A 56779-nucleotide genomic window follows, 5' to 3' on the forward strand; every position below is an offset into this window, starting at 1 on the left:
GGTTACGCTGGTGATAGGAACGGAACTGCTCATCCTGCTCCTCGGAGATCGCGGCGCAGTCGGGTGGGTTTCCGCGGTGGCGGCGGTGCTCGTGCTGTTGGCTGTCCGGCGCCGGCTCGTCGACCGCGGACCGAGATTCGTCGAGCCGGCCATCAACGACGCGGAAGCATCGTTGCGGGACTGGATCGTTCGCACCGAAACGCTGATCCAGTGGTCGGAGACGACGCGCGGCGACTGGGATCACCACCTGCGGCCCACGTTGGCGCGGGAGTTCTTCATGGCCACCGGCCCGCAGCAGGCCAAAGACCCGGCCGCGATGCAGGCCACCGGCCGGATGGTGTTCGGGGATCAATTGTGGCAGTGGGTGGATCCGCACGACGTCCGTCGGTCCAGCCGTGACGAGCCCGGGCCGGGCCGGGCCACGCTCGATGAAATCCTGCACCGATTGGAGCGGCTATGACGATGCCGGCGGAGCTGACGACAGCTCACTCCGAGGCGGTGCTCGACGAGATCGAGCGCGTGGTGGTGGGCAAGCGTGCCGCGCTGACGCTCATCCTGACCGCCGTGCTCGGGGGTGGCCATGTGCTCATCGAGGACCTCCCGGGGCTGGGGAAGACGTTGATAGCCAAGTCTTTTGCCCGAGCGCTGGGCTTGTCGTTCACCCGTGTGCAGTTCACCCCGGACCTGCTGCCCGCCGATCTGCTCGGCTCGACCATCTACGACATGCAGTCCGGCCGGTTCGAGTTCCGGCGCGGCCCGATCTTCACCAACCTGCTGCTGGGCGACGAGATCAACCGGACGCCGCCCAAGACCCAGGCCGCACTGCTGGAGGCCATGGCCGAAAGGCAGGTGAGCATCGACGGCGAAACCCACCGGCTGCCGGCGCCATTCATCGTTCTCGCCACGGACAACCCCATCGAGTACGAGGGCACCTATCCGCTGCCGGAGGCCCAGCTCGACAGGTTCGCGGTCAGAGTCGAACTGAAGTACCTGTCAGGTGCGGACGAAACGGTGATGCTGCGACGCCGTCTCGAACGCGGTTCGGCCGAACCGACAGTGAATCAGATTGTCGATGCTCACGATCTGCTCGCCATGCGCGAGTCGGTCGAGCAGGTGACGGTGCACGACGACGTCCTGCACTACGTGGTGTCACTGGCGGCGGCCAGTCGCAGCCACCCGCAGGTGGTCGTCGGAGCCAGCCCCCGGGCCGAACTCGATCTGGTTCAGCTGGCGCGGGCGCGCGCCCTGCTGTTCGGCCGGGACTACGTGATCCCAGAGGACGTCAAAGCGCTTGCGATCCCGGTGATTTCGCACCGGATCAGCCTCAAACCGGAGATGTGGGTACGCAGCGTCCACGGCAGCGACATCGTGGCACAGTTGCTGCAACGCCTGCCCGTGCCGCGGACCCGTGGTGGGCCGTCGTGACGACGGCGACCGAACCACGCGAAGTCGAATTACGTTGGCGTGCCTCGTCACTCACGAAGGCTATCGCCACCTGCGCCGGCATCGCCCTCGCCGCGGCCGTGCTGTTCGGCCGGTGGCAGCTCGTCGCCTTCGCCGCGCCCTTGCTTGGTGTGCTGTGCTCGATCAGTTGGCAGCGCCCGTCCGTCAAGGTGTACGTACACGGGCGGCCCGGCCTGACGCGGTGCTTCGAGACCGACGAGACGCAGCTGACGGTGTGGGTGACGACGGACGCGCCGACTGTCGCGGCCGAGGTGACGGTGTCCGTCGAATCAGGAATGGACGTCGAGGTTCTCGACGGCAGCGCCGGGTCGTTGAAGACTGTCGCGGTGCGGGCCGAGCGCTGGGGCAGGTATCCGATTCAGGCCCGGGTCGACGCCGTGGCGGGCGGGGGACTGCTGGCCGGGACCGGCACCGTCGAAGCCGCCGAAGTGTTCGTATTTCCCGTCGCGCCGCCTCAATCGACACCGATACCGCGCATCGAATTGCCCGACCGGCTCGGCACGCACCTCACCCGTCACGTCGGACCGGGCGTCGAGTACGCGGACGTCCGTGCCTACCTTCCCGGCGACCAGCTGCGCACCATCAACTGGCCGGTGAGCGCGCGCCGGGGCCGGCTTCATGTCACCGAACGGTTGACCCACCGTGCCGCCGACGTGGTCGTGCTCATCGACACCAGCCTGCAGCCTTTCGGCCCGGCCTCCGCCGCGATGGAGCGGGTCGTGCTCGGCGCCGCGCAGGTGGTGCAGAGCGCGCTGCGGAACGGTGACCGTGCCGGCATCGTCGCGCTCGGTAGCGCTCGGCCGCGGTGGATCGGTGCGGACATCGGCCAGCGCCAGTTCTACCGCGTGCTCGATGCGGCGCTGTGTGTGGGGAGCGAATACGAAATCAGCACAGGCACATTGGCGCCGCGCGTGGCCGTGCCGCCGGGCGCGATCGTGTTCGCGTTCTCGACGTTGCTCGACACCGCGTTCGCACTGGCGCTCACCGAATTGCGGAACCGCCGGCACACCGTCGTTGCGGTCGATGTGCTGGAAGGATCCCCGTTCGATGCCGAGCAGGACTCGACGCTGTCCCGAATGTGGGCGTTGCAGCGCCACGCGATGTACCGCGACATGGGGATCGTCGGTGTCGACGTCGTGCCTTGGCCGTCGAGTGTCACCCTCGACCAGGCGCTGCGGTTGATGCCGGTACGCCGACGGGCTGTGCGGCGGTGACGCGATGACGACCGAGATGACAACCCGGCTGGATCAGCCTGGCGCCCGGACACTTTCGATCGGCTTCGGCCTCCTCATGGTCGTGGTGGCCGGTGTTCAGGCCCAAGGCGCGGCCGTCGTCGTTTCGGTGCTGGCACTGACGGCGGTGGTTGCCGGGTTTGTGTTTCGGGCCGCGGCGACGGCGGCTGTGCTGCTCACGGTCGTGGTGATGGCGGTGTCCGACTCGCCACCGTTGGTCGCGGCGCTATCGGGCCTGTGTGCGGCCGCGTATCTGCTGTTGCGGCATGCGGCGGGCTCCGGTGTGGTCACCACCACCGGGCCGACATTGATTGCCATGCTTGGCTTTACCCTCGCCGGGGTGGTCGCCACCGCGGTGAGTCTGGACCTGCCGTGGTTGCCGCTGCTCGCGCCGCCGGCGGTGGTGATCTACGTGTTGGCCTTGATTCCTCATAGTTCCGCGGCACCGTAACAACGTCGGCGATCAGGTGTTCAACAACACTTCGGTCAGCCGCAGCGCGACTCTCGCGCGCCGGGAGGCGAGCTGCCGCGCTGAGCGCTGAATCTCCGCCGTCTGTTCGGTCCGGATGGTCTGGTAGCGCTGGAGTGCTGCGGCGACATCACCATTCTGAGCCTCGGTCAGTTGACGCGCGAGCTCGGCACCGTCCTGGATCGCCTGATTGGCACCCTGCCCGCCAAAGGGCGTCATCGGATGCGCGGCATCACCGAGCAGGGCGATACGTGCCGTCGTCCACTGGTCGATGGGGTCGCGGTCGTAGACCGGATGCATGTACACCGGACCGATTGCGCCGCGGATCAGCTCGCCCACGACGGGTTCGAAATCGTCGAATTGCGTTGCCAACGCTGCCAAATCCGCGCGCGCCGACCACAGGTGCAGCGGTGGTTCGTCGACACCGAGGGTGGCGTCGATCGCCACCTGCCGGCCCGCGCGCACCGGCATCGCGATGACGTGTTTGGCGTAGTCGGCCGAATGCCACGAGCGCAGCCGGTCGTTGGGGCGGCCGCCGAAGCGGTCGACGGGACTGACCGCACGGAAGATCACCGAACCGCAGTAGTGGATTTCGTCATCGCTGAAGAGCCCGCGCACGGTGGAGCGCAGCCCGTCGGCGCCGATCACCAGCGGAGCCCGCAGGTCGGTGCCGTCGGCGAAAGTAAGCGCGACGTGATCGTCATGCTCGACGAGCCCGGTCAGTTGATGGCGCAGGCGAATTCGGTCGCGGCCGAGGTGCGCCACCATCAGGGCATGCAGATCGGCCCGGTGCACGGTGCGCGGCGACAACTCGGCATCCGCGTATCCGAACCGGCCGTGCTCAGAACCGATTTCGGGGATCGTCGCGTAGTCGGTGACGGACTCTACGTGACCGGCCTGGTCGTGCGTCTCGAAATACCGCGTCGCCGAGGATATCTGGTTGAACTGCTCGAGCATGCCCCATTCGCCGAACTGCCTCAGCGTCGGTGGCGAGATGCCGAGCGGTCCGCCGACCTCGCCGAGCGCACGGGTCTTGTCTACCACGATGACGTGGTGGCCGCTGTGCCGCAAGGCAATCGCCGCGGCGAGTCCGCCGAGCCCGGCGCCGACGATGACGATGGGTGCGGTGCTGGTGTGGTCTGACACGGCATGTGCCTTTCTACAGATTGGTGAAGCGCGCCAGGCCCTCGGCATCGAGGGCGAGCCGGGGCACGGTGTCTGGTCGGTGGCTGACGACGGTCCGCACGTTGCCGATCGGCAGCCACAGCCCGTCGTGAACGAGCCGGCGCTGGATGTCGTGCACCAGCTTTTGGCGTTCGGTGGGGTCAGGGCAGTGCAATTGCGCGTCGAGCAGGTCGTCGAGGTGATCGCGTTCGGTGCGGCACATCGCGTTGCGCTGATCGACCGCGAACTGATAGCGCAGCGCATCGGGATCGATTGCGGTGTAATAGAAGAACCGGAAATCGTAGGTCCCCGTCTGCTGGCGCGACCGGAGTTCGCCGAACTCGACGTCGCGGAGTGCCAGCTCGATGCCGTGGTCGGCCCATTGTTCTGCAATGGCCGACAACAGTTCGCGGTCGATCGGGGAGAACGAACTGTTGAACACCACCTCGAACCGCAACCCCTCGGCGCCGGCGGCTTCGAGCAGTCGCCGTGCCGTCGCCGGATCGTGCCGAAGCTGCGCGGAGCAGTCGAGGTGGTGCAGCGCGGTCGGCGTCAGCACCGAGTTTGCGACGGTGTAGCCGCACGACTGCAGAATCGGGCGTAGTCGCTCGCGGTGGATCAGCAGCGACAGCGCGCGCCGGATTCGGGGATCGGCGAGCGGACCGCGGGAGACGTTGGGGCACAAGCCATAACTGATTCCCGGGTGGTGGATTTCGGCGGTGAGAAAGCCGGCTGTGGCACCGGCGCGCACGTCGGCCGGTCCGTCGTAACCCGCGCCGAACAATAGGCGGTGCCTGCCATTGGTGAGGCATCCCGTATCTACCGGCACCCACGCCCCAGTGCCCAGGCGCACGTCACCGGCAGACGGCTTGCTGGCCGCCAGGTTCACGCCGGCCAGGCTGTGCAGGAACGCGGCGTTGTGCCGCTCGAACCGGAACACGACGGTATCGCCGTGCGATTCGACAGCGGACAGTCCGGCGAGCGCAGCAACAGCCGACGGCAGGGGAGTGCTGGCCGCGAGATCAGTCATGATGTCGCAGAAGCTGTTTCGGACGAGGTCGGCGGTCAGCGGGACGCCGTCGGAGAACCGTCGGCCGGGCGCAATGGTCAATTCCACCGTGAGCGGATCGGGACGCGACCAGACCGACGCCAGCCACGGCCGCACCTGCGCGGTGACCGGGTCGACGTCGACGAGGCTCTCGAATACCTGTCGCACATAGGTTTTCGAGATTCCGTTGTAGGCCAGTCGGGGGTCCGTGGTGAGCTGCCCGGGCGGCCAGACGAAAACGATGTCGCGCATCACCGCCGGACCTCTACACGAGTGACCGGCCGTGCCGCGACGGATGCAATGAGGCCGGCGGCGGCGATCGACACCCCGGCGAAGACGAACAGGCGGTGCGCACTCTCGAAGCCGCCGATTGCCGTCGCGCCGACCGACACCCCGATGGCCGCCCCCAACGCCCGCAGGTAGTGGTACACCGCCGAATCAAACGTGACCCGAACGGAATTCGTCAGTACGTTCGTGGCCAGTGAACTCCATAGGAAGCCCATGGCGCCGCCCATCACCGTGGCGCCGATCAGCAACGAACCCATCTCGTCGGCGGTCACTGCGACCCAGCAACCGGCCAGCGCCAGGCACGCCGCGCCGTAACCCACCAGCCGGATGTTCTTCGCGGTATCGCCGGGACGGCCGAACTTCGAAATCGGCAGCAGGCCCGCGACCACCGCCATGGGTACCAGAACGAGCGCGGCCCGGTAGGAGCTGAACGATTGCATCCGTTGCAGGACATAGATCACCACCAGGGTGAAGACGTTGGTCGCGATGCCCGCCACGAACACGATGATGAGGCTGCGGTACAGCACTGGCCGCCGGCCTCCGTCTCCCGCCGACGATCGGCAGGTGCCGATGACCACGACGCCCAGCCCCGTCGCCAGCGCGCTGAGCAGGACCTTGGTCGCTGGCTCGCTGGCCGCCCCGATCGCGAGGAAGATGACGACCTGCGCCAGGCCGACACCGATGATCAAACCCCCGCCCCGGCGGGAGTTCTCGGCCGTGGCGTCGGGCTCAGGTGCCCTGCCATGTGCGCCCCACGCCAGCAGTGGAATCGACACGATGGTGGTCAGCACTGTCTCGTACGGGAAGGCTCGCCAGCCCCACGTGTCGTTGAGTACCGCGGTGATCAACGGCGAACACAGCGCCGATGCTGACACCACCAGACCCCAGGTGCCCAGGAAGGCCGTGTGGTGATCGGGATAGAACTGCTGCCGTGCGATCCGGAACAACTGCGGTGCCAGTACGGCCGACGTAGCGCCCTGCAGGAACCGGACGAGGACGAGTACAGAGAACGACGGGCTGAGGCTGGCGGCGATGCCGAGTACCGCGAGCGCTGCTGAACTGACGTAGAACGTGGTGATCGGCCGGCAGCGGTGCAGCCGCAGGCCGGCCGGCAGCAGGGTCGCGCAGAAACCGGCCAGGAAAGCCACGCCGACGTACGCGGCACGGCCGTAGGGCAGATGGAAGAAGTCCGCGATCGACGCGTTCAGGAGAACGGTCGCGGAGGAATTCGAATAGAGGGTGTACTCAGCGAGGTACAGCGACGCCGCAACGGCATAGAGAGATGGCTTCATTTCTCATCACAGGAAAAGGGAACGTTCGGGCAGCGAGAATCAGCGCGCGAATTTGTTCAGCGGCGCCAGGCGGGCGCGGTTCCAGATCGAGGAGAGAAAAGACGGGGTGCACGACGAGTACGCCCGCACCATGGGTGCGGGAGCCTGGTCAGAACGAGCACCCACGCGGGCGACTATACCGGGCGGCGCCCGCTGGACCCCGTTGCGTGAGGTCGAAATCCCGAGGATGAGGTTTGCCGGAAACGCGCCACGGCGAGGTGTGTGGACGGGATACTGATTGCTGAACGGCTGGTATTTGCTGGTCAGGCGTTTGTCTTACTTTCCTGCATGCAGGTAAGATGCGTAGATGCTGATTCGCCAACTCCGTAGCTCCGGCGTTGCCGGCGCTGCGGTGCTGCTGACCGTCACGGCCCCGCTCATCATCACGGGTGCGACTCCGGTGGCTGCTGCCGACGACTGCCCCGACGCCGAAGTCATCTTTGCGCGCGGGACCGATGAGCCGGCGGGGATGGGCCGGGTCGGTGATGCCCTCGTCGACTCGCTGCGTAAGCAGGCCAGTGGCCTGATCATCCGGTCGTACGCGGTCGACTACAAGGCCACCATCACACAGCGGCACAGTGGTGAGGGCGCCAAGGATGCGATCGAACACATCAAATCCACCGCGGCCGCCTGTCCCAACACCAAGATCGTTCTGGGCGGCTATTCGCAGGGCGCGAGTGTGGTCAACATTGTGGCCGGTTTCTCCGGTATCAACTGGGGTAGCCCGCTGCCGCCCGAGTACACGAAGAACATCGCGGCCGTTGCGACGTTCGGCAATCAGGCCGACCGTACCGACGGAGCGCCACCAACTCAGAATTCGCCGCTGAGTCCCAAAGCGATCGACCTGTGTAATCCTGCCGACCCGATCTGTCACGCCGGTGCGGGCAATTCCTGGAGCGGTCATACACAGGGTTACGTCCCTGCGTACACCGATCAGGCCGCGGCCTTCATCGTGTCCAAGCTTCTCGCCGGTTCTCCTCGGACAACGCCCGGGTACGGGGCGCTGCCGGGTCCGCCGCCGGGGTATGGCGCACTGCCCGGCCCGCCGCCGGGGTACGACCCGCAATCGGGCTATGGCCTGCAGCCGCCCAGCGCGGTCCCGTCGACCGCACCCACGTCAACGCCCGTGCCGGCGTCGCCGTCTCCGGTACCCGGTTTGGTCTGACAGCTATGTGGTTGGGCGGCAGGGTATTTGACCTCGTTGGCCTTGACGCTACGACCGAAGCACGCACGCGTGGCACCAGAGTTACTGTGGGGCAAGGGGTCTGGCTCGCCGCGGGATTTACGTTGCTGGCTAAATGACGACGAAAACCCTTGAGCTGTAAGCACGGCAAAGTCCTGAAGAATTGCTGTACGTAGCGCATTGTGCGGCGTACGCTTTCCCCAGCTGCGCCGGGTGCGGCCTGCCTCGGCGCAGTGCGAACTTCGGGAGCAACCATGTTGGCCCAGGGATTTGATGTCGTCATCGTCGGCGCTCGATGTGCCGGCTCGCCGCTGGCCACGATGCTGGCGCGGCAGGGTGTGAACGTTGCGGTACTCGAACGCGCGACATTTCCGCGAGACACCCTGTCGACCCACATCTTCGAGGCCGACGGGTTGGCTTTCCTCGATCGGCTCGGCGTGACGGATCAGCTGCACGCAACCGGTGCGCCGTTCATGATGCGGTCCAATTCCCGCGCCGAGGACTTCCGATTCAATGTCGAATGGCCACAACGCGCAGGCGATGTCGGAGGTAGTGCCTCGGTCCGGCGCACCCTGCTCGACCCGATCCTCGTCGGTGCCGCCGAGCAGGCGGGGGCTGAAGTGCGAATGGCTGCCGATGTCACGGGCCTGGTGCAGGACGACGGCCGGGTCACCGGCGTGCGCGTCCGGACTCGCGGCCGGGAGGACGAGCTGCGTGCCCGGCTGGTCGTCGGCGCAGACGGTCGTAACTCGACCGTCGCCAATCTTGTTGCGGCACGGAAGTACAACGTCGTGCCCAATCAACGGTTCGCGTACTGGGCTTTCTTCGAGGGCGCGAACATGCCGGCGGAACCGACCAATGTGTTCCATCGGTGGGCCGACAAGTTCGTGATCAGCGCCGCAGCCGACAACGGGCTGTATCAGGTCATCGTGATCCCCGAGTTGAGCGAGCTCCCGCGATTCCGCGCCAACCTCGAACGCAGCTTCATGGAACACGCCCTCAGTTGTGAACCGGTGGCCGAGGCGCTCGAGGGTGCTCAGCGGGTCGGCAAGTTGTTCGGGATGGTCCACTACAACGGTTTCTTCCGGGACCCGTGCGGGCCGGGGTGGATGTTGGTCGGCGACGCCGGCCATTTCAAGGACCCGGCGCCGGGCCGGGGGATCGGTGACGCGTTCGCACAGGTCGACGCGGCGGTGCCGAAAATCATGGCGGGGCTGGGCGGTTCACTGGAGGTGCAGGACGCGGCGCTGACGATGTGGGGCCGGTGGCGCGATCACGAATTCTCCGATCATTATTGGTTCGCCAACGATCTGGGCAAGGCGGGCCGAGTGCCGGCCGTCTTCCCGCAGATGGTGGCGGACCTGCACGACAAAGGGCAGATCGGGCGGTTCCTCGATCTCTTCACGCACCGGGAGAAGCCGTCGCAGGTGCTGAGCCCGGGCCGGTTGTTCGGCTCGGCGGGGCGGCTCCTGCGACGCAGACCTCAAGGCAGGCGCGCCCTGATGAACGAGGTGCGGACGCTGGTCGGCGAAAATGCGCGTCATCAGTTCCTCAACCACCGCCACGCGTACGCGACGGCGGCCGAGGCGCTGAAACCCGCTGGTGCGACAGAGGTTGACGCCACCAGCACAGCGTGAGCGCCTGTCAGGTCAGGGTGTACGACGTCATCGACAGCGACCCGTAGGTATAGCCGTCGACGAGCACGTGCGCAGGGGTGTCGGCGGCGGCGCACAGCCCGGCGAAATAGAGCATCGGGATGAAGTGGTCCGGTGTCGGTGCGGCGGCGGCGAAGTCGGGATGTTCCCGAAGGCGCAGAATGTCCGCGGGTGCGGCGGTCAGCAGATCGGCCGCTGCATCGTCAAACCTTGTGGCCCAATCGAATCCGCTGTCGGGAAGCCGTGTGTTCATGGCCCGCAGGTTGTGCACGATGTTGCCGCTGCCGACGATCAGCACGCCGCGGCTGCGCAACTCGGCCAGTTGTGCGCCCAGCGCGACGTGTTCCTCCAGCGGCTTCTCGGCGTTGATCGACAACTGCACCACCGGGATCGAGGCATCCGGGAAGGCATGCACCAATACCGACCAGGTGCCGTGGTCGATGCCCCAGCTGTCCCGGTCAGCGCCGACCCAGGTGGGTTTGACGGTCTCGGCGATCTCGTCGGCCAGCTGGGGCAGTCCCGGCGCCGGGTACTGCACACCGAACAACTCCTGTGGGAAGCCGTAGAAGTCGTGGATGGTGCGGGGCTGCGCCATCGCGGTGACCGCGGTGGCGTTGATGTACCAGTGCGCACTGATCACCAGGATCGCCCGGGGCCGTGGCACCGACTGGCCGAATTCCGTCCATGCGGCTGTGTACCGGTTGCGTTCCACGGCGTTCATCGGACTGCCATGCCCGATGAACGCGGCGGGCATGACGGTGGGCAGGTCGACTGATCCGGTCATTGTCCGATCAACGCTACCGACATTCCTCCCGGGTTGCCGCTCGGGCGGCAGCGCGACCCGCTCGCCGACCGAAGAATGAACCCGCGCCCAACTGGGTGCCGCTGGAGTACCCCTTGGCGTCCTGCGCGATGGTGGACGTACAGGCGCCGGCGGCATACAGCCCGGCAACGGCGCTGCCGTCGTCGCGTAGCACCGCGCCGTCGGCCGAGATCGCCAGGCCCCCGAGGGTGAAGCCGCTGTAGAACGCCTTGCCCAGACTCAGGTCGAATGCCGCCCACGGTCCGACGTCCTGTGGCTCCAGATACGTTGCCGCCTTGTGGAAGTCGGGGTCCTCGCCGCGGGCCGCGTAGGCGTTGTACCGGTCGAGCGAGGACTGCAACCGGCCGGCCGGGATACCGAGGGCCGCTTCCATCTCGGCGACCTCTTCCCAGCCGTCGATCAACTGAACCAACGGCATGGTCGGCATCTCGACATGTCGTGAATCGACGACGAGGTACGCGACGCTGTCGGGCTGCTCGAGGGCGAAGGCGGAAGTTCTTGCGTGATAAGAGTCTTCGGCGACGAACCGGTCCCCGTTGCGGTTCACGATCAGACCGGTGAGGAGTGTGGCAGGCGGATAGACCGGGGCTGTCATGAACGCCTGGTCCAGGTATTTGGTTGCGGCACCGACAGCTTGACCCATGCGGATACCGCTGCCGTCGTCATAGGTGCTGCCCAAGGCAAAGACGCGCTCGTCGGCCAGTCGCGGCACGTGCGCCGCCAGCATCTCGCGGTTCATCACGAAGCCGCCGGTGGTCAGGACGACGGACTTCGCCCGCACTGCACCCGTCTCACCGAAGTGCTTCCAGGTTGCGCCGACGACCCGGTCGCCGTCGACGACGAGGGCGGACACCCCTGTCTCGTAACGGATTTCCACGCGGAGTTCGCCCAGTCGCTCGACGAGAAGCTTGACGACCATGCCCGCGCCGCCGGTATCGCCGGGTACCGGGACCTTGTGGCCCCGTGGTGCCGGAACCGCCTGCTCGCGGAACGGCCACACCTGCTCATTGCCGGTGTACATCAGGCCCTGCGTCTCCGGCTGAATGACGGCCTTGTGCGGGTAGTAACTGCGCTCGAACTCGAATCCGAGAGCTTCCAGCCACCGGAAATGTTCGGCACTGCCGCCGCAGTAGGCGTTGATCAGTTCCGGCACAGGCTCTTTCGAGACGGCAGTCAGATAGGCGGCCATCTCGCCGGCGGAGTCGTTGTGGCCGCTGGCCTCCTGTACCGCGGTGCCGCCGCCGAGATAGAAGTGGCCGCCCGCCATCGCCGTGGTGCCGCCGGCCACCGCGGCCCGCTCGAGTACGAGCACACGCGCGCCCGCGGCGGCTGCTTCGACGGCCGCGCATCCGCCTGCCATGCCGAGTCCGACAACGAGTACGTCGACCTCGTCGGAGAACGACGAAATACTTTGTGCGGAAACTGTTTCCGGAATCATCACGCACCTGCCGCGGTCTTCTTGATGTGCTCGAACATCGCCCGAATCTCGGGACTGAACTCGCCGAGTTCGATGTATGGCACCCCGGCCGATGCTCCGTCGATATAGGCGAAACGCATCAATCCACCGGACATCTCACCCTGTTGCACGATGGCCAGCCCCTGTTCCTGTGCCGACGCCACGGCCGCGTCGAAATCACCTGGTTCGAAGCACACATGGTGCAGGCCCGGTCCGCTGCGCTGCAGGAATTCGGTATAGATGCTGACGCCGCGCACCGGCTGGATCAGCTCCAGCTGCATGTCGCCCGAGTAGGACATCGAGATGTGGGCGGTGAAATCCGCCGGCTCCCCGTGGAGGCGGCAGGTTTCCGGCCCGAACTCGATGTTGGGCAACCGGACCCATGACCCGACGCCGAACTGCCTGCTCAGCAGCTGCTCGGTTGCCTCGATGTCTTCAGTGACCCAGGCGGTTTGGCAGATCGGTCCATACGAGACGGTCATGGGATTCCTTCCGGGAAGCCGGCTGTGCGACTGGACGACCAACTCAAACTAAGCGCTACCGCTTAACTGGTCAAGCGTTGGTGATTGCAATCTGAAGCGCAAGAACTACACTGAGGCCTGTGAGTCGGACCGATGCACGCACGCAGCTGCTTCTCGCCGGCGAACGCCTGATCGCGGAATTCGGCCCCGAGGTGTCGCTGCGCGACGTCGCGGTGGCTGCGGGGCAGCGGAACAATTCGGCCGTCCACTATCACTTCGGATCACGAGATGGCTTGATAAAGGCCATCATCGGTCATCGCCAGGCCCCCTTGGAGCAGGCGCGGCTGACGCTGCTGGCCGAGCACGAAAGTGCCGGGGAGCCCGACGACAGCATCACCGCCCTGGTGGCCATCCTGGTCGAGCCGCTGTTCGATACTCCGTATTCCGACGGATCGAGCCACTACGCCCGTTTTCTCGAACGCGTGCGCAATCATCCGGTCATGGCCGAGCTCACCCTGACGGCGGAGCAGTGGCCGGCCACCCGGATCCTCACCACCCGGCTGCTGCGGGCCCTCGATCACCTACCGGAAGCGCTTCGGCGCCAACGCATGGCGGCGATGGCGTCGGTCATGTACACGCTGCTCGCCGACCACGAACGTCACGTGGAGGAGCATCGCGACGCGGTCCGCGGTGCCCTGAGTGAGGCCGAGGCAAGGGACAACATCGTCGCCATGGTGGTCGGTCTGCTCACCGCACCGATGCCCGCCCTGATCGAACCCCGGTGAGAACAACGATGGAGGAACGCATGTCGGTCACGGACCAGGAGCAGCCAGACGTCCGGCAGATCGAGGCGGGGGAGAACCCGACCAGGTTCGCCCGCGGCTGGCACTGCCTCGGCCTGATCCGTGACTTCAACGACGGTGCGCCCCATCAGATCGACGCGTTCGGTATGTCGTTGGTGGTCTTTGCCGACAGTCAGGGCCGGCTCAACGTGCTCGACGCCTACTGCCGGCACATGGGTGGCAACCTCGCGTACGGCAGCGTCAAGGGCGACTCGATCGCGTGCCCGTTCCACGACTGGCGCTGGGGCGGTGACGGCAAATGCACCTTGGTGCCCTACGCCAAGCGGACGCCGCGGCTGGCGCGGACCCGGTCGTGGCTCACACTCGAACGCAACGGACAACTGTTCGTCTGGCACGACCCGCAGGGCAACACCCCGCCGCCGGAAGTCGACATCCCCGAGATCGAGGACTACGGCACGGACGCCTGGACCGACTGGACCTGGAACATTCAGCTCATCGAAGGTTCGCACTGCCGCGAGATCGTCGACAACAACGTCGACATGGCGCATTTCTTCTACGTGCACTACGCGTTTCCCCGGAACTTCAAGAACATCTTCGAAGGCCATGTCGCCACCCAGGTGATGGACTCGACGCCGCGGGATGACATGGTCGTCAGCACCTTCCACGACCCGACGTCCATTCTCTATTCGGAGGCTTCGTATTTCGGGCCCTCGTACATGATCGACCGGCTGCGCAGCGTGTCCAACGGAATGACCGTCGAGACCATCCTGATCAACTCGCATTACCCGGTCAGCCCGAACTCGTTCGTACTGCAGTACGGCGCCATCGTCAAGAAGCTGCCGGGTATGACCGAGGCGGAAAACGCCGAACTCGCACGGACTTTCATCGAGGGTGTGCAGACCGGCTTCGAGCAGGACGTCGAAATCTGGAAGCACAAGGCCCGCATCGACAACCCGCTGCTCACCGAGGAAGACGGCCCGGTGTATCAGCAGCGCCGCTGGTACGAGCAGTTCTATGTCGACGTCGAGGACGTGACACCGGATATGACCGACCGCTTCGAGTACGAGATCGACACCACGCATTCCATCGAGAGCTGGGAAGCCGAAGTGGCGGACAATCTGGCTGCCCTGGCGTCGGGCTCTCTGTCACAACAGGATTCAGCCTTCACCGGATTGGCTGTGGCCGAGTAGGGCGGCCACCAGGTCGAGCGCGGTACCGATCTCGGGGGCGCCGCCGCCCAGCAGCGGCGCGTACAGATGCGCGTCGCACATGCGGATGAGCGCGAGGCCGAAAGTGGCGGTGGGTAGCGGCAATTCCATTCGGCCGGCGGCTACCTCGGCGTCGAGGAGTTCTCCCACCAGGCGACCCGCGGTCTGTTCCACGAGTCCGGGCAGCAGCATGAGCCGCACGATCAGGAGCGGCTCACGCTGCGACACCGCCTGCAGCGGTTTGGCGTCGACAACCGCATTCAGAAAGCGGTCCATCACCGCAAGGATGTATTCGGTGCCGCCGGGTGGTTCGGTGTCGGATCCGGCCTCGGCGGCCATGTCGGCGACGGTGCGCCGAAAGGTGCGTTCGGTGGCCTCGGCCAGCACGATGGCCAGCAGGTCTTCCCGGTTGCCGACGAGCCGGTAGAGGGTCGAGCGACCGATGCCGAGTTCGGCGGCCAGTGCCGACATGTCGACCGGCTCGCCCGCCAGGTAGAGCCGGGTCGCCGCGTCGACCGCGGCCTGGCGGCTCAAGGCCGTGCCCAGTCGCGTGGACGGGGCGGGCGTCGTCGAATCAGCTCCGGACATCCACCCATTATGGGACATTGCGCCGCTGTGTGCCAGTGTGGCACACTTCGGCTATGTGTCCCACATCGTGGGGCCATGTCCCGCCAACCCCACGAGGAAGTTGACATGAGCACGCGATTCGAAGGAAAAACCGCGATCGTCACGGGTGCCAGTCGTGGCATCGGATATGCCATCGCCCAGCGTCTGGTCGACGAGGGCGCCAAGGTGGTGATCACCGCCCGCAAGCAGGAAGCGCTCGACGCTGCCGTCGAGGCCCTCGGTGGCCCCGATGTCGCGCTGGCCGTGGCCGGCCGCGGCGACGACACCGAGCACCAGGATGCCGTGGTGGCCAAGACCCTCGAAAAGTTCGGGACCATCGACTATTTCGTCAACAACACCGGCATCAACCCGGTGTACGGGCCGCTCATGGACATCGACATGGACGCCGCGCGCAAGATTCTCGAAGTCAACGTGCTGTCCGCCCTGTCGTGGGTGCAGAAGGTGAACCGGGCCTGGCAGCGTGAGCACGGCGGCGCGATCGTCAACGTCGCCTCCATCGCCGGGCTGCGCCCGGCCCCTGGCATCGCAATGTACGGCGTCTCGAAAGCCGCGGTCATCCACCTCACCGAGGAGCTGGCTGTCGAGCTGGGCCCGAACATCCGCGTCAACGCCGTCGCGCCCGCCGTCGTCAAGACGCGCTTCGCGACGGCGCTGTACGAAGGCCGCGAAGAAGAGGTCAGCTCGCACTACGCACTGAAACGCCTTGGGGTGCCGGAAGATATCGGCTCGGTGGTGGCGTTCCTGCTGTCCGACGACGCCGGCTGGATGACCGGTCAGACCCTGACGATCGACGGCGGCGTGCTGCTGGGCGGCGGCGTCTGATGGCCGCCGACACGCATCTCGAACTGCCGGGGCTGGACCTGGACCGCCTCGGTGCGTGGCTGTCGGCCACCGTGCCCGGCGCCGGTGCCACGCTGTCGGCGACGTTGATCGCCGGTGGCAAGTCGAACCTGACTTACCGCGTCACAGATGGCGATTCGTCGTGGATCGTCCGCCGGCCTCCCGTGGGCGAGTTGCTCGCCACGGCCCACGACATGAGTCGCGAATATCGGATGATGTCGGCGCTGGCGCCCACCGCGGTGCCCGTGCCCGCGATGTACGGATTCTGCGATGACGCTTCCGTGCTCGGCGCACCCTTCTATGTGATGGCCGAGATCGACGGCACGCCCTACCGGCAGGCCGCCGAACTGACGGCGCTGGGCGCCGAGCGCACCCGGCTCATCTCGGAGCGACTCGTCGACACCCTGGTCGCGGTGCATTCCGTCGATCCCGCCTCGGTAGGGCTCGCGGACTTCGGCCGGCCCGAAGGGTTCCTCGGGCGTCAGGTCGGCCGGTGGCACAAGCAGTTCGCGGCGGCCCGCACCCGGGACCTGCCCGTCATGGAAAAGCTCTATGACGCGCTGTCGCAGCGGGTTCCGGCCGATTCGGCACCCGGCATCGTGCACGGCGACTACCGCCTCGACAACGTGCTGTTCGATTCCGCGGACCGGCCCGCCGCCGTCATCGACTGGGAGTTGGCCACCATCGGCGACTCGCTCACCGATCTCGCGCTGATGGTGGCCTACGGGCGGTTGGCCGCATCGGGCAACGGGGAGGTCTCCGATGTCAGCGAAGCCCCCGGCTTCCTGACCGAACAGGAGATCATCGACCGCTACCACGCCGGAATCGACCGTCCGCTAGGTGATTTCGGCTTCTACCTCGGTCTCGCCTTCTTCAAGATGGCAGGAATCTTCGAAGGTATCCACTACCGCTATGTCAACGGGCAGACCGTCGGTGACGGATTCTCGTTCGCCGGTGACGCGGTGCACTTCCTGCTGGACGCCGGCCTCAACGCACTCAAGGAGCACTGACATGGAATTCGCGTACGACGCCAAGACCAACGAAATGATTGCCGAACTCACGGCGTTCATGGAAAGCCACGTCTATCCCGCCGAGAAGACGTTCCACGAGCAGCTGGGCGCACTGGACAACCGGTGGGCGTGGGACAGTGTCCCGGTTCTCACCGAGCTGCGCGCCGAGGCCCGGCGTCGCGGTTTGTGGAATCTGTTCCTGCCGGGTCAGAAGGGCGCCGGCCTGACGAACTTGCAATATGCGCCGCTGGCCGAAATCACCGGCCGCAGTATTCAATTGGCGCCCGCGGTGTTCAACTGTGCCGCTCCGGATACCGGCAACATGGAGGTGCTCAACGAGTTCGGCACCGAGGAGCAGCAGCGCCGCTGGCTCGAACCGTTGCTCGACGGCGAGATTCGGTCCGCCTTCGCCATGACCGAACCCGACGTGGCGAGCTCCGACGCCACCAACATCGAGCTGTCGATCGTACGGGATGGCGACGAGTACGTCATCAACGGCCGTAAGTGGTGGATCACCGGCGCGATGAATCCGAACTGCAAGGTGTTCATCGTGATGGGCAAGACGGACCCGACCTCGGAACGCCACCGCCAGCAGTCGCAGATCCTGGTTCCCCGCGATACGCCGGGACTCGAGGTGCTGCGCCCCATGGAGGTGTTCGGGTACGACGATCACGACCACGGCGGCCACGCCGAGCTGCGGTTCACCGATGTGCGGGTGCCGGTGTCGAACCTGATCGGTGAAGAGGGTGGCGGGTTCGCGATCGCCCAGGCTCGCCTCGGCCCGGGCCGCATCCACCACTGCATGCGGGCGATCGGTGTCGCCGAGCGCGCCATCGAGATGATGTGTCAGCGCGCCGCGAGCCGGGTCGCGTTCGGCAAGCCGCTGGCCGAGCAGGGCGTGATCCGGGACTGGATCGCCGAATCCCGCGTGCGCGTCGAACAGCTGCGGCTGTTGGTGCTCAAGACGGCCTGGCTGATGGACACCGTCGGAAACCGCGGCGCGCACAGCGAGATTCAGGCCATCAAGATCGCCACGCCGCTGACGGTGCAGTGGATCCTGGACAAGGCCATCCAGGTGCACGGCGCCGGTGGTATTTCTCAGGACTTCCCGCTCGCCGCCATGTACGCGGGCATCCGGACCCTCCGATTCGCCGATGGGCCCGACGAGGTGCACAAGAACGCTCTCGCCCGGACCGAGCTCAAGAAGCACCTGGCGCGCTGACCGGCGCGCGTTGGTGTGGCGGCGTTCCTGCTGGGTAGGGGCGCCGCTCACCCGCATCTTTATTTGCATCAGAAATGACGATTAAATAGCGTGGTCATGTGCGGTTGACCGGTTTCAGCGACGTCGGGCTGCGGATTCTGATCCGGCTCGCCGCTGAAGACGGCCGGCAGCGGATTTCGACGCGGCAGATCGCCGAGGACATGCAAATCTCGTACACGCACGCGACCAAAGCGTGTGCGCACCTGGCGGCGTCCGGGTGGCTGGACGCCGACCGCGGTCGCGGCGGCGGCCTGGCTCTCACCGCAGCCGGCCGTACCGCCCGTCTGGGCGACGTGGTGCGGTCGCTGGAAGACGATGGTGACACCGAGCTGGTCGACTGCAGTGGGCTGGACTGCCCGCTGCAGTCGGCATGTCGGCTTCGCACCGTGTTGGCGCAGGCCAAAGCGGCGTTCTATGCGTCGCTGAACACCACCACGGTCGCCGACCTCGCGCAGCCGCCGACCAGGAACCTGCTCATCAGCCTCGGCGCCCTGACCGCGCAGATCGATTCCCGCGCCGATTGAACCGAGCGGCCCGCTGGATCGTGGTACCCGTAACCGCTGCGCAAGGGGATCACGATGCAACTGTCCGCACGCCTGCCCACTGCTCTCGCCGCGACCGCCGTCGCCATGGCCGTCATCGCACCGGCGCCGCCCGCCCCGTCTGCCTCCGGCCATGCTTCTCCGCCGGCCGTGACCCGGGAAATCCGTTTGGCCGCAACAGTTCCACCGGGCGGGCTGATCACCAGCTTCGTGAAGAACCAGGGGATCTACTGCTCCATCATCTGCCCGCTGCTGGCGCAGACCGTCACCACAGGTGTCACCACGACGCTGCAGGAGCCGGGGGTGTTCCTCGCCGCATTGTCGGCGAACGGACCGCTAAAGGCCCTCGGCATCGCCGCCGCGTCGATGACGGGACCCACGGCCGCCGCCATGGACAAGGCCATCGATGCCGACGCCGCCATTCCGGCGAAGCGGGCGCTCAACGCTTTCGAAGTCGGCGTGGTGGGTCTGCTCAACATTCCTCCCGCGATCGTCGGTGGGCCGGGCGCGGTGCTCAACGCGTTCCAGCAGTTCCGCCAGCAGACCTACGACGCGCTCAACGCGCCTGTCGTCCGGAATCCGGAGCCGACGGTCATGCCGCGCGGCGTGTTGCAGGTCGCGGTGATCGGCGTGATCAATGTGGTTGCGGCCGTGATCTTCCCGGGCTTCAACTTCTTCCTTGCCGGCGCGTTCCATGTACCTGACGCCGTGGCTCGGGAACTGGCGAACAGCGGCAACCCGCTGCGCGCGTTCATGGCGGGTGTCCAGACGGCGGGTGGCGTGGTGACCAACGCCGCGAACGTCGTCGCGAACACCATCGTCACCGAGGCGAACAAGGTCCGCGCAGCTGCCATGCAGCCCGGTGCCTTCACCCCGGTGGCGGCGCCGAAGCCCGTGACGACGTCGGCCGTCACACCCGAGGTCACCATCGCCCAGACGCCGCCGAAGAAGCCGAAGAAAACGCCGCCGTCACAGTCATCGGGGCAGTTCCCCAACCCGTTGGCCGGGCTCGCCAACGGTCTGACGAAAGCGACGAAGGCACTGACGCCCAAGCCCGATCCCAAGTCGAAGCCGGACGCCAAGGCTGGTCTTCAGCCCAGCGACCGCGGCGCCCAAACCGGACTGCCGTCGCGCCCCGCCTTGCGCGCCAACCGGTGATTGCGCCCCCGCAGCAGCCGTAATTGCAAGAGCGATTCGGTCCAGAACGCCCAGCGCGGAGGCGACGTCCAGGTCGCGTCGAACAGTTTCTTGGTGGCGGCCAGCGCGTCGGGGGACCGCTCGATCAGCTGGGCGGCCAGCTCCTCGGCGGCCAGCAGCGGATCGTCGGCGACGGCGGTGACCAGTCCGTAGCCCAGGGCATCGGTCCCGGAAAACACCTCGGCGGTCATGGTGAGCCGCTTGGCCACATCCATCGGCAGGAGCTCGCTCAGAGTCACCGACCCGGTCATGTCCGGGATCAGGCCCCAGCGGGCCTCCATGACCGACAGCTTGCAGTCCGGCGTCGCGATCCGGAAGTCCGCGGCCAGGGCCACCTGCAGGCCGCCGCCGTAGCAGTGGCCGTGTACGGCCGCGATCACCGGAACCGGCAACTCGCGCCAAGCCCAGCAGGCCTGTTGGAACAGGTTGGTCTTCTGCCCCGGGAACTTGCCGAAGTTGCGCACGGCGCTCAATCCCTGCAACTTCGCTCCGGCGAAGTCCAGCCCGGTGCAGAACGCCCGCCCGTCGCCACGCAGAATCACGACGCGTACAGAACGGTCGCGAGCCAATCGATCGGGGACCGTGGCGAGCGCCTCCAGCATCGGCAGGTCCAGGCTGTTCATCTTGTCGGCCCGGTTGAGCGTCGCGTAGGCGATGCCATCTCGAACTTCGACGGTGATCCGATCCATTGCCATGGGGGCAGGATAGTGCGGCGCTGTCGGGTACCACAGCGCCGCTCGAAGCTGTGGGTATTTGGTGAAAATGCCCAAACAGCCCCACGGTCGAGGAACCCGCCCTACTGTGCAGCGGCAACGTCAACTGCGAACTTCAGCAAACCGGCGGCGCGCCAAGGCCTACCCGCGAGACAATTCATTCCGTTTCGCGAAGACTGTGTCCGAATCCGGAATCGATACGCTACTGTGATCCGCGTGACAGGCGAGGCGCGCGCGACCATGGCGGAACGCCAGCGGGCGAAACGCGCTGAGCTGGTACGCGAAGAAGTCATCGAAGCGGCATTGGCGGAGTTCGCTGAGCGGGGATATCACCAGACCTCCATCAGTCACATCGCCAAGCGACTCGGGTCCGGCCATTCGATGTTCTACCGGTACTTCGAGAACAAGCGCGACATCGTCGACCACGCCGTGCGCCAGGTAAATGCCCGGGTGCTGGCGGCCATCGGCGACTCGACGCCGGGACGCCTGACGTCCATCACCGAATTCCGTGACCATCTTCTCGGCATCGGCATGGCGTACAGCGAACTCCTCGCCGATGAACCGCGCCTGATGCAGTTGATCGTCGTGCAGGCCGCCGGCGTCGACCAGCAGATGACCGAGGAATTCCAGCGGCTCTTCGACGACGGCGCCCGTGTGCTGGCGAACATGCTCCGGGACGGCATCAATCAGGGCTACATCCGTGCCGACGTCGACGTGCGCGCCACCGCCCAGACAATCTGCGCCATCCCCTTCGGCATCGCCCTTCGCTACGGACAGAAGCCGAGCCGCGAGGAGTTGCTCGCACAGACCATCGCAAGCAATGAACTGGTGTGCCGCGGCATCGCCACCGAGTGGCCGCAGTCCGGCCAGGAAGCGGCAGCCCGATGACCGACCAGGCACAACCAAGGGGACTGGCGAAGTGGGGCGCCATCGCCGAGGCCATCGACTGGGTCAAGCGTTATCTGCAGAACCACCCGATCGCATCGCTGAGTACCGCCGGCGGGCAGATCGTCCTCGGCCTGCGGACACTGGAGTACCTGTTCTTCGACATCGTCAAGGGCCGCTTCCAGGTGCGCGAATTCCTGGACCAGGCCGCGTTCATGGCCGGAACCGCTTTTACCCCAACGGTTCTGGTGACGATCCCGATCAGCGTCACGCTGTCGATCCAGTTCGCGTTGCTGGCCGGTCAGGTCGGTGCGTCGTCGTTGTCGGGTGCGGCCACGGGTCTGGTCGTGATCAGGCAGGGCGCTCCGCTGGTCGCCTCACTGTTGCTCGCGACGGCGGTCGGTTCGGCCGTCTGCGCGGACCTCGGATCGCGCACCATGCGTGAGGAGATCTCCGCCATGGAGGTGATGGGCGTGTCGCCGATCCAGCGCTTGGTGGTGCCGCGGTTGGTCGCACTGGTGCTCATCGGTGTGCTGCTCACGGGTGTCACGAGCTTCGTCGGCTACCTGGCGAGCTACATGTTCAACGTCTACCTGCAGAACGGCACACCGGGCTCGTTCATCGCGACGTTCTCCTCGTTCTCCACCGTCGGTGACCTCGCGCTGGCAATGGTCAAGGCCATCGTCTTCGGTGTCATCGTGGCGGTGATCAGTTGCCACAAGGGGCTGGACACCCGCGGCGGTCCGGCCGGTGTGGCCAACTCGGTGAACGCCGCGGTGGTGGAGTCGGTGCTGCTGATGATGATCGTCAACGTGGTGATGAGCCAGCTGTACGTCATCGTGTTCCCGAAGACGTCGATCTGACATGGCCGCTCCCTCAACATTCACGCCGCAGCTGTTGCGGCCGTTCACCGCGGTCGGCAACGGGCTGCTGAAGGCGGCCGGGCGCACCGGTCACATGATCGAGTTCTTCGGCAAGGTCGTGCTGGCCATCCCGACGATGTGGCTGCGCTACCGCAAGGAACTGCTGCGGCTGTTGTCCGACATCACGTGGGGCAACGGCTCCATCGTGGTGGGCGGCGGCACGCTGAACGTGGCCGGCGTGCTCGGTGTCACGGCCGGGGCGCTGGTCGCCGTCGAGGGCTACAACGCCCTGAATCTGTTGGGACTGGGGCCGGCGACGGGCCTGGTGTCGTCCTTCGCGACGACCCGAGAACTGGCGCCGGCGATGATCGCGATGGCGTTCATCGCGCAGGCCGGCTGCCGGTTCACCGCGCAACTGGGCGCCATGCGGATCAACGACGAGATCGACGCGCTGGACACCCTCGGCATCAACTCGGTGGCCTACCTGGTGGCGACGCGAGTCGTGGCCTCGGTCATCGCGGTGGTCCCGCTGTTCCTCGCGGCCCTGGCCCTGGCCTACCTGTCGTGCCAGTTGGTCAGCGTCGTGGCCGGGCAGTCCACGGGCACCTATCTGCACTACTTCGGGCTGTTCCTCGAGGGCCGCGACGTGCTGTTCGCCACCGTCAAAGCGGTGATCTTCGTGTTCATCTCGTCAACCATCCAGTGCTACTACGGCTATTTCGCCTCCGGCGGCCCGGCCGGCGTCGGCGTGGCGGCCGGCCGCGCGATGCGCGGCAGTGTCACGGTCGTGATGATCGTCAACATGCTGCTCACCATGGCGCTGTGGGGCGTCATCAGCGGTGCAAGGTTCGGTGGCTGATGGGCAACTCGTTCGACCACGACCCGCGCGGTTCGACCGACCGCAAGCGTCATCGGCTTGTGCTTCGCGGTGATCGCCTCGTTCGCCGCGGTCCTCATGGTGGTGAAATCGCAAGGCAAATTGGACGATTTCGTCCGGGTGGAGCTCAAGCTCATCAACATCGGTGACGGCCTGCCGGAACGGTCCGACGTCAAGTTCCGCGGTGTCATCGTCGGCATGGTGTCGGGTGTGACGCCGTCGCAGCACGGCCAGCCGAACGTGGTGCACGTCAACATCCAGCCGCAGTTCGCCGCGCAGATCCCTGACAACGTCACCGCGCGCGTGGTGCCCGCCAACATCTTTGCGGTGTCGGCGGTGCAGCTCGTGCAGAACGGCGACGGGGCGCGGCCCATCCGCTCCGGTGACGTGGTGCTCGAGGACCAGACCTTGCCGACGGTGCTGTTCCAGAACGTGCTGGCCAAGTTGCGCCAGCTGCTCAAGGCTGTCGGCCAGTCACCGGATGCCAACAACGTCGGTGTCTTCGCGGCCATCGCCGAGGCCACCCACGGCCGTGGCCAGAAGCTCACCGATGCGGGCCACGATGTCAATGCCGTGATGCAGCAACTGAATACGGTGGTCAAGTCCGACGACACCGGCCCGACGACGTTGTCCGCCTTGAAGGCCGCGGCCGAGAGTCTGCGCACGGTGTCGCCGGACCTGTTCACCGCGCTGGACAGTTCGGTACAGCCGATGCGGACGTTCGCCGAGAAGCGCACGCAGCTGACCAATTTCCTCTCTGGTGGCCTGAACACTACGGGCACGCTGGGTGATGCGTTCGAGCACCAGAGTGACCGGATGATCCAGGTGAGCACCGGCCTGACGCCGGCACTCGGCGTGCTGGCCGACCACGCCGGTGAATTCCACGGCGTCTCAACACGATTGCAGGCGCTGGCCAACAAGGTCTACGACGAGGGCGTCAACCAGGACACCGGCCACATCGTGTGGAAGGCGGTCATCTCGATGAACCCGTCGCGCCAGTACACCCGGGCGGACTGCCCGCGGTACGGCGCGATGGAGGGGCCGAGTTGCAAGACCGCACCCGAAACCCCGACCGCGCCCGACCTCAAGCCCGGCCTGGAATCGATGGGGATGGCAACCCCACCGTGGGTGACCGAGAACCGTCCCAACATTGCGCCGCCGCGCTTTTCGGTTCCGATCGTGCCGGAGTTCCCCGGCCCGCCGGACCCGAACGCGCCACCCGCACCGCAGGCGGCACCGGCGCCCGGGCCGCAGGCCACGCCCGTGCCCCCGGGCCCGCCGTTGCCGGCCGAAGCCGGCGCACCCGCACCTGGCGGCCAGGTGCAGCAGCAGTCCGCGCCCCTCTACGGCGGCACCGTGGGGCCGGTCGGCAGCCCGAGTGAGAAGGACCAGTTGAGCCAGATCGTCGGTGGCCCGGCCACTTCCGCCACGCAGTTGCTGCTTGGCCCGGTGGCCCGCGGACAGGACGTGCAGGTCACCCCGATCCCGGAGGGGCAGCCATGAAGTTGAAGCGCAGCACCGTCGTGTTCCTGACGCTGTTCCTGGTCTTCTCCGTGGCCGTCACGTGGATGGTCTTCGCCACCTTGCAGCGCAACGTCGCCGGGCCCACCTCGAGCTATTCGGCGATCTTCAGCGACGTTTCGGGATTGGCCGAAGGCGACGACGTCCGAGTGGCCGGGGTGCGCGTCGGCCGGGTCGACAAGATCGAGCTGACGCCGGACAACCAGGCCAAGGTCTCGTTCCAGGTGCGCAGCAATCAGACGTTGTACACCAACACGCTGGCCTCGGTGACCTACCAGAACATCATCGGTCAGCGGTACCTGGGCTTGAGTCAGGGTGAGGGCGACAAACGCAAACTGGCTGTCGGAGCGCAGATTCCGGAGAGCCGGACCAATCCGTCGTTCGACATCTCCTACATGCTCAACGGTTTCGAGCCGCTGTTCACCGAGCTCGACCCGCAGCAGGTGGACAACCTGACCAACGCCATCATCACGGCGTTCCAGGGCAACCAGGGGTCGCTGCTGACGCTGACGACCCAGGCGTCGGTGCTGACGCAGACGCTCGCGGGTCCCGATGCGGCCCTTGGGGATTTGATCGCGAACCTGGACCGGCTGATGACGACGTTGGCCAAACAGAGCACCAACCTGCAGACGATGCTGCACGAAACCTCGGTGTCGATCGCGGCCCTGAACAGCCGGCGCGACGAGCTGGTCTCGTCGGTGGGATCGATCACCGCCAACGTGACGCGGCTGTCGGCCATCGTCAACGCGATCACCCCGCAGATGCAGCAGTTCATCGACCGTGAGCCGGGTTTCCTGAAGTACAGCGTGACCGACGGCAAGGCCCGCCTGGCGTACGCGGTGGCCAACGTGCCGTTGCTGCTCAAGGGACTTGCCCGCGCGGGCCAGGAGGGTACCTACATCGACGTCTACGTCTGCGACCTCGATTTCGGCCTGTGGCGCGGCTTGCTCAACTGGTTCCGCCGGTTCGTCGTCGCGGCGACGCCGGCAACGGCAACGAGACCTGGCACACGGCGGTGTGCCGATGAGCAGCCTGTTCGGTGGCCCCCTCCGCCCGGCGAACATCCCGGGTGGGCGCAAGCGAGTCCTGGAGGACTACAACAAGTTCTGGCTCGGGGTGATCGGCCTGACGGTCATCGTCGTGATGGTCGCCGCCGTGGTGCTGGTCAGCATCCTGGACGTCGGCAAGAAGCAGTACACCGCCGAGTTCGCCCAGGCCGCCGCGATCAAATCCGGCAACGCCGTCACCATCGCGGGCATCAACGTCGGGGAAGTGCAGAACGTCGAGCTGGCCGGTGACCACGTGGTGGTGACCTTCAAAGCCGACAAGAACGTCCGGCTGGGCACCGAAACGCGTGCTGCCATCAAACTCACGACCATCTTGGGCTCGCGGTACCTGGAGATCAGCCCGGCGGGCGCCGGCCACCTCGCCGGCAACACCATCAAATTGAGTCATACCGAGGTGCCGTACGACTTGCAGAAGACGCTCGAAGGTGCGACCAGCACGCTGTCGCCTCTCGATGCGGACAAGATCGCCGAGTCGGTGCGCGTGATGAGTGGCAGCCTGCAGGGTGTGCCCGACGCCCTGCCAGAGGCGCTCACCAACCTGAACTCGCTGGCCGGGGTCATCCAGTCCCGCCGTGATCAGCTCGGCACCTTGATCACCAACGCCGACACCATCGCCGCGCTGTTGCATCGGCAGAAGGCGGATCTGGGCGCACTGGTGTTGCAGGGCAACCAGATTCTCGGCGAGATCACCACCCGGCGGGCCGCGATGCAGCGGTTGTTCGACGGAGTGACGCTGCTTGCCGACCGGGCCCACACATTGCTGGCCAACGAGCCGCAGCTCGACGCCTTGATCACCAACCTGCACGAATTCGCCAAGCTGCTCGCCGATCACGACGCCCTGGTCCGCAGCATCCTGCAGGTCGCGCCGATCACCGCGCGCAACATCGCCAACCTCACCGGTAGCGGCAACGGTGCCGACATCACGCTGCCCGCCGGCATCATGGTCGACTCCTGGATGTGCGCGATCAGCGGCCGGGCCCGCCAGTTCAACATCGTCGAGTACTTCAAGGACTGCAAATGAGTAAGCGTGCCTTGATGATCGGTGCGATCGTCGTCATCGCGATCGTCGCGCTCGTGACGACCGCGGCCGCCGTGGCGCCGCGGATGTGGCACCGCAACATCACCGTGACGGCGCATTTCCAGGATGCCGTCGGGTTGTATCCCGGCAACGCGGTGTCGGTCCTCGGCATGCAGGTCGGCAAGGTCGACTCGGTGGTCAACAAGGGTGGCTACATCGAGGTCACCATGGACATCGACAAGAAGATCCCGATCCCCAGCGACGTCACGGCCGCCACCGTCTCCGCCTCGATCCTCACCGACCGGCACGTCGAGCTGACCCCGCCCTACCGCGGTGGGAACAAGCTGCGCGACGGCGATCTGATCGCGTTGGGCCACACCAGGACTCCCGTCGAGTTCGACAAGACGCTGTCCATGATCGACAAACTGGGTACCGCTCTGAAGGGGAACCCCCAGGGCGGTGGGCCGCTGGGCGATCTGGTGGATCTGGGGTCCCGGATCAGCTCCGAGAACAGCACCCAGATCAAGTCGACGCTGACCAAGCTGTCGGAGGCCCTCAAGGTCGGACCCGACGGTGGTGCCAAGACAGAGAAGAACCTGCAGGAGATCATTCGCAGCGTCTCGGACCTGACCCAATCTGCGGCCGAAAACGATGACGCCGTGCGCAGATTCGGCAGCAACGTTCATCAGCTGAGCGACATCCTCGCCGACCAGAATCTCGGGTCGGGACGCACGGGAGCCAAAGCCAACGAGATCCTCGAAGAGGTCAGCGGGCTGCTGGAGCGTCACCGCGATCAACTCAAGGGTGCGTTCGCCGACTTGGACCCTGTGGTGCGGTCCCTCGCTGACAACAAGCGCGAGTTGGAAGAGACGCTGGACGTCCTGCCACTGACCCTGGACAACGTCTACAACGTGCTGGACCCGGTGGGTGGCAGTATCCGTGGCCACCTGGTGACCGACAAGTTGTTGGCCTACAACCAGCTGAACAAAGAACTCTGCAACCTGATGGGCCTCAAGCAATTGGGTTGTGCGACCGGCACATTGCAGGACTACGGCCCCGACTTCGGCCTGACATCGATGATGGATCTGATGGCCAACGGTATCGGACCGTCGGGTCAGGGGGAACCGCCGAAGCCTGGCGCACCGGCCACAGTTGCCCCCGCTCCGGCTGCGCCCGCTTCGGGAGGGCCGACGCGATGAGCATGAAATCGGTTGTGCGAGGAGCGCGCTGGGCGGGCGTTCTCGGCGGCGTCCTGCTGATGACCGGCTGCGCCGCGGGCCTGGACAGCGTGCCGTTGCCGTCACCCGGATCCAGGGGTGGAACCTACGACCTCAACGCGGTGTTCACCGACGCGCTGAATCTGCCGTCGAAGGCGAAAGTGCGGCTGTACGGCGCGGACATCGGTGAGGTCACGTCGATCGAGGCCGTGGACTTCACGGCCAAGGTGTCCATGCGGATCCGTCATGATGTACCGCTGCCGGCGGGCAGCACGGCCGAATTGCGTTCGGCCACACCGCTCGGCGACGTGTTCCTCCAGATTCGGCCGCCGGACGACAAGGCAGACAATGGTGCGTTGCTACGCAACGGCGACACCATCCCGCTGGCGTCGACGGCGGCGGCCCCGACGGTGGAGGAACTGCTCAACTCCCTGGCGATGCTGGTCAACGGCGGCGCCATCCGGGCCCTGACCACCGATGTCAACGGCGCCGGCCGCGTGGTCGGTGGACGCGGCGAGAAGCTGGCCGGGCTGATCTCGGAGACCAACCAGTTCCTGTCGAAGATGACGGCGCGGACAGCGCAGCTGGACGCGACGTTGCGCAGCACGTCGAACATGGCGGCCGAGGTCGCCCGGCATCAGCAGAGCATCGATACCGCGCTGTCCGCCGGTGCTCCCGCGCTGGCAGTCATCTCCGACAACACCACGCGGATCATGGACGTGGTGGACAACGTCGGCCGAATCACTCGGCAGCTGTCCAAGTTCCCGTCGATGCAGGGCACCGACACCCGGAGCGTCGCCGCCGATGTGAACAAGCTGTCGGCGGTGTTCAACGAGATCGCCATGGACCCGAACATCTCGCTGACCGCCTTCAACCGGCTGATCGGCATCCTGGTCAAAGCCACCAGTTCCACCGCCGTGCACGTGGAGGCGGAGATCTCGAAGATCGCGATCGGTGCGCTGCCCGACAAGAACTACGCGGGCGATCCGGGCATCCACGGACCCGACGGCACAGACTGGCACCTGATGATCGGCAGCCTGCGCTACGAGTGGAACATGCTGCTCGGCCGGATCTACGGATCGGACCGGACCCGATGAACGCGCTGAACAGCCTGGTGGCGTTCGTCATTCGCATCGTGAAGGCGGTGGCGAGCCGCAAGGTGGTGCTCGCGCTGTTCGGCCTGCTGGCCACTGCCGTGATCGCTTTCGGCTACATCGCGATCGACGGTCTGCGGTTCAACCCGTTCCACCGGACCATCGCCATCCGGATCATGCTGCCGGAATCCGGTGGGCTGCTGGCCAATCAGGACGTCACGTTGCGCGGCATCCCGATCGGTCACGTCGCGGCGGTCAACCTCACCCGCAGCGGTGTCGAGGCGGTGGCCTCGGTCGACTCGTCTGCCCACATCCCGACTGACAGCCCGGTGCGAGTCTCCGGCTTGTCGGCGGCGGGGGAGCAGTACCTGGACTTCCGGCCGGAGCACGGCGGCGGCCCGTATCTCACTGACGGCGCCGTCATCTCGGGCAAGCAGGCCAGCATCCCGGTGACCCTGCCGCACATCATCGATCACAGCCGCGGTGCACTGGCGCAGCTCGATGCCGACAGGCTCGGCAAGATGTTCAACGAGTTGCACGTCACCAAGGACGGCCCGCGCAAGCTCGCCGCGATCCTGGACGGCGCGAGTTTGTTGGCCAACACCGTGGATTCGGTGTTGCCGGAGACCGTGAGCATGATTCGCACGACCCGTGTCGTGTTCAGCACTGTCGCCGATGTGCGTCCGGGCCTGGCCGCCACCACGAACGACCTGACCAAGGTGCTCGACGGTGTGAACAAGATGGACGGCGGTTTCCGCACCCTGGTCGAGCGCGGTGAGCCGCAGCTGGCGACGCTGGACAACCTGATTGCCGACAACCGGCAGAACGTGGTGCAGATCCTCGGCAACCTGTCGACGACCTCGCAGGTGATCTACCAACGCATTCCGGGCCTCGAGTACATCTGGCGGCCTGACCGGGACCCGTTCATCGACCGGTTCGCGTCCGTCGTTCACGATGGCGGTGTCTGGGCGATCGGTGACATCTACCCGAAGTACCGGTGCGACTACAACCTGCCGCGGCACCCGCCGTCGGACGCGAGTTTCCCCGAGCCGTACAAGTACACCTACTGTGAGGATCAGGATCCATCGCTGTTGGTCCGCGGCGCGCGCAACGCGCCACGGCCTCCGGGTGACGACACTGCCGGTCCGCCGCCGGGCTATGACCCCCACGCGGTGACCGACAAGACGCCGCACTACCCGGGCTACACGATCGACACCCCGTACGGGGGTCCGTCGTACCCGATCCCGATGCCGAACTGACGGTCCACGAGACACGCGAGAAGTGATGAGTAAACGAACTGCCAGCGCCGACGTATTCGACCAGGTGCACGACACCGAAACCGAGGCGACCGAGCTGACGACTGCGGCTGAGACAACGGAAGTGACCGGGGCGGATGCCGCGGCCGAGTCCACGGAACCAGCTGCGGCGGCATCGAAGCGGCGGGTCGGTCTGGCCGCCGCGGTGTGCGCGCTGCTGTTCACGATTCTGGTGGCAGCACTGGGCTTCCTGGGCTGGCGGCAGTACGAGCAGTACCGCGTCAACACCGCGAGTGACGCGGCACTGCAGGCCGCCAAGGACTACGCCGTGGTCCTGACGACGCTGGACGCCAAGAACATCGACGAGAACTACCGCAAGTCCCTCGATGGCGCCACCGGCGAGTTCAAGGACGCCTACAGTCAGGGCGCCACGCAGCTGCGGCAGGTCCTGATCGACAACAAGGCCTCCGGAACCGGCATTGTCGTCGCGGCGGCGGTCAAGTCGGCGACGCCCGACAAGGTCGAGGTGCTGCTGTTCGTCGATCAGTCGATCACCAATGCGAACAACCCGAGCCCCCGCATCGACCGCAACCGCATCGACATGACCATGGAGAAGGTCGGCGACCGCTGGCTGGCCAGCAGGGTCGAAATCCTGTGACCGACAAGGAGAGCGAAGTCACCGACGCCGTCGTGGACGAGGCCCTCGAGGCCCAGTCATCCACGCCGGCGGATGCCGCCGAACCCAAAGCCCCGAAGACGTATGCCGTCCGGCGCAGCCTCTGCTGGGCCGTGGCCGTCGTGATCATCGCGCTGTCGGCCGCCGCCGGTACCGCGTGGGCCTTGGTCTATGCCCAGCATCAGCGCGATGCCGAGGCGGCGGAAGCCCTTGCGGCGGCACGCGGTTACGCGGTCATGTTGACGACCACCGACCAGAGCACGATCGACAAGAACTTCGCCGATGTGCTGGGCGGGGCGACGGGCGAGTTCAAGGATGCCTACAGCAAGGCCGCGGCGACCATGCGGAAGATGTTGATCGACAACAAGGTCTCCACGACGGGCGTGGTCGAGGACGGGGCGGTCAAGGACGTGCGTGGCGACGACGTCGACGTGCTGCTGTCGGTGAAGCAGGACGTTTCCAGCGCCGGGGTGAAAGAGAAGCGGACCGATTACGTCAGCGTGTCGATGACGATGCGCAAGGTGGGCGACAGGTGGCTGGCGGCCGAGGTGCTGCTTGCCGGAGCGGACGGTAAACGTGGCAAGTAGAGTCCGGGCGGCCCTGGCTGCCTTGGGTGCGACAGTTGTTGCTACGACGTCTTTCACGGCTGCACCGGCTGCCCACGCGGCTATCGACAGCTTCTGCGCGGGACTCGGCGCGGTGTGGGACGGTGGTGCGTGCACCGCGGTGGTCAAGTCTCAGCGCGAAGCGGAAATGCTTCTGACGCTGCGCGTTCCGGCCGAGCTGATCGACAACCCGACTGCCGGACCGGTATTGCGTGACTATTACACCCGGCTGTTCAACGGGTGGCGCGCGACCGGAAACACCACGCCGCGCGACAGCAGTGCGCGTGCGGACTACGAGATCATCCCGGGTCCCGGCGGGCTGCAGTCGGTGGTGGTGCACGAGACGTTCGAGCCCTTCGGTATCCAGGCCAACAACGCCTACCGATCATTCCTGTTCGACATGAACTCTGGCCGCCGGCTGTACCTACCGGACCTGTTCCGGCCGGGAGTCAATGCGAATCAGGCGGTTTCGGCCGCCGCTGCCCCGATCCTGCCGCCGGTCCTCGACGCGGCCGCACCGCCGCACGCACCGGGCACCTACCCGTTCACGGTGGAGGAATTCCAGCCCGACGGCGACGGCCCCGGGTACTCGGGCAACTACCGCGCATTCGCGCTCACCGGTGATTCCCTGCGCCTCTACATGCCGGACCAGCCGATGTCCCGCGAAAGCCCAAGTCCACGAGACCGTTTCAGCTGGTCAATGGACGGTGGCACCGTCGTGGCCAACGTCCCGCTGGCTGCGCTGGCGGGTCAGCTGAAGCCGCAGTACGGCGGCTGAGGTCCGGTCACACTCGGCCACCGTCCCGCGACGTGGTGGGCAGCGACGTCTGGAACACGAACACCTGACTGCCGATTCGAAGGGTGTCGCCATCGTGGAGCTCGGCCGTGGCGCGGATTCGCTCTCCGTTGACATGGACTCCGTTGGCAGACCCGAGGTCGGTGATGATGTGGGTGGTGTCGGCGTTGTTGATGACGGCGTGGTGCCGGCTCACCTTGTCGTCGGCCAAGACAAGGTCATTGTCCGGGCTGCGTCCGATGCGGGTGGCCGAACCCCTGAGCCGATGAAGGTGATCGTGCACGTCGCGCAGGGCTGCGGTGACGGGGCTGATCAGGGTGGTCACACCGGGTTCGAAAGCGATGACCGTTTGGGCCGCGGCCTGGGCATTGCGCTGTACGTCGAGCGGCTCCTGGCGCAGAATCTGTTCGTACAGCGTGCGCAGCGCCGGCGCGGGGTCTATGCCGAGGTCATCTGACAACGTTGTCTTGAGCCGGTGATATGTGTCGAGCGCATCGGATTGGCGGTCGGTGAGGTAGTACGCCGTCATCAGTTGAGCCCAGAGCGGTTCACGGTAGGGATGTTCCCCGACCAGGCTTTCGAGCTCCCGAACGATGGTATGGGCTCGGCCACAGGCGATCTCGGCGTGGGCCCGCGCCGTCTGGGCGAGGACTTTGTCCTCGGCCAGCTCGTTGCGCAGCACATCGGTGAAGGCGAAGTCGCGCAGGTCGTCGAGGACGGGGCCGCGCCACTGAGCCAGCGCGGTGGTGAGGTGTGTGCTGGCCGCTTCGAAACGTCCAGCGGCCACGGCGTTGATCCCCGCTTGCTGCTCCGTGGCGAACCGCGCCAGATCACTTTGCTCGGTGGTGATTTCGAGTCGGTAGCCATTGGGTGCGGTGGCCACGACGGCGTGGGCATCGACGCCCGCCTCGGTGATGAGGCGGCGCAGATTCGACACATAGGCACTCACCGAGATGCGTGCGGCGGCCGGCGGTTCGCCGTCCCAGATCGCTGTGATCAAGTCCGCGGCACTGACGGCGCGGTTGGCGTTCGCGACCAGCATGGCAAGTACCGCGCGCTGTTTCGGCGTACCGACCTGAATCGGTGCTGACCCGACGTTCACCTGCAGCGGACCCAGCACTCCGAACTGGATGTCGCGTTCGGTTCCAGCACACTGAGGTCCGGGCGCCATCGGTGTCTGGCGGCCCATCAATCGCTCCCCGCCCGGCCGAACCTGTCCAATCGCACGGGTAGAGCGTTTCACACCCGGTCGGCCCGAGCCGGTCGAATCGTCCGGGCTAGAGGTGGCGCGCGATGAGATCCTTCATGACCTCGTTGGCACCGGCATAGATCCGTGAGATCCGACTGTCGACGAACAGGCGGGAGATGGGGTATTCCTCCATGTAGCCATAGCCGCCATGTAGTTGCAGGCAGCGGTCGACGATTTGTGTCTGTTGGTCGGAGCACCAGAGTTTGACCTGCGCGGCGCGTTTGACGTCGAGCTCGCCGCGGAGGTGACGCTGAATCGCATCGTCGACGAACGTGCGCATGACGTCGATCACGGTGGCGATCTCGGCCAGTTCGAAACGGGTGTTCTGCAGGGCGAAGAGCGGTTTCCCGAACACGTGGCGCTCCTTGACGTACGCCAGCGTGTGGTCGTATGCGGCTTCGACAGCGCCCAGCGCGGCGACACCCACGATCAGCCGCTCCTGCGGCAACTGTTGCATCAGCTGGACGAAGCCACGACCTTCGACGCCACCGAGCAGATTCTCCGCGGGGACGCGAAGTTCATCGAAGAACAGTTCGGTGGTGTCCTGCCCTTTCTGGCCGATCTTCTTCAGCTTGCGGCCGCGCTGGAATCCCGGGGTGTCGTCGCGAACCTCGGCGGCGAACAGCGACAATCCGGCCGCACCCTGTTGCGGATCGGTCTTGGCCGCGATGATGATGAGGTCGCATGTCGCACCGTTCGAGATGAACGTCTTGGCGCCGGAGATCACGTACTCGTCTCCCACACGAACGGCCCGTGTCGAGATGGCCTGGAGATCCGACCCGGTACCGGGCTCGGTCATGGCGATCGCGCCGATCCATTCACCGGAAGCGAGTTTGGGCAGCCAGCGCTGCTTCTGTTCGGGCGCGGCGTAGGCGTTCAGGTAATGCGGGACGATGCCTGCGTGCACGCCCAACTGCATGGACAGATCACCGGCATAGGCCTGCTCCCGGAACAGCACCGCCTCGTGCGCGAAAGTCGCACCACCGCCACCGAATTCCTCCGGGATCGACATCAGTAGCAACCCGAGGTCGCCGGCACGGCGATACAACGCACGGTCGGGCTCGCCGGCGGCGGCGAATTCCTCGTGACGCGGGGCGACTTCCTTGGTGAAGAAGTCGCGGGCCAAACCGGACAGGTCGGCGAGTTCGGTCGTCGATGCGTGGGTCACTGTCTTGTTCCTCTCGTTCAACGCGCGTACAGCGCGTCGATCTGTGCGGCGTATTTTTCGGCGATGGGTGCGCGGCGCAGCTTCAGCGTCGGCGTCAGCTCATCGCCGCCGGGAATCCAATACTGCGGCAGGACTTTCCAGCTCCGAATCTGCTCCACCCGGGACAGCCGGGTATTCGCCGCCTCCACCGCTTCCGACACCGCCCGCTGTGTCGCCTCGTGTTCGACCATCTCGTCCACGGTGGTGCCGCCGAAGCCATGTCGGGAGGCGAAATCAGCGGCCGCATCGGGGTCGAGCGTGATCAGCGCCGCGATGTGCGGACGGTTGTCACCAATGGCGGCGACAGCGCCGATCAGCGGGCTGGCCGCTTTGAGTGCGCCCTCGATGTTGCTGGGGGACATGTTCTTTCCGCCGGAGTTGATGATCAACTCCTTCTTGCGGTCGACGATACGCAGGTACCCGTCGGCGTCGAGCGAGCCGACGTCGCCCGTGTGGATCCAGCCGTCGGCATCGAGGATTTCCGCGGTGCGACCGGGATCGCGGTGGTAGCCGCGCATCACCCCACATCCGCGGACCAGAATCTCGCCGTCGGTGGCCAGTTTGATCTGTGTGCCGGGGATCGCCTTACCCACCGTGCCGAGCTTGAGCCGGTCTCTGGGATTGACGGTCGTGACCGCGGAGGTCTCCGACATGCCCCAGGCCTCCGACACGGGAACACCGATCGCAAGCATGAACTCGAGTACGGAAACATCGATGGGTGCGGCGCCCGACACCGCAGCGCTCAGTTGATCCATTCCGAGGCGCGCGCGAATCTTGGACAACACCAACGCGTCTGCCGCAGCGGCGGCTGCTTCGTCGAGCAGTCCCAACCGGCCGCCCGACAGGGTGGCCCCCGCCTTCTTCTTGCCGGCTGCCAGGGCCCATCGCGCGAGCGCGCCCGCCGGTCCGGTCTGCTCGGCGGTGAGTGTCTCGACACGAGCCCGAATCTTGTACCAGAGCATCGGTACCGCGACGAAGAACGTCGGGTGCACGCGGCCCAGGACGTCGATCAGTGTCTTCGGGTCGTCGACGTCGGTGACCGTGATACCGAAGTACATCGGCGCGTACTGGCCGATCCAGCGATTGATCAGGTGCGCGTCCGGCAGGTAGGACAGCACTCGACCCCCGCTGAGATCGCCGACCACATTCGGGATCACCTCGAGCTGGTACAGCAGGTTGCCGTGCGTCAGCTCGACGCCTTTGGGATGCCCTGTGGTTCCGCTGGTGTAGATGAGGGTCAGGATGTCGTCGCGCTGAACGGCCTTCCAAACCGCGTCGAAATCGAAATCTTCGGCGCCCCCGGCAGTTACCTCGTCGAGGGTGAGCACGCCGCGGCTCGACTCGTCGACGGAGATGACGTGGCGCACGTCGGTGCCGGATGAGGCGGCGAGCACCTTCTCCAGATATTGCGCCTCACTGACCACGACGGTCGGCTGAGCGTTCTCGAACAGGTACGTGATCTGCGCCGTGGCACTGGTGTTGTACACCGAAAAGCCCACCGCACCGAGATGCATCACCGCGGCATCGACAATGTGGAACTCGGCGCGATTGGTGAGCATCATCGCCACCACGTCGCCGCGCCGCACGCCCAACGCGGCCAGACCCGCGGCCACCCGTCGAACTTGATCGCCGTACTGCGACCAGGTCAACGCCACTGTGCCGTCGGCGCGGCAGATCGCCGCTGTGTCACCGAGCTCGGCAACGCGGCGTTGGAAATGCGCACACAGACTTTCGCTCATCACAACCCTTTCGCAGCGTGCCGTGCGGGTTCGGACCGAGGTAGGGCCGCAACGGCTCAGGCTGAAACAGTAGAACATATTGCGTATGATTGTTTCAATCGGGCGACGTTGGTGTTGTCGCCCTCCTCCCTGGTGGAAATACCGCGCTACGCGAAATGCTTTGCCCAACAGAAAGAGAGCCGTGATGTTGGCCACCCGACGTCAACCCAACGGCGCGTGCTGCCCGGGGAGTCCGACTGCCACCGACAGTCCGAGCGCCACCGGTCGCGACCGGACGACGACCACCGACCGTGGTGATCACGCCCGCACGGCGATCTTGACGGCACTGCGCGCATTACTGGATCAGAACCCGATTTCCGAGGTTTCGGTGCAGGCGATCACTCGGCAGGCCGGCGTCACGCGAACTGCGTTCTACTTCTACTTCGAATCCAAGTACTCCGCCCTGGCGGAACTGCTTCATGGACGTACGACTGCAGCGATGCTCGATCAGTCGTTCGCGTTGCGGACACCGGGGGAGTCCACGCCGGCACTGATCGCACGTGTCATCGCCGGTATCCGTGCGGCCCTGGCCGCTGACGACCCCGTGTGGGCCTCGTGTCGCGCATCGGCAGGCTATGAACCGGAGATCGCCGAGATCGTCGCGGCCGTGGAGGACGCGATCACTTGCCGCATCGTGGCTTTGGTGTCGGCCGAGGTGCATCGAGGCGCCCAACCGATCTCGACCGACCTCGTTGCGCTGGTACGTGTCCTGACCACCGCGACGGTCGCCGGCTGCGCGCCCGCGCGCGTCGCTGCGCAGCCTGACCACCTCGATCGCACTACCGATGCAGTGGCGGCATTGTGGCGGAACGCGTTGTGGCCCAACTAGTTGGAGAAGTTCTCTGGCTCACCGCTACCTGCCGCCCATCGCTGTCGTCCACAGCTCGCGGCCAAAGTCTGACAGACGCAGGCTGAGCTTCTCCACTCGAGCGGACTGCCGCGCCTGCTGCGCGTCGGCGATGGCGCGCATGACGCTTGGTTCGGCCATGAGCACCTCGTAGCCGGGCTCGGATCCATCTGTCTGGGGTCCGATTTCAACCAGCCCGAGCCGCAACAGGTTGGCTACGTAGGTCGGCGCCATGGCCGGCAGCCCCACGCCTGCAGTGCGGCCGATCAGCGACGTATTGGTCAGGACTGCTCGAGGCATGGACCACCACCGAGCCTGCGAATAGACATTCACAAGGGGAGACGTGGTGCCGTCCGACAGTGCACGGAGAATCCTCGCCTCGTCGGCAACAAGCTGGTCGACGATGCGGTCGTAGACCTCCAGCTGCGTCTCGCACGTGCTCTGCTCAAGCGAGCGATCCAACAACCTGGCCATTTTGGTGCGCAGGCCGTGCACGTCGGAGGTGGTGACCATCGTTTCATCTCTTTTCTGGAGGCGGTTCTTTCGGCTGGTGCTGGTCGGTGCTCTGGCTTCCGCTGCGAGACAGCGTGTCAGCGCTCTAGTTGCCGGATGATGGCGGCTACCGTCGGATTCGCCGCGAGTTGCTGGTCGAGGATCACGTTGATGACACCGCGCAGCCAGGCGTAGGGAATCCATGCGCGCGGAACGGTGCTACTGGCTCTGCGCCGGCCGACTGCGTCGACGATACTTGCGGCAGCGTGTCCGGCGTCGATGCGCTTGTTCAACGGCCAGGGCAACAGTTCGCCGATGCGTTGGCCCATCGGATCGTCGTCGAGTGTGGTCCGCGCCAGCTCGGTGTCGACGATGCCGAAGTAGGAGATACCGACAGTCACCTGATGCGCCGCCAGCTCGATCCGCAACGCCCGCCCGAGCTGTTCGACCCCGGCCTTGCTGATCATGTACGCCGCACCGCCCATCCCTGGTGCGAACGCGGCGCACGATCCGATGAGCTGAATGTGCCCGCGACTGGAGATGATGTGCTCGGTTGTCGCACGCACCGTGTGTACCGCACCGAGCAGATTGATGTCGATAACCCGTTGGAACGCATCGGGTTCGATGGTGCGCAGAGTGGCCGGCGGCGGTGTGACGCCGGCGTTGGCGACCACCACATCGATGCGCCCCCAGGTGTGCACCGCCTGGTCGGCCGCGGCGGTCAACGCCTCGGCATCGCGCACATCAGCCACGATGCCGATGGTGTCGTTCCCCAACTGTGCCCGGGCTTTCCCGAGTTTCCCTGCATCGACGTCGATGAGGACCACTCGCGAACCTGCCGCCACGAAACGGGAGGCGGCTTCGAACCCGATGCCCTGTGCCGCGCCGGTGATGAAAACCACTGCGCCAGAAAGGGGCATCGCCGCACGTGCGGTCATCGTCCGACCACCAACTCGGCGTCAGCGGACTCGGACGGCACGGTCGCGTAGCGGATATCGAACTCCGCGAGCCGAATTCGGCGCATTTGGTGCCGGAATGTGAAGACGAAGCCAGGCCAGAAGGTGAAATTGCGGCCGGATGGACTCAAGTAGTAACTCTGACAACCGCCGGAGTTCCACACCGAGTCGGCAAGACGCCGGTCGACGTGTGCGACAAAGTTGTCGAGGGTGTCGTCCGAGACTTCGATACTGCGGATCTGGCGGCGCCGCATCTGCGCGATGGCGTCGAGGACGAAGTCGAGCTGCGCTTCGATCGTCACGATCTGCGACGTGTACACCACAGAGTTCGGGCCGAGGATCATGAACAGATTCGGAAAGCCCGGAATGACGGTGCCCAAGTGCGCCTTCATCTCTCCGCCGGCCCACACCTCCGCGAGGCTGCGACCATCTCGGCCGTGAATCCGGGTGAAGCCTTCGTTGTGGGCCAGTTTGAACCCGGTTCCGAAAACGATGGCGTCGAGGCGATGGTGGCGCCCGTCGGCGGTTTCGATCCCGTCTCTGGTGACCCGCCGGATCGCGGCGGTTTCCACGACGGCGTTGTCCGCTGCCAGTGCGGGAAAATAGGTGTTGGAGAACGTCGGTCGTTTGCATCCGAACGCATACCGCGGAGTCAGCTTTTCTCGGAGGTTCTCATCGCGGACCTGCCTGCGGAGATGCCACCTGCCGACGGCCGCCATCGGCTGGAGCAGCGCCGGCAGATGGACCAGACCGGGCACCATCGCTTCCTGGACCAAGCTGACCGCCGAACGGGCTGCGCGCTGGACGAGCGGGGCCGTGCGGAACACCGAACGCACCGCGGGCCCGACCGGGCGGTCCGGATGCGGCAGGATCCACGTCGGGGTCCGTTGGAACACAACCAGTTCGGCGGCGTCAGGCTGAATCCGCGGGATGAACTGCACGGCCGAAGCGCCGGTGCCGATGACACCGACCGCCTTTCCGCGCAGGTCGACGTCATGGCGCCACTCCGCCGAGTGAAAGGCCGGGCCCGAGAAATCTTCGAGGCCCGGAAGATTCGGAATCGACGGCTCACTGAATGGTCCGGTGGCAAGAACCATCACGGTGGCAGTGAAATGTTGACCGCCTGCGGTGATCTGCCACACCTGGGCCAGGTCGTCCCATGAGGCGTCGGTGACGTCGTGCCCGAGCCGAATGTGCGACCGGATGCCGCTGTCATCGACACATCTTTCGATGTAGGCCTTCAGTTCTCGCTGGAGCGGATACAGGCGCGTCCAGTCCGGGTTCGGGGCAAACGAGTACGAATACAGCACCGACGGGATGTCGCACTGCGCTCCCGGATAAGTGTTCGCCTGCCAGGTTCCGCCGATCTCGGTGGCCCGCTCGAATACGAGAAAGTCGTTGTCGCCGGAATCCTTGAGTCGCATCGCCGCGCCGATCCCGCCGAAGCCGGCACCGATGATCGCGGTATGGACATGTGTGGGAGTGGGTTTGGTCATGGGTGTGTCCTTGGTGAGTGCAGGTGGCTGACTAGAGCGCGACGGAGATCGAGTCACCCTGGGCGCGGGAAACGCAGATCATCATCGAGTCGGCATGCTGGTCGGGGGTCAGCACCCGATCTCGGTGCTCGACGACCCCGTCCACCAGTCGCACGCGGCAAGCCCCGCAGAAACCTTGCTGACACGAGTACTGCACGTCGGGTTTGACACGGCGGATCGCAGCGAGGGCCGACTCGTCGGCGGCGACGTCGACAGCGAGCCCCGATTCGGTGAGCTGCACGGTGAATGCTCTGCCGTCGACGATCGGTGCGGCGGTGAAACGTTCGCTGTGGAACTCTGCGGGACGGCCCGGCGCGGTCGCGGCGGTGGCGACCTCGCGAGCCCGTTCGATCATCGCGGGAGGGCCACACACATAGAACGCCGCGCGGGATGAAGCGGTCGTACACAATTCGGCCAGATCCGGTGCGCCGTACTGGTCGTCGGGCCGGATGAGCACCCGGTCGGGCCCGAGGGCGGTGAGCTCGTCGATGAAGGGCATCGATGCGCGCGAACGCCCGGTGTACACCAGGCGCCAGGGGGCGGGGCCGGATGCCGCCGCACGCACCATCGGCAGGATCGGCGTGATGCCGATCCCGCCGGCGATGAACACGTACTCATCGGCGGGGGCCAGGCTGAACGCGTTGCGGGGTCCCCGGATGCGCAGCGTGTCGCCGACCCGGACGCGGTGCAGCTCGGCCGAACCCGCGCCGTCGGGGATGCGCCGCACGGCGATTCGATAGTGGAGGGGATCGAATTGGTCACCGATCAGCGAGTAGTGCCGTTGCCGGCCGGTCGGGGTGAACACATCGATGTGCGCGCCCGGCGTCCAGCGGGGGAGCGGTGAACGGTCGGCCCGGCTCAAGGTGAGGCTGACGACGTCGTCGGCTACGCGTTCCGCCGCAACGACTTCGAGCCGCGCGTCGTATCCGGCCCGGCGTACCGGGCGGGGCGGCGACAAGCGGTCTGCGATGCGGCTCTCGGTGAACAACCGCGAATAGCCGCGGGCCAACTGCCCCATGGCCCTGAGCGCGGGCGTCGGGTCATCGACAGATGTGGGTTGGTCGAGGAGCTCGTTCATACGTGCGCCGCCTGCGCCGCGGGTGATACCGCCAGGTACCGCACTGCCTTGCTGATGTCGCCCATCGTCGACGGGTGAAAACCCGGTCGTAGATAGAAGTACATCTGCGAGAACAGGAAGGACACTCCCGGCACCAATCCATGATGGGCGGCGCGGATGTACTCGAAGGGCCACGGACGACGACGCTGCACCGTCGCGTCGTTGCGGTACAGATGCGATGCCGTCGAAAACCAAAGCAGTGCAAGGCCCGAACATGCGATGAGGGCCGTGCGCGCGCGGCGGGCGTAGCCGCCGTCGACGTACTGGTAGGCATCGAACGCGACATTGCGATGCTCGAGTTCCTCGGCGCCGTGCCAGCGCAGCAGGTCCAGCATCGTCGGGTCGATGCCGGCGCGATCGAAGGCCTCGTTGTCCAACAGCCATTCGCCGATGACGGCGGTGAAATGCTCTGCCGCCGCGTAGACCCCGAGGCGCTCGCTCAGCCACGCCTTGCGTGCGGGGCCGGTGATCCCGTGGTCACCGAAAATCTTCTCTACCGCGAAGTCGATGCGGCGCAGGACCACACCGACGTCGACACCGTGTGCGCGCAGGTAGTTGCGGAAGCCCTCGTGCGAGGCCGCGTGCGTCGCCTCCTGTCCGACGAATCCGATGACTTCCTCTTTGAGGCGCTCGTCGTCGATGTATGGCAGGGCCTGGCCGAAGACGTCGGCCATGGCCCGCTCGCCTTCAGGCAGGACCAGGTGCATCACGTTCCAGAAATGCGTGGCATAGGCCTCGCCCGGGATGTACTCCAACGGGACGCCGGACCAATCGAAGTGGACGTGGCGGGCGTTGATCGCCAGTGCCTCGTCGTTGTACTCGCGCACCACTCGTCCCGGTTTCTTGCTCGCCATCACACGCCTTCCTCGGCTCTGAGTCCTTCGTGCTACAGTGAAACACAATACATACAATTGTTTCAATGTTGCAGCGTCGACTATGGTCGGGTGCGTGCACACCGATCTGTTCGCGCTCGACACGGCCCGTGATGAGGGTGTCGAAGAGATCCTCGACGCCGCGTTGGACGTCTTCGCCAAGATCGGGATTCGGCGGGCGACCGTCGATGAAATCGCCCAACGCGCGGGGCTCGGCCGAGTCACGATCTATCGACGGGTCGGCGGGAAGAACGAGATTGTCTCGGCGGTGCTCATCCGGGAATCGCAGAAGCTGTTCGAAGCGGTGCGCGCCGCGGCGGCGCGCACAGACAATTTCGCGGATCGCGTGGTCCACAGTTTTGCCACGACGATCGAGACGGTGCGCACGAATGCGGTCTGGAACCGGCTTCTGGACATCGAGCCCGACACCGTGCTGCCGCGGCTGACCCTCGAAGCCTCACCGCTGCTGGCCGGGGCCGTCGCGGCGACCGCCGAAGTGCTCCGCGGCCCGGACGTGGCGGCAGTCCCGGAACCCGAGCTGCTCGCACGAGCCGAAATCCTTGTTCGCATCACCCATTCGATCCTGCTCACGCCTGCGGTGCTGGCGCCACTGGAGACCTATGCGCAGGTCGAACAATTCGCCCGGCAGAATCTCCTGCCGATCGCGTCAACGCCGAAACCGTAGTGCCGCAACGCGGGCGTCAACCTGACGTCGTGCACGCGAGAGCCACCGCCCGGGCGTGGGGCGTCAGGAACGTCATCAACGTATCGGCGTCTGCGACGCGATGCGACGGTGCCGAGGCTGCCAACACGGCGACGAGACTGTCGTCGGCGCCGCGGATCGGGAGAGCCAGACACCCATGTCCAGGCACGAGAATCCCGCGCTGAGTGGAAAACGCCGGGCGTTCACCGCGGGCATCTGCGGCGACAATCCGCCCGATGGCAGAACACTCCGGTTCGGCGATGACCCGGGCCGGATCGGACAGCGGAAAATCCGGATCGATGTCGAACAGCTCCAACGCCGGGCGCCGCGTAGGCCGGTGCAGCACCAGATGTATGCCGAACCGCGCTTCGGCGCGCACGGCGTCGACTGCTTCGCGCAACCGGTCCGCGGGAGTGGTGGGGATGCCGACCAGCCGGTCGATGCGGCGGCCCAGCGCGAACCCGCCCAAATCCGGTGTACGAACCAGGTATTCGCTCTCCAACAAGACGGCGAGCAACCGGTACGCCGAGGACCGGGACATCCGCAGCCGGTGCGTGATCTCCAGCGCCGTGATCCCGGGTCCCGCGGCCGCGACCTCTTCGATGATGGACAGCGCGGCGAGCGCCGAACGCGAACCGGCGTCGGGGCGCAGCGCTCGGGTCATGACGAGCCCCGCAAGTAGCCACGCCAGACCTCGGACCTGACGGTTCCCGCGTGCGCGCCGATCGACGCGAACGCGTCCGGACGGCTGCTGCGCAATCGCCATCCGGCGGCGGCCCACAGCAGCATCCAGGCCATGGCGGCTACCGCTCCAATCCAGAACGGACCGGTGATCGTCAGTCCCCAGAATTCGGCCACCATGGCGGTGAGAACCAGTGCGCAGGCCGGTCCGATCACCAACGCCACCCTGCTGGGTTCGCCCAGGCGCCGCAGCATCGCGGGCATCGCGCCGGCCAGTGCGGCATATGCCAGCAGGTAGCCGCAGACCGCGCCGGCCATCAGCGAGCCGCATGCCGCTGCCGGGTCGGCACCGCATGCACTCATGGCGAAAGGCACGCCGAACACGGTCGCGGTGCACACCCAGATCCCGACGGTTGGTGCCTTGCTGCGTAGATCGGTGTGGCCGAGTGCCGTCGGTAAGACGCCTTCGCGGGCCAGGGACAGCAAGACCCGGGCTGCCGCTGTCGTGAATGCCAGCGCGCAGGCGAAAGACGACAGCGTCGTCGCGAGGTAGAGGGCCGGCACCAGTATCCGGCCACCGGGTTCGGCAGCCAGTGCCCCGAACCACGAATCTGTCGGTGTCTGGCTTGGTGTTCCGGCTTGGGTCAAGGTCGCAAGCATCACGACGGGCCCGGCCAGCAGCAGCGAGCCACGGATTGCCGCTGGCACAGTGCGCAGCGGAGCGCGGGTCTCGACCGACAGCACTGTCGCGGTCTCAAAGCCGGCGAATGCCGCCATTGCGACCGCGACACCACCAGCCAGGTGCCCGAGATCGAGGATGGGAGCCAGCACCGAATCATGTAGACGGCGTACGTCACCATGCCAGACCAGCCACCCCGCGACCACCACCACCAGACCCACCGCGATGGTCTCGGTCACCAGCGCGACCCGCGCCGACAGACGGATACCGCGAACCAGCACCACCCCGCTGGCAACTGCGAACCCGAGCGCGCCGACCGCGACCAGCCAGCCGTGCGCCGTCAGCCCCACCGAGGATGCCAACCGTAACGCGAACGCCGAGGACTCGGTGACCGCGACCATTCCGATGCCGAGGTAGCCGAGCAACAGTGCACCGGCGGTGACGAACCCGGCCACCGGCCCGACGCCAACGGCAACGTACGTATAGAGCGAACCCGCTGCGGGCACACGCCGCGCGAATCCCCGAACCAGCCACGACAGGACCAGGGCGAGAGCGAACGCAATGGCCGTGCTCGCAACGACCGGACCGCCGTGGGCAGCGACCAATATCGGGCTCGCCGCCGCGGCGCCGCAGGGCGCCATGGCCGAAACGGACTGTGCCGCAACATCGGCAGCGCCCAGCGCGCCGCGATCCAGGCCGCCCAGGCGCGTGCGCGGGCCCAGGCCGTGCAGTGGCACCTGATTGTCCGTGGTGAGCATCGCCGAGTATAGAAATCCCGCTGTTTCTGCCACGTTTCGCCGTGGTGTCGACCGCGTATCCCACACTGGGACAACACTTCCCACGCGAAGAGCCGACGCCGCAACGCGGTGGACACCGGCGCGCAAATGCCTGGCAGCACGCTCGTCGGCATCCCGATCCCTTCGATACCAACGGAGGTCACGCCATGACTGTGGGCTTCACCGCACCTACCGCCGCCGAATCGACCAGGTCACACCTGAACACCGGTACGGCGGCAGGACTCGATACCGACATCGCCGCAGCGCTCTGCCGGGCGAGCACGCGCCGGGGCTTCGATCCGTTCATCGACATCGACTGGGACGCCGCCGAAAACGCACTGGACCCCGATGACGCGCGTTGGCAGCTGGACTCCGACATCGCTCCGCTCGCCGCCACCGAGTGGTACGCACAGCAACCCCTCGAGCGGCGCGTCGCGATGGGCCGCTGGCTCGCCGCGAACATCCTCAAGGTGACACTGCAATTCGAGATGATGTTGATCCGCGGCGTGATTCACCACGCCGGCACCTTGCCCAACGGTTCAGTGGTGTTTCAGTACCTACTCCATGAGCTGACCGACGAATGCCACCACATCCAGATGTTCCAGGAGTTCGTCAACCGCACGGGCGCCGACGTTCCCGGTATGCGCCGAGGATCCCGGTTCTTCGGGCCGATCCTGGGCTTCCTCGGCGGCTACGCCAATATCTTCCTGTTCATCGGAGTGCTGTGCGGGGAACAGCCGTTGCACTTCCAGCAGACGTTGCAGCATCGCGGTTCAGCGGGAGTGCCCCCGCTGTTGAACAAGGTCACCTCCATTCACCTCGCCGAGGAAGCCAGGCACATCTCGTTCGCAAACCACTATCTGGCACAACGAATCCCGGCAGCGGGACGGTTGCGGCGGTGGTGCTACGCCATGGCATTCCCGATCTACCTTCGCTGGCTGATCGGCGAGATGATCGCACCACCACGCGCATTCGCCCGCCAGTTCGGGGTACCGCGACGCGTCTTCAAGGCTGCCTACTGGCGCAGCGCTCGATCCAGGCAGATGTTGGCCGAATCGGCCGCGGACGTCCGACTCGCTGCCGACGACCTCGGTTTGCGCACCGTCTGGACCCGCTGGTTGTGGCGGCTGTTGGGTATCGACGGCCGGTTGCCGCGGTACCGCAGCGAGCCCGATCGCAGTCAGTCGTGCGCCCGCACAGGTTTCGGCGCCACGGTGATGTGGAGCCGAATCGCGGCCGCGGCGATAGCGGCCGGTGTTGCGATGGCGGCGACGCCGGTCGGGCTGCGGATCATCACGGTGGCGGCGGTCGGAACGGCCGTGTGGGCGTCTTATCACCTGCTTCGGACCCGCCGCGGTGGCGTGGTCGGCAACCAGCCTTTCGAGTGGCCGCGGCTCGCCGTCTGGATCGCTGTGTGCAGCAGCATGATTCCCGCGGGCGGGCTGATCGGACTCGCATTGGTCGTGCTGAGCATTCTCGCGGTTGCCGAGTTCATGCCAGGCCTATGAGGACCTTGCCGATTGGTAGACCGATCGGTATATTCACCGTATCGGGCCCATCGCCATGGCCGCCAAGGAGGAAGCTCGTGGGAACAGTTCACACTCGCGCCGAGCAACGACAGTTCCGGGTGTTCCGCGCGGTCGGGCGTTACCTGCTCAACCCGACGGTGCGGGGTCTGGCGCGTCTCGGCGCCGTCCGCCCAACGCAGGTAAGCGAATTGGAAACCCGCGGTCGTAAAACCGGGCAGCTGCGGCGGGTTCCGGTTTCGCCGATCTTCGATGAGACCGGCGCCTGGGTCATCTGCGGGCACGGCACGCTGTCGGGCTGGGGTGCCAACATCGAGGCCAATCCGAATGTTCGCCTCCAGCAGGGTGATCGATGGCGGTCCGGCATCGCGACTTTTGCGCCGGAGGACGACGTGCGTGCCCGCGTGCGGCTGTCCGGTGCGGCCGGACCGAGAATCGCGTCCTACGGGACCGCGCCGGTGTCGGTGCGCATCGAATTCACCGACTAGACCGTCGGCCGTGACGCCGGTACCCGGACCATCGGATCAGAAGGATCAAAACGCGCCACCACAGCGCGAGCGCTGTCGAATTACCGCAGGTCTGAGCCGATTCGGGGGTGATGCTGTCATCGTGCCGACGATGCGGTGACGCCGTCGCCACACCGGATCCCGTCGAAGCCGGTGTTACGTTGCGGGCCTTCAAGCAGGTCTGCAAGGGAAGATGGATGGTATCGGCACCCGCACGCGGTTCTGGCGCGCTCAGCTCGAGCGGCGTGCCCACAGCAGTTCCCCTGAGTAGTGCGGCCGGAGCCGAACGACGCCGGCGCGATCGCGGCGAGCTTGCCCGGCTGGCGTTGCTGTCCGCGTTGCCGATCCTGAGCCTCGTCGTAGTCGTCATCGGCTGGGACGCCGCGGTGCGGTTCGAACTCTTCTCCGCCCGGCTCCTGCCCGCGCCCGCGCAGGTTGTGCACGCCGCGCGTGAGATGTACAGCGACGGAACGCTGTTCGCTGATTCCGTCGCGAGCTTTCGGCGGGCGCTCCAGGGCTTTGTCGTCGGATCGCTGATCGCCATCGTGGTGGGGACCCTCACGGGCCGATCGCGCATCGCCCGGGGGCTGTTGGAGCCGACGATCCAGATCGTCCGGCCCATCCCGGCAATTGCCCTGGTGCCGTTGGCAATCCTGTGGTTCGGCATCGGTGAAGAGTCCAAGCTGTTCCTCACCAGCCTCGGCGTCTTCTTCCCGGTCTGGGTCAACACGCACGCCGGCATCGCGGCGACACGCGACGACCATCTACGGGTGGCGGCATCGCTCGGCGCGTCAAAATTGTTGACGTTCACCAACGTCGTGCTGCCGGGCGCACTGCCATCGGTCCTCACCGGCCTGCGTCAGGGGATCGCGACGTCCCTCATCCTGATCGTGGCATCCGAGCAGTCCGGCGTCACCGAGGGGCTCGGTTTCCGGCTCGACCAGGCGCGCCTGTTCAGCCAACCCGACCGGTTGTTCGTCTGTCTCGGGGCGCTGGGTATCGTCGGCGCCCTCGCCGATCAGCTGTTCCACCAGGCCACCCGTCACACCGTGCGCTGGGCGAAGGAACAGTCGTGACCGCCGGCGACATCACGGTCGGCTCGCTGGCGGTGCGTTACCCGGGCGCGGACCGTCCCGTCGTCGACGGCCTCGACCTCACCATCGAATCCGGGGCATTCCTGGCGATCCTCGGGCCGTCGGGTTGCGGCAAGTCGACCCTGCTGAATGTCATCGCTGGATTCGTCAGGCCGACAACGGGTTCGGTGACTTTCGCGGGTCGGCTGGTGACCGGACCGGGACGTGAGCGGGGCGTCGTGTTCCAGCGCGACGTCCTGTTCCCCTGGGCCACCGTCGGAAGCAACATCGGGTTCGCGCTGCGCGCGGCGAAGGTGCCCCGCGCGCAGCGGCGCGCCCGGATCGCCGAGTTGATCAGCGCGGTCGGTCTCGCACCGGACGTCGCGCACAAGCGTCCACACGAGCTGTCCGGTGGCATGCGGCAGCGCGTCGGAATCGCCCGTGCCCTGGCGAACAGCCCGCGAGTGTTGTTGATGGACGAGCCATTCGGTGCGCTGGACGCCTTGACCCGCCAGCAGATGCAAGACCTGGTGGTCGAACTGTGGGAGCGCAGCAGGCCTACCGTCGTCTTCGTCACGCACGATGTGGACGAGGCGATTCGCATCGCGTCGTCGATTGTCGTGATGGACCACACCGGCGCCATCGCCGATCACCTCAGCAACCCGCTGCCGCGGCCTCGGCCCGCGAGCCGTCTCGGCGAGTTCGACGATTACGCGGCACTGCGCCGTCGTCTGCACGATCTGCTGCACGGGCAGCAACCGGCCCTCACCTCGGGAGAACACGGATGAACACACATCGGAAGATTGCCGCGATATTCGTTGCCGCGCTGGCGGTTCTGGGCATTGCGGGCTGCAGTGGTTCGAGTAAGGAAAGTGCGGCCGACTCGCTCACCCTGGCGTGGGTGGTCGACCCGTCCTGGGCGCAGGTGCCGGTCGCCAATGATCTCGGATATTTCAAGCAGCACGGGGTCAACGTCAACATCGTCCCGTTCCCGACGGGTGCCGCGGCGCTCGAGGCGCTGGCGGGCGGCGCGGTGGACATCGCCAATGGCGGCGATGTCCCCACTTCGGCTGCGGCGCTGAAGAATCCGAATCTGCGGGTTTTCGCAGACGGAGCCATCTGGCCGGAGGGCAGATTCGTCGCGCGCCGCTCGGCCGGCATCAACTCGATTGCCGACCTGGCCGGCCGCAAGATCGCCGTGCCTCTGGGCAGCAGCGCGCATTACTTCGCGAGCCGATTCCTCACCGAAGCCAACGTGAAGGCGGACCTGATCCAGACCGGGCCGGCCGAGATCGTCACCGCGATCACCAATCACAACGTCGACGCCATCGCCGTGTTCCAGCCGGCGCTGGCGAAAGCGGTTGCGGCACTGGGCAGTGACGCAATAGAGCTGCAGGGCCGGCAGAAGTACAACCAGCACAGTCTGTACCTGGCCAACGCGAGCGTCCTCGACTCGAAGAAGCAGGCGGTGGGCAAGTTCGTGGGGGCGATCCGCAACGCCGATGCGCCGCTGTCCGGCAAGGACCCGGCGGCCCTGACCGCGGTCGCGAAAGCAACAGGGCTGGACGACAACCTGATCAGCCAGGTCACGTCGGAGTTCAGGTACCAGACGCACCTCAGGCCGGAACTCGCCGCTGATCTCGCCGACCGCGCCCGCTGGGCGCAGAGCATCGGCCGCATCCCTGCTGACCAGCACATCCCCGACTACCAGAACATCATCGCCGGATCGTTTGTGACGGAGAGCAATTCATGAGCGGGGCATACCTGATCGGCTTGGGCGGCACCATCTCCATGCACCAGACCGCGCAGGGCGCGGTGCCTGTGACCGGGGCGGTCGAGCTGTCCGAGACCGTGGCGGGCTTTTCCGGCGCCGAGAGCCTCGCACTGGTCGGTGGTTCCGAGGTCGACTTCGACCTGTTGGAACGTCTCGTCGCCCGGGCTCGCGAACTGGTTGCCGACGGAGCTGACGGCATCGTCGTGACCACAGGCACGGACTCGATCGAAGAGGTGGCGGCCTGGCTGTCCTACCGGGAGAACTGGCCGGTGCCGGTGGTGGTCACCGGCTCGATGATCCTCGGCACGCGGCATGACAGCGACGGCCGCGCCAACCTCGCGGACGCGCTGGCGGTGGCGTCCTCGGGTGCCGACATCGACCCGGTGGTGGTGTTCGCCGGGAAGATCTTCGATGGCCGTGAGGCCGTGAAGGTTTCGGGGGTCGTACGAGACGCCTTCGACGCGCCGGGGCGCGGGCCCATCGGCTACGTCGTCGGCGGCCAGGTCCAGTGGCATCGGTCTCCGCAGCGCCGCACGAGCCATGGTGATCCCACCGGTCCGATTCGGCCGGTGCCCGTGCTGCTGGCGGCGTTGGGTGACGACGGATCGGTGTTCCGTGCCGCGGGGCAGGCGCAGCAGGCGATCGTGGTGGCGGCGAACGGCGCCGGCAATCTGCCGCCGAAACAGGCTGCGGCAGTGGAGGAACTCATCGACGGCGGCCGGTTCGTCGTGCTGACCACCCGGGCTGCGGACGGTCGGGTCGCTCCGGTGTACGGATACCCCGGTGGCGTGGCCGGTCTCGTCGAACACGGTGCGCAGTTGGCTGCCGGGATATCGCCGCACCGCGCGCGGCTGCTGGTGACACTCGGGCTGGCACAGGGCCGGGACAACGACGGCCTGCGGGCGTTGATCGACAGCGAGATTCGCGCATGACCCGCGCCGCCGTCGATTCGGCCGTGGACCGTCGTGAACTCGTCGAGCTCACCACTCGTCTGGTGGCCGCCGGCCAGCCTTGGTGCGAGAACAGCCTTGATGGTCCGAGTCGCCCGCCGGAAGAGGAGCGCATCGCACGTCCGCTGGGTGAGTTGTTGCGCGAGTGGGGCTTCACCGTCGAGTTGGTGGGCCGCACGCCGCAGCGACCGAATGTGGTGGCGACGAAGCGCTTCGGCGCCGGTCCGACCCTCATGCTCAACGATCACCTCGACACCTACCCGTCCGGCCCGCCGAGCCGGTGGCGCATCTGCGCCGGAAATCCCTATGCGGCAGTCGAATCGGATGGCCGGATCTATGCGCGCGGCACGTCGGACACCCGCGCCAACCTCGCGGCGCTGCTGACCGCGGCCAAACGCCTCGTCGACGATCCGCCGGAGTACGGGACCCTGCAGGTGGTCCTGACGGTCGACGAGGAACGTAACGGCGTCGAAGGTTCCAAGTACCTGGTCGACGAGCACGGCCTGCGTCCCGACGCCTCCATCACCGTCGAACCGACCGCGTGGACCGACGACGGCGGCAGCGGTATCGCCCTGGCGGTGGCACAGACCGGTCACGCGCTGCTGGACATCACGGCCCGCGGGCGGTCGAGCCACATCTGGCGGCCTGATACCGGTGTCAACCCGGCGCTGTTCCTCGCTGAGTTCCTGTCCGGCATCGCCGCGGATCCCGTTGGGGATTGGCCGGTTTCGGTGGTGGGCCTGCACGCGGGGGAGACCGGCATGGCGCAGTTCACTCCGTTGGAGGCGAGCGCACGCGTTGCGGCCGTCAACATCGGCCCCGATGTGGTCGCCGGTCGGTTGCTCGAAGAGTTTCACCGCAGCCTGACCGCGGCCCGACCCGAAGGCATTGAGGTCGATGTCGAATTCGCGCCCGGCCCGACGTTCGTCGCAGGCACCGTACCGCTGACGGCCGGCGATCCGCTGGTCGCTGCGATCCGGAGCGCATACCGCGGTGTCACGGGCGAGGATGTCCGCACTTACACAAAACCTGCTTTCAACGACACCATCCGCTTCCGCCACGTCGGCATTCCCGCGGTCACGTTCGGCCCCGGTGACGACGGGTGGGCAGTGTACGACGAGAGCATCAGCATCGACAGAATGGCAACCGCCGTTCAGGTACTCGAAGCCGCTGTGCGGGAGTATTTTTCGGCTACCGGCCCCGCTTAGTGCGTCGCCAGGTGGTCATGGACACAGGCGATGAATGCCTGGCAGGCCGCCGAACGCAGGTGCGGTCGCGGTGCGACGAGATGTACCTGGCGGTGCATCTGGACGCCTGTGACGGGGCGAAGCGCCAAGGTGCTGTCGCTGTCGGCGCGGGTGCGCGCAACCGATTCCGGCAGCAGCGCCACCCCGAGGTTCTGGCGCACGAAGTGCACGACCTCGTCGACCCGGGTGACCTCGAAGGCCACCCGGCGTGGCACGCCGGCAAAGCCGCGGTCGGTTTCGTGCCGGAGTCCGTAACCGAGGGGAAAGTCGATGAACGGCAACGCCGCCAGTTCGGTCAGCGCCACCGCCCGCTGTCGGGTCAGCGGGTGATCGCGGGGCATGACCGCGATCAGCGACTCGGTGAACAAGTGGGTGAAGTCCAACTGGTCGCTGGCCGGGGAGACGTTGGAGCCGACGATGGCCGCGTCCAGCTTGCGGTCGCGCGTCGCCGTCAGCAGGACGTCGCTGCCTCCGCTGCGCAGGGTCACGCTCACGTCCGGGTAGCGCGAGTGAAACGTCGCCATCAGTGTTGCGACGTCAAGGCTTTCGGACGGCACCTCCATCATCCCGACGGTCAGGCGTCCGGTGACGGTGCCGCTGAGGGCCTGGGCGTCGACTTTGATCTGGTCGATGCCGGCGACCACCTGGTGTACCAGCGGCAGGAGCGCCTCACCGGCCGGGGTGAGCGAGACAGCCCGGGTGGTGCGCTCGAAGAGCGTGACGCCGAGCTCCTCCTCGAATTTTCGCACCTGCTGGCTGAGCGCCGATTGCACGACAAAAGAAGTCTCGGCCGCTTTGGTGAAGCTCTTGGCTTCGGCCAGGGCGACCACGTAATGGAGCTGCTGCAGATTCATGGTTATTCACTTTCAATGATGAATCGCATCATATCTATTAACTGGACTCCTAGGTGCAATGCGGAAAGGATGGGTTGATGTCCCGTGCGATTCCCCTCCGTCCGCAGAGTCCGTTGCACAGCAATGACTGCTCGGTGGCTGCGGTGCGCGACGCCATCACTGCCGAATTCGACGCGGTGCCCTTCCTCGGCGAGCTGACGTGCTCGCACACGTCGGTGGTCGCCGGCGCGGTCGAGGAGATCGTCTTCACCTACACGGTCGGCCGGTCGGGTATCGCCGACAGCGGCTGGCTCAAACTGTGCTTCCGCTACTACTCCGACTGGGACCTGCAGACCGCTGATCCCGCCGGACGCGACTATGCCGGCGCGCAGTTGGTCAGCAGATCATTGGTGGGGCGGGCCTCCGAAGCCGGTGCGGCCACCGTGCAGCAGCTCGCAGTCCGATACGACGTCAAGGGCGGGGAGCGGCCGTTCCAGAAATCGCTGCTCATCCACGCGGTCGACGGCTACCTCCGACCCGGCGATGTGATCGAAATCCGGCTCGGGGACCGGCGATTCGGCGGTCCGGGCACCCGCGTGCAGACTTTCGTCGAGGACGAGTTCGAAGTGCATCTGTTCGTCGACCCGCTGGGTACCTCCCGGATGGCCCGGGCCGGTGTCAATCGGCTGGCGATCGTGCCCGGCCCGCCCGAGCGGGTGGTGGTCCGCGGACCACGGCTGGTGCGCAGCGACGCCGGCACCGTCACGCTTCGCGCTCACCTGCAGGACCGGTGGGGCAACGCCTGCATCGATACCGCTGCCACACTGCGTGCGCTCATCGACGGCGCCACCGCGGCCGAGGCGCACACGCCGTCCGCCGGATGGGCAAGTGTGTCCCTCGTGGTGCCGGCGCGCGCCGCGCACATCGAGGTCGTCACCGACACACGCGCGGACGTGCGGCCTGCCGACACCGTCCTCGACGTGATCGACGACCTGCTCGCCCCGCGTGCGTTCTTCACGGACCTGCATGTCCATTCGAACGACACTGTCGGCACCCAGGACACTGCCTGGAACCTGCGCTATGCCCGCGATATCGGGGCGCTCGACGTTGTCGGCTACACCGCCAACGATTTTCAGATCACCGACGAAGCCTGGATCGATGTGGTCGACGCCTGCCGGGCGATCTCGAGCGACGGCAGCCTGGTCTGCTTCCCGGGTGTCGAGTGGTGCGGCACCGCCGGTGTCGGCGGTGACCACAACGTCGTCTTTCTCGGCGACGACACCACGCTGGCGCGCTCGCTGGAATGGCACCAGGGGATGGCCAGCACCGTGCCGACACCCCAAACCTGGCCCATCACAGAGCTTTACGCCGCCTACGAGAAGGACCCGGATTCGTACCTGCTGATCCCACACGTGGGTGGCCGGCGCGCGATCCTGGACTGGCACCATCCCGAGCTCGAACGGCTGATCGAGGTGCACTCGTCCTGGGGGAGCAGTCCCTGGTTCCTGGAAGATGCGCTGGCCCGCGGCCTGCGTCTGGGCGCCAGCGCCGCCAGCGACGAGCACCGTGGCCGGCCCGGAGGTGGGGCGCCCGGAGCGAACATCTTCGGCGGATTCGGCGGTCTGACAGGCGTTCTCGCGCCGCAGCTCACCAAAGCCGACGTGGGACGCACGCTGCGTGCCCGCCGGACGTGGGCGACGACCGGCGCGCGTGCCGTCGCGCTGCTGCGCAGTGGCGACGCCTGGATGGGCGACGAAATCGACACCGAAGACGACGAATTGAACGTCGACTACGCGCTGTACGGCACGTCCGGCTGGGACGAGATCGCCATCTACGACAGCACGGGGCGACTGTGGCAGCGCAACCTGCACAACGAGACCGGACTGTCCGACGAACTCGTGCGCATCCGATGGGGTGGAGCGCGGCACCGCGACCGCTACCGGTGGGCGACGTGGTCGGGGGAAGTCCGGGTGACGGGTACCGAGTTGCTCGATGTAACACCCTGGGCCGCAGCGCATCCGGAGCAACACTTCGACGCTGCCGGCGAAGCCGTGCGCTGGCGGACCACAACCTACGGTTCGGACGTCGGCATTGTGATGCGGTTGGCGGATCTCGCGGCGGCCCGCTTCCGAATTCAGGCGTCGGTGCACGAGGACGGCCTGCACGTGGAGCGCGAGTTCTCGGGTGCCGAGTTGATCCGTGCCGGTCACATCGAAACCGCCATGGGCGGGCTGAATCTGCGGTTGCGCGCCGAACGGGTGGCCGAATTCTCCGGGTTGCCCACCACGGTAACGGGCGACCTCGTGCTCGGTCTGCCACCTGGCACCAGTGCCACGTATGTGCGCGCCACCCAGTCCGACGGTCATCAGGTGTGGACCAGCCCGCTGTTCGTCACCCGTTCGGGCGGCCAGACGCGATGTCCCGAGCCGGCCTGACCTCGCGTCTCACCCGCTCGATCGACATCAAGGAAAACCGTGTTCTCTCAACGTCATTTCACCCGGCTGCTCGCGCTGGGCGCAGCCGTCACCGCCGTTGTCGCGCTGGCCGGATGCGCTTCATCGACCAAGTCGGCGTCGTCGTCTGCCGTGCCGTTGCGGCTGGGCTACCTGACTCGTGTCACTCACGCGCCGGCGCTGGTCGGCGTCAACGACGGGCTGTTCGCCCACCAGCTCGGCTCCGGGGTCACCTTCACAGCGCAACCGTTCAGCACGGGCACCGAAGAGATCACCGCGCTGCTGTCGGGCCATCTCGACGCCGCATACGTGGGGCCCAACCCCGCTTTCAACGCCTGGCAGAAATCGAATGGCAAAGCCATCAAGATCATTTCAGGTGCCGCCAGCGGTGGTACTTCGATGGTCGTCCAACCGGGGATCACGTCTGCCCAGGACCTCAGGGGCAAGACGGTGGCTGATCCGGCGCTCGGTGGCACCCAGGACGTCAGCCTCCGCGATTGGCTCGCCAAAAACGGGTTGAAGACCGATACCCAAGGCGGCGGCGATGTTTCGGTCAAGCCGACCAACCCGGAATCGGCGATCGTCCAGCAGTTCGTGAGCAAGCAGATCGCCGGTGCGCTGGATTCCGCGCCGTTCGACGTGCAGATGATCAGAGCCGGCGGCGTGCGGTTGTGGTCGGACCCGAACACCATCACCGTGCTGGTCGTGCGTCAGGACTTCCTCGCCGAGCATCCCGACGCCGTGGCCGGGCTGCTGCGCGGCCAGGTTCAGGCCAATGACAAGATCGGCGCCGATCCCACGGCCGCAGCGCAATCGGCCAATGCCGCACTCACGAAAACGCTTGGGAAGGGCCTGGATCCGGAGGTGTTGGCCGA

General features: G+C 66.3%; 55 protein-coding genes and 1 pseudogene (2 of these 56 only partly in view). 36 read left to right on the forward strand and 20 right to left on the reverse strand.

Going from position 1 to position 56779, the window contains the following annotated elements; genetic code table 11:
• The 4 genes in view from G6N46_RS27430 to G6N46_RS27445 are tightly spaced (at most 4 nt apart) and all read left to right on the forward strand, a layout consistent with a single transcriptional unit that may run on beyond the window.
• A protein-coding gene (locus tag G6N46_RS27430; RefSeq protein WP_138250012.1) for a hypothetical protein crosses the window boundary here: on the forward strand, positions 1-460 show its 3' portion. Its footprint begins 23 nt before the window's first position; 460 of the gene's 483 nt are visible here — the last part of the coding sequence; its start codon lies beyond the left edge, outside the window; its stop codon occupies positions 458-460.
• Positions 457-1425: an AAA family ATPase gene (locus tag G6N46_RS27435; RefSeq protein WP_138250011.1), complete on the forward strand. Its 969-nt coding sequence runs from the start codon at positions 457-459 to the stop codon at positions 1423-1425. Before G6N46_RS27430 ends, G6N46_RS27435 begins: the two co-directional genes overlap by 4 nt.
• Complete coding sequence (locus G6N46_RS27440) at positions 1422-2678, forward strand: DUF58 domain-containing protein (RefSeq protein ID WP_138250010.1); 1257 nt, start codon at positions 1422-1424, stop codon at positions 2676-2678. Before G6N46_RS27435 ends, G6N46_RS27440 begins: the two co-directional genes overlap by 4 nt.
• Before the next feature lie 4 nt (positions 2679-2682).
• Positions 2683-3147 carry a hypothetical protein gene (locus G6N46_RS27445; RefSeq protein ID WP_138250009.1) on the forward strand — a complete coding sequence of 155 codons (465 nt, stop codon included), beginning with the start codon at positions 2683-2685 and terminating at the stop codon, positions 3145-3147.
• A 12-nt stretch (positions 3148-3159) separates the two neighbouring features.
• Here the strand turns inward: G6N46_RS27445 and G6N46_RS27450 are convergent, their stop codons facing one another.
• Genes G6N46_RS27450 through G6N46_RS28995 form a run of 4 tightly spaced genes read right to left on the reverse strand, consistent with a single transcriptional unit; the run spans position 3160 to position 7122 of the window.
• The gene (locus G6N46_RS27450; protein ID WP_163693061.1) at positions 3160-4311 is read right to left on the reverse strand and encodes an FAD-dependent oxidoreductase; all 1152 of its coding nucleotides are present in this window, start codon (positions 4309-4311) and stop codon (positions 3160-3162) included.
• 13 nt (positions 4312-4324) lie between these two features.
• Positions 4325-5629 carry an ABC transporter substrate-binding protein gene (locus tag G6N46_RS27455; RefSeq protein ID WP_138250007.1) on the reverse strand — a complete coding sequence of 435 codons (1305 nt, stop codon included), beginning with the start codon at positions 5627-5629 and terminating at the stop codon, positions 4325-4327.
• Positions 5629-6957 carry an MFS transporter gene (locus G6N46_RS27460; RefSeq protein ID WP_138250006.1) on the reverse strand — a complete coding sequence of 443 codons (1329 nt, stop codon included), beginning with the start codon at positions 6955-6957 and terminating at the stop codon, positions 5629-5631. The genes G6N46_RS27455 and G6N46_RS27460 overlap by 1 nt, the downstream gene beginning before the upstream one ends.
• 39 nt (positions 6958-6996) lie before the next feature.
• Complete coding sequence (locus tag G6N46_RS28995) at positions 6997-7122, reverse strand: hypothetical protein (protein ID WP_268815737.1); 126 nt, start codon at positions 7120-7122, stop codon at positions 6997-6999.
• A 181-nt stretch (positions 7123-7303) separates the two neighbouring features.
• Between G6N46_RS28995 and G6N46_RS27465 the strand changes: the two genes are divergently transcribed.
• Together G6N46_RS27465 and G6N46_RS27470 are read left to right on the forward strand one after the other, a co-directional pair.
• A complete protein-coding gene (locus G6N46_RS27465; RefSeq protein ID WP_064860799.1) occupies positions 7304-8161 on the forward strand; it encodes a cutinase family protein in 858 nt (285 codons plus the stop codon).
• 272 nt (positions 8162-8433) lie between these two features.
• Positions 8434-9816, forward strand: coding sequence for an NAD(P)/FAD-dependent oxidoreductase (locus G6N46_RS27470; protein ID WP_061006936.1), 1383 nt, complete (start codon positions 8434-8436; stop codon positions 9814-9816).
• 7 nt (positions 9817-9823) lie between these two features.
• Here G6N46_RS27470 and ygiD read toward each other — a convergent pair whose 3' ends face one another.
• From ygiD to G6N46_RS27485, 3 genes are read right to left on the reverse strand one after another with little or no spacing between them, the layout of a single operon-like run.
• On the reverse strand, positions 9824-10588 hold the full coding sequence (gene ygiD / locus G6N46_RS27475) for a 4,5-DOPA-extradiol-dioxygenase (RefSeq protein ID WP_163693255.1): 765 nt from the start codon (positions 10586-10588) through the stop codon (positions 9824-9826).
• Between the two features lie 43 nt (positions 10589-10631).
• Positions 10632-12095 (reverse strand): FAD-binding protein, encoded by a 1464-nt coding sequence (locus G6N46_RS27480; RefSeq protein ID WP_138250004.1) that lies wholly within the window; start codon positions 12093-12095, stop codon positions 10632-10634.
• Complete coding sequence (locus G6N46_RS27485) at positions 12095-12595, reverse strand: VOC family protein (RefSeq protein ID WP_061005976.1); 501 nt, start codon at positions 12593-12595, stop codon at positions 12095-12097. Before G6N46_RS27485 ends, G6N46_RS27480 begins: the two co-directional genes overlap by 1 nt.
• A gap of 119 nt (positions 12596-12714) precedes the next feature.
• On the opposite strand from G6N46_RS27485, the gene G6N46_RS27490 reads away from it, so the two are divergent.
• Together G6N46_RS27490 and G6N46_RS27495 are read left to right on the forward strand one after the other, a co-directional pair.
• Positions 12715-13359, forward strand: a complete 645-nt coding sequence (locus tag G6N46_RS27490; RefSeq protein WP_061005974.1) for a TetR family transcriptional regulator — start codon at positions 12715-12717, stop codon at positions 13357-13359.
• 20 nt (positions 13360-13379) lie between these two features.
• A complete protein-coding gene (locus G6N46_RS27495) occupies positions 13380-14567 on the forward strand; it encodes a 3-ketosteroid-9-alpha-monooxygenase, oxygenase component (protein WP_167526444.1) in 1188 nt (395 codons plus the stop codon).
• Here G6N46_RS27495 and G6N46_RS27500 read toward each other — a convergent pair.
• The gene (locus tag G6N46_RS27500) at positions 14535-15173 is read right to left on the reverse strand and encodes a TetR/AcrR family transcriptional regulator (RefSeq protein ID WP_061005971.1); all 639 of its coding nucleotides are present in this window, start codon (positions 15171-15173) and stop codon (positions 14535-14537) included. The genes G6N46_RS27495 and G6N46_RS27500 overlap by 33 nt on opposite strands.
• A gap of 105 nt (positions 15174-15278) precedes the next feature.
• Here G6N46_RS27500 and G6N46_RS27505 point away from each other — a divergent pair, with 105 nt between their 5' ends.
• The 5 genes from G6N46_RS27505 (at position 15279) to G6N46_RS27525 (ending at position 20023) form a co-directional block, all read left to right on the forward strand.
• On the forward strand, positions 15279-16034 hold the full coding sequence (locus tag G6N46_RS27505) for an SDR family oxidoreductase (RefSeq protein WP_061005969.1): 756 nt from the start codon (positions 15279-15281) through the stop codon (positions 16032-16034).
• Positions 16034-17062, forward strand: coding sequence for a phosphotransferase family protein (locus tag G6N46_RS27510; RefSeq protein ID WP_064860794.1), 1029 nt, complete (start codon positions 16034-16036; stop codon positions 17060-17062). Before G6N46_RS27505 ends, G6N46_RS27510 begins: the two co-directional genes overlap by 1 nt.
• Before the next feature lies 1 nt (position 17063).
• Entirely contained in the window at positions 17064-18284 is a 1221-nt protein-coding gene (locus tag G6N46_RS27515; RefSeq protein WP_138250003.1) for an acyl-CoA dehydrogenase family protein, read from the forward strand.
• A gap of 98 nt (positions 18285-18382) precedes the next feature.
• Positions 18383-18847, forward strand: a complete 465-nt coding sequence (locus G6N46_RS27520; RefSeq protein WP_138250002.1) for an RrF2 family transcriptional regulator — start codon at positions 18383-18385, stop codon at positions 18845-18847.
• Between the two features lie 54 nt (positions 18848-18901).
• Positions 18902-20023: a hypothetical protein gene (locus G6N46_RS27525; protein ID WP_138250001.1), complete on the forward strand. Its 1122-nt coding sequence runs from the start codon at positions 18902-18904 to the stop codon at positions 20021-20023.
• Here the strand turns inward: G6N46_RS27525 and G6N46_RS27530 are convergent.
• The gene (locus G6N46_RS27530; protein WP_138250126.1) at positions 19957-20751 is read right to left on the reverse strand and encodes a crotonase/enoyl-CoA hydratase family protein; all 795 of its coding nucleotides are present in this window, start codon (positions 20749-20751) and stop codon (positions 19957-19959) included. The genes G6N46_RS27525 and G6N46_RS27530 overlap by 67 nt on opposite strands.
• Positions 20752-21015: 264 nt before the next feature.
• Here G6N46_RS27530 and G6N46_RS27535 point away from each other — a divergent pair, with 264 nt between their 5' ends.
• The 12 genes and pseudogenes from G6N46_RS27535 to G6N46_RS27590 all read left to right on the forward strand — a co-directional run bounded on the left by G6N46_RS27535 (position 21016) and on the right by G6N46_RS27590 (position 32632).
• Entirely contained in the window at positions 21016-21663 is a 648-nt protein-coding gene (locus G6N46_RS27535) for a TetR family transcriptional regulator (protein WP_163693257.1), read from the forward strand.
• On the forward strand, positions 21660-22523 hold the full coding sequence (locus tag G6N46_RS27540) for an MlaE family ABC transporter permease (protein WP_110783998.1): 864 nt from the start codon (positions 21660-21662) through the stop codon (positions 22521-22523). Before G6N46_RS27535 ends, G6N46_RS27540 begins: the two co-directional genes overlap by 4 nt.
• 1 nt (position 22524) lies before the next feature.
• Complete coding sequence (locus G6N46_RS27545) at positions 22525-23382, forward strand: MlaE family ABC transporter permease (protein WP_138250000.1); 858 nt, start codon at positions 22525-22527, stop codon at positions 23380-23382.
• A 57-nt stretch (positions 23383-23439) separates the two neighbouring features.
• Positions 23440-24903, forward strand: coding sequence for an MlaD family protein (locus G6N46_RS27550; RefSeq protein WP_234880721.1), 1464 nt, complete (start codon positions 23440-23442; stop codon positions 24901-24903).
• A 65-nt stretch (positions 24904-24968) separates the two neighbouring features.
• A pseudogene (locus tag G6N46_RS28895) lies at positions 24969-25640 on the forward strand (MlaD family protein); the annotation flags it as partial.
• A gap of 424 nt (positions 25641-26064) precedes the next feature.
• A complete protein-coding gene (locus tag G6N46_RS27560; protein WP_234880730.1) occupies positions 26065-27009 on the forward strand; it encodes an MCE family protein in 945 nt (314 codons plus the stop codon).
• Entirely contained in the window at positions 27006-28205 is a 1200-nt protein-coding gene (locus tag G6N46_RS27565; RefSeq protein ID WP_138249998.1) for an MCE family protein, read from the forward strand. The genes G6N46_RS27560 and G6N46_RS27565 overlap by 4 nt, the downstream gene beginning before the upstream one ends.
• On the forward strand, positions 28202-29320 hold the full coding sequence (locus G6N46_RS27570; RefSeq protein WP_234880720.1) for an MlaD family protein: 1119 nt from the start codon (positions 28202-28204) through the stop codon (positions 29318-29320). Before G6N46_RS27565 ends, G6N46_RS27570 begins: the two co-directional genes overlap by 4 nt.
• Positions 29317-30576: an MlaD family protein gene (locus tag G6N46_RS27575; RefSeq protein ID WP_138249997.1), complete on the forward strand. Its 1260-nt coding sequence runs from the start codon at positions 29317-29319 to the stop codon at positions 30574-30576. Before G6N46_RS27570 ends, G6N46_RS27575 begins: the two co-directional genes overlap by 4 nt.
• A 25-nt stretch (positions 30577-30601) precedes the next feature.
• A complete protein-coding gene (locus G6N46_RS27580) occupies positions 30602-31231 on the forward strand; it encodes an Rv1363c family protein (protein WP_138249996.1) in 630 nt (209 codons plus the stop codon).
• The gene (locus tag G6N46_RS27585; protein WP_138249995.1) at positions 31228-31836 is read left to right on the forward strand and encodes an Rv1363c family protein; all 609 of its coding nucleotides are present in this window, start codon (positions 31228-31230) and stop codon (positions 31834-31836) included. Before G6N46_RS27580 ends, G6N46_RS27585 begins: the two co-directional genes overlap by 4 nt.
• Positions 31826-32632 (forward strand): hypothetical protein, encoded by an 807-nt coding sequence (locus G6N46_RS27590; protein WP_234785628.1) that lies wholly within the window; start codon positions 31826-31828, stop codon positions 32630-32632. The genes G6N46_RS27585 and G6N46_RS27590 overlap by 11 nt, the downstream gene beginning before the upstream one ends.
• 7 nt (positions 32633-32639) lie before the next feature.
• Here the strand turns inward: G6N46_RS27590 and G6N46_RS27595 are convergent, their stop codons facing one another.
• From G6N46_RS27595 to G6N46_RS27605, 3 genes are all read right to left on the reverse strand, one after another.
• Positions 32640-33839, reverse strand: a complete 1200-nt coding sequence (locus G6N46_RS27595; protein ID WP_138249994.1) for a BTAD domain-containing putative transcriptional regulator — start codon at positions 33837-33839, stop codon at positions 32640-32642.
• A gap of 88 nt (positions 33840-33927) precedes the next feature.
• Positions 33928-35067 (reverse strand): acyl-CoA dehydrogenase family protein, encoded by a 1140-nt coding sequence (locus tag G6N46_RS27600; protein ID WP_138249993.1) that lies wholly within the window; start codon positions 35065-35067, stop codon positions 33928-33930.
• Between the two features lie 17 nt (positions 35068-35084).
• Positions 35085-36845, reverse strand: a complete 1761-nt coding sequence (locus tag G6N46_RS27605; RefSeq protein ID WP_138249992.1) for an AMP-dependent synthetase/ligase — start codon at positions 36843-36845, stop codon at positions 35085-35087.
• A 184-nt stretch (positions 36846-37029) separates the two neighbouring features.
• Between G6N46_RS27605 and G6N46_RS27610 the strand changes: the two genes are divergently transcribed.
• Complete coding sequence (locus G6N46_RS27610; RefSeq protein WP_163693063.1) at positions 37030-37713, forward strand: TetR/AcrR family transcriptional regulator; 684 nt, start codon at positions 37030-37032, stop codon at positions 37711-37713.
• Positions 37714-37737: 24 nt separating this feature from the next.
• Here G6N46_RS27610 and G6N46_RS27615 read toward each other — a convergent pair whose 3' ends face one another.
• From G6N46_RS27615 to G6N46_RS27635, 5 genes are all read right to left on the reverse strand, one after another.
• Entirely contained in the window at positions 37738-38244 is a 507-nt protein-coding gene (locus tag G6N46_RS27615) for an Abi-alpha family protein (protein ID WP_138249990.1), read from the reverse strand.
• A 77-nt stretch (positions 38245-38321) separates the two neighbouring features.
• A complete protein-coding gene (locus G6N46_RS27620) occupies positions 38322-39161 on the reverse strand; it encodes a short-chain dehydrogenase/reductase (protein ID WP_234880719.1) in 840 nt (279 codons plus the stop codon).
• Positions 39158-40675 (reverse strand): flavin-containing monooxygenase, encoded by a 1518-nt coding sequence (locus G6N46_RS27625; protein ID WP_138249989.1) that lies wholly within the window; start codon positions 40673-40675, stop codon positions 39158-39160. Before G6N46_RS27625 ends, G6N46_RS27620 begins: the two co-directional genes overlap by 4 nt.
• Positions 40676-40706: 31 nt before the next feature.
• Positions 40707-41792, reverse strand: coding sequence for a PDR/VanB family oxidoreductase (locus G6N46_RS27630; RefSeq protein WP_064859921.1), 1086 nt, complete (start codon positions 41790-41792; stop codon positions 40707-40709).
• Positions 41789-42685 (reverse strand): metal-dependent hydrolase, encoded by an 897-nt coding sequence (locus G6N46_RS27635; protein ID WP_082762359.1) that lies wholly within the window; start codon positions 42683-42685, stop codon positions 41789-41791. The genes G6N46_RS27630 and G6N46_RS27635 overlap by 4 nt, the downstream gene beginning before the upstream one ends.
• 94 nt (positions 42686-42779) lie before the next feature.
• Here G6N46_RS27635 and G6N46_RS27640 point away from each other — a divergent pair, with 94 nt between their 5' ends.
• The gene (locus tag G6N46_RS27640; RefSeq protein ID WP_138249988.1) at positions 42780-43388 is read left to right on the forward strand and encodes a TetR/AcrR family transcriptional regulator; all 609 of its coding nucleotides are present in this window, start codon (positions 42780-42782) and stop codon (positions 43386-43388) included.
• Positions 43389-43404: 16 nt separating this feature from the next.
• Here G6N46_RS27640 and G6N46_RS27645 read toward each other — a convergent pair whose 3' ends face one another.
• Together G6N46_RS27645 and G6N46_RS27650 are read right to left on the reverse strand one after the other, a co-directional pair.
• Complete coding sequence (locus tag G6N46_RS27645) at positions 43405-44070, reverse strand: helix-turn-helix domain-containing protein (RefSeq protein WP_163693065.1); 666 nt, start codon at positions 44068-44070, stop codon at positions 43405-43407.
• Positions 44067-45524, reverse strand: a complete 1458-nt coding sequence (locus tag G6N46_RS27650) for an APC family permease (protein ID WP_064859919.1) — start codon at positions 45522-45524, stop codon at positions 44067-44069. Before G6N46_RS27650 ends, G6N46_RS27645 begins: the two co-directional genes overlap by 4 nt.
• A gap of 185 nt (positions 45525-45709) precedes the next feature.
• On the opposite strand from G6N46_RS27650, the gene G6N46_RS27655 reads away from it, so the two are divergent.
• From G6N46_RS27655 to G6N46_RS27685, 7 genes are all read left to right on the forward strand, one after another.
• A complete protein-coding gene (locus G6N46_RS27655) occupies positions 45710-47050 on the forward strand; it encodes an AurF N-oxygenase family protein (RefSeq protein WP_082934798.1) in 1341 nt (446 codons plus the stop codon).
• Between the two features lie 77 nt (positions 47051-47127).
• Complete coding sequence (locus tag G6N46_RS27660; RefSeq protein WP_061003204.1) at positions 47128-47556, forward strand: nitroreductase family deazaflavin-dependent oxidoreductase; 429 nt, start codon at positions 47128-47130, stop codon at positions 47554-47556.
• A 263-nt stretch (positions 47557-47819) separates the two neighbouring features.
• Complete coding sequence (locus G6N46_RS27665) at positions 47820-48650, forward strand: ABC transporter permease (RefSeq protein ID WP_163693067.1); 831 nt, start codon at positions 47820-47822, stop codon at positions 48648-48650.
• Positions 48647-49435: an ABC transporter ATP-binding protein gene (locus G6N46_RS27670; protein ID WP_138249985.1), complete on the forward strand. Its 789-nt coding sequence runs from the start codon at positions 48647-48649 to the stop codon at positions 49433-49435. Before G6N46_RS27665 ends, G6N46_RS27670 begins: the two co-directional genes overlap by 4 nt.
• Positions 49432-50400 (forward strand): ABC transporter substrate-binding protein, encoded by a 969-nt coding sequence (locus G6N46_RS27675; RefSeq protein WP_138249984.1) that lies wholly within the window; start codon positions 49432-49434, stop codon positions 50398-50400. Before G6N46_RS27670 ends, G6N46_RS27675 begins: the two co-directional genes overlap by 4 nt.
• Entirely contained in the window at positions 50397-51353 is a 957-nt protein-coding gene (locus G6N46_RS27680; RefSeq protein ID WP_138249983.1) for an asparaginase, read from the forward strand. The genes G6N46_RS27675 and G6N46_RS27680 overlap by 4 nt, the downstream gene beginning before the upstream one ends.
• The gene (locus G6N46_RS27685) at positions 51350-52579 is read left to right on the forward strand and encodes a M20 family metallopeptidase (RefSeq protein WP_138249982.1); all 1230 of its coding nucleotides are present in this window, start codon (positions 51350-51352) and stop codon (positions 52577-52579) included. Before G6N46_RS27680 ends, G6N46_RS27685 begins: the two co-directional genes overlap by 4 nt.
• Here the strand turns inward: G6N46_RS27685 and G6N46_RS27690 are convergent.
• Positions 52576-53472 carry a LysR family transcriptional regulator gene (locus G6N46_RS27690; RefSeq protein ID WP_064859914.1) on the reverse strand — a complete coding sequence of 299 codons (897 nt, stop codon included), beginning with the start codon at positions 53470-53472 and terminating at the stop codon, positions 52576-52578. The genes G6N46_RS27685 and G6N46_RS27690 overlap by 4 nt on opposite strands.
• A gap of 77 nt (positions 53473-53549) precedes the next feature.
• Here G6N46_RS27690 and G6N46_RS27695 point away from each other — a divergent pair, with 77 nt between their 5' ends.
• Together G6N46_RS27695 and G6N46_RS27700 are read left to right on the forward strand one after the other, a co-directional pair.
• Positions 53550-55886 carry a CehA/McbA family metallohydrolase domain-containing protein gene (locus G6N46_RS27695; protein WP_138249981.1) on the forward strand — a complete coding sequence of 779 codons (2337 nt, stop codon included), beginning with the start codon at positions 53550-53552 and terminating at the stop codon, positions 55884-55886.
• Positions 55887-55925: 39 nt separating this feature from the next.
• Positions 55926-56779, forward strand: partial view of an ABC transporter substrate-binding protein gene (locus tag G6N46_RS27700; protein ID WP_138249980.1) — the 5' portion only. The gene runs 175 nt beyond the window's last position; the window shows 854 of its 1029 coding nt (coding positions 1-854); it begins with the start codon at positions 55926-55928; its stop codon lies off the right edge, out of view.

Source organism: Mycolicibacterium phocaicum (assembly GCF_010731115.1).
Classification (GTDB): Bacteria; Actinomycetota; Actinomycetes; order Mycobacteriales; family Mycobacteriaceae; genus Mycobacterium; species Mycobacterium phocaicum.

Excerpts from the sequence above, each read along its gene's own strand:
- G6N46_RS27685 (WP_138249982.1), top strand. The coding sequence starts at position 51,350 with ATGACCCGCGCCGCCGTCGATTCGGCCGTGGACCGTCGTGAACTCGTC.
- G6N46_RS27570 (WP_234880720.1), top strand. The coding sequence starts at position 28,202 with ATGAGCATGAAATCGGTTGTGCGAGGAGCGCGCTGGGCGGGCGTTCTC.
- G6N46_RS27535 (WP_163693257.1), top strand. The coding sequence starts at position 21,016 with ATGGCGGAACGCCAGCGGGCGAAACGCGCTGAGCTGGTACGCGAAGAA.
- G6N46_RS27560 (WP_234880730.1), top strand. The coding sequence starts at position 26,065 with ATGGTCGCCGCCGTGGTGCTGGTCAGCATCCTGGACGTCGGCAAGAAG.
- G6N46_RS27480 (WP_138250004.1), bottom strand. The coding sequence starts at position 12,095 with ATGATTCCGGAAACAGTTTCCGCACAAAGTATTTCGTCGTTCTCCGAC.
- G6N46_RS27465 (WP_064860799.1), top strand. The coding sequence starts at position 7,304 with ATGCTGATTCGCCAACTCCGTAGCTCCGGCGTTGCCGGCGCTGCGGTG.
- G6N46_RS27610 (WP_163693063.1), top strand. The coding sequence starts at position 37,030 with ATGTTGGCCACCCGACGTCAACCCAACGGCGCGTGCTGCCCGGGGAGT.
- G6N46_RS27690 (WP_064859914.1), bottom strand. The coding sequence starts at position 53,472 with ATGAATCTGCAGCAGCTCCATTACGTGGTCGCCCTGGCCGAAGCCAAG.
- G6N46_RS27510 (WP_064860794.1), top strand. The coding sequence starts at position 16,034 with ATGGCCGCCGACACGCATCTCGAACTGCCGGGGCTGGACCTGGACCGC.
- G6N46_RS27675 (WP_138249984.1), top strand. The coding sequence starts at position 49,432 with ATGAACACACATCGGAAGATTGCCGCGATATTCGTTGCCGCGCTGGCG.
- G6N46_RS27540 (WP_110783998.1), top strand. The coding sequence starts at position 21,660 with ATGACCGACCAGGCACAACCAAGGGGACTGGCGAAGTGGGGCGCCATC.
- G6N46_RS27615 (WP_138249990.1), bottom strand. The coding sequence starts at position 38,244 with ATGGTCACCACCTCCGACGTGCACGGCCTGCGCACCAAAATGGCCAGG.
- G6N46_RS27580 (WP_138249996.1), top strand. The coding sequence starts at position 30,602 with ATGAGTAAACGAACTGCCAGCGCCGACGTATTCGACCAGGTGCACGAC.
- G6N46_RS27605 (WP_138249992.1), bottom strand. The coding sequence starts at position 36,845 with ATGAGCGAAAGTCTGTGTGCGCATTTCCAACGCCGCGTTGCCGAGCTC.
- G6N46_RS27650 (WP_064859919.1), bottom strand. The coding sequence starts at position 45,524 with ATGCTCACCACGGACAATCAGGTGCCACTGCACGGCCTGGGCCCGCGC.
- G6N46_RS27500 (WP_061005971.1), bottom strand. The coding sequence starts at position 15,173 with ATGTCCGGAGCTGATTCGACGACGCCCGCCCCGTCCACGCGACTGGGC.
- G6N46_RS27525 (WP_138250001.1), top strand. The coding sequence starts at position 18,902 with ATGCAACTGTCCGCACGCCTGCCCACTGCTCTCGCCGCGACCGCCGTC.
- G6N46_RS27505 (WP_061005969.1), top strand. The coding sequence starts at position 15,279 with ATGAGCACGCGATTCGAAGGAAAAACCGCGATCGTCACGGGTGCCAGT.
- G6N46_RS27460 (WP_138250006.1), bottom strand. The coding sequence starts at position 6,957 with ATGAAGCCATCTCTCTATGCCGTTGCGGCGTCGCTGTACCTCGCTGAG.
- G6N46_RS27575 (WP_138249997.1), top strand. The coding sequence starts at position 29,317 with ATGAACGCGCTGAACAGCCTGGTGGCGTTCGTCATTCGCATCGTGAAG.
- G6N46_RS27445 (WP_138250009.1), top strand. The coding sequence starts at position 2,683 with ATGACGACCGAGATGACAACCCGGCTGGATCAGCCTGGCGCCCGGACA.
- G6N46_RS27530 (WP_138250126.1), bottom strand. The coding sequence starts at position 20,751 with ATGGATCGGATCACCGTCGAAGTTCGAGATGGCATCGCCTACGCGACG.
- G6N46_RS27595 (WP_138249994.1), bottom strand. The coding sequence starts at position 33,839 with ATGGGCCGCCAGACACCGATGGCGCCCGGACCTCAGTGTGCTGGAACC.
- G6N46_RS27485 (WP_061005976.1), bottom strand. The coding sequence starts at position 12,595 with ATGACCGTCTCGTATGGACCGATCTGCCAAACCGCCTGGGTCACTGAA.
- G6N46_RS27495 (WP_167526444.1), top strand. The coding sequence starts at position 13,380 with ATGTCGGTCACGGACCAGGAGCAGCCAGACGTCCGGCAGATCGAGGCG.
- G6N46_RS27470 (WP_061006936.1), top strand. The coding sequence starts at position 8,434 with ATGTTGGCCCAGGGATTTGATGTCGTCATCGTCGGCGCTCGATGTGCC.
- G6N46_RS27625 (WP_138249989.1), bottom strand. The coding sequence starts at position 40,675 with ATGACCAAACCCACTCCCACACATGTCCATACCGCGATCATCGGTGCC.
- G6N46_RS27645 (WP_163693065.1), bottom strand. The coding sequence starts at position 44,070 with ATGACCCGAGCGCTGCGCCCCGACGCCGGTTCGCGTTCGGCGCTCGCC.
- G6N46_RS27435 (WP_138250011.1), top strand. The coding sequence starts at position 457 with ATGACGATGCCGGCGGAGCTGACGACAGCTCACTCCGAGGCGGTGCTC.
- G6N46_RS27545 (WP_138250000.1), top strand. The coding sequence starts at position 22,525 with ATGGCCGCTCCCTCAACATTCACGCCGCAGCTGTTGCGGCCGTTCACC.
- G6N46_RS27630 (WP_064859921.1), bottom strand. The coding sequence starts at position 41,792 with ATGAACGAGCTCCTCGACCAACCCACATCTGTCGATGACCCGACGCCC.
- G6N46_RS27620 (WP_234880719.1), bottom strand. The coding sequence starts at position 39,161 with ATGACCGCACGTGCGGCGATGCCCCTTTCTGGCGCAGTGGTTTTCATC.
- G6N46_RS27455 (WP_138250007.1), bottom strand. The coding sequence starts at position 5,629 with ATGCGCGACATCGTTTTCGTCTGGCCGCCCGGGCAGCTCACCACGGAC.
- G6N46_RS27635 (WP_082762359.1), bottom strand. The coding sequence starts at position 42,685 with ATGGCGAGCAAGAAACCGGGACGAGTGGTGCGCGAGTACAACGACGAG.
- ygiD (WP_163693255.1), bottom strand. The coding sequence starts at position 10,588 with ATGCCCGCCGCGTTCATCGGGCATGGCAGTCCGATGAACGCCGTGGAA.
- G6N46_RS27695 (WP_138249981.1), top strand. The coding sequence starts at position 53,550 with ATGTCCCGTGCGATTCCCCTCCGTCCGCAGAGTCCGTTGCACAGCAAT.
- G6N46_RS27655 (WP_082934798.1), top strand. The coding sequence starts at position 45,710 with ATGACTGTGGGCTTCACCGCACCTACCGCCGCCGAATCGACCAGGTCA.
- G6N46_RS27515 (WP_138250003.1), top strand. The coding sequence starts at position 17,064 with ATGGAATTCGCGTACGACGCCAAGACCAACGAAATGATTGCCGAACTC.
- G6N46_RS27565 (WP_138249998.1), top strand. The coding sequence starts at position 27,006 with ATGAGTAAGCGTGCCTTGATGATCGGTGCGATCGTCGTCATCGCGATC.
- G6N46_RS27680 (WP_138249983.1), top strand. The coding sequence starts at position 50,397 with ATGAGCGGGGCATACCTGATCGGCTTGGGCGGCACCATCTCCATGCAC.